The 57,156-nt window shown below is 69.1% G+C and carries 51 protein-coding genes (1 of these 51 only partly in view); 15 read left to right on the top strand and 36 right to left on the bottom strand.

Annotation, left to right across the window (positions count from 1 at the left end):
- On the bottom strand, positions 1–1,368 hold the 5' portion of the coding sequence (locus ACFYO0_RS44360) for a peptidoglycan recognition protein (protein WP_388687615.1). The gene continues 60 nt to the left of window position 1, outside the view; only the first 1,368 of its 1,428 coding nucleotides appear in the window; it begins with the start codon at positions 1,366–1,368; the stop codon falls past the left edge of the window.
- A 129-nt stretch (positions 1,369–1,497) separates the two neighbouring features.
- Between ACFYO0_RS44360 and ACFYO0_RS44355 the strand changes: the two genes are divergently transcribed.
- From ACFYO0_RS44355 to ACFYO0_RS44340, 4 genes are all read left to right on the top strand, one after another.
- A complete protein-coding gene (locus ACFYO0_RS44355) occupies positions 1,498–2,253 on the top strand; it encodes a TIGR03089 family protein (protein WP_388687613.1) in 756 nt (251 codons plus the stop codon).
- Between the two features lie 228 nt (positions 2,254–2,481).
- Positions 2,482–3,654, top strand: a complete 1,173-nt coding sequence (locus ACFYO0_RS44350) for an LCP family protein (RefSeq protein ID WP_388687611.1) — start codon at positions 2,482–2,484, stop codon at positions 3,652–3,654.
- 244 nt (positions 3,655–3,898) lie between these two features.
- On the top strand, positions 3,899–5,647 hold the full coding sequence (locus tag ACFYO0_RS44345) for an LCP family protein (RefSeq protein WP_388687609.1): 1,749 nt from the start codon (positions 3,899–3,901) through the stop codon (positions 5,645–5,647).
- Between the two features lie 77 nt (positions 5,648–5,724).
- Positions 5,725–7,386 (top strand): LCP family protein, encoded by a 1,662-nt coding sequence (locus ACFYO0_RS44340; RefSeq protein WP_388687607.1) that lies wholly within the window; start codon positions 5,725–5,727, stop codon positions 7,384–7,386.
- Between the two features lie 22 nt (positions 7,387–7,408).
- Here ACFYO0_RS44340 and ACFYO0_RS44335 read toward each other — a convergent pair whose 3' ends face one another.
- On the bottom strand, positions 7,409–8,431 hold the full coding sequence (locus tag ACFYO0_RS44335) for a glycosyltransferase family 2 protein (protein ID WP_388687605.1): 1,023 nt from the start codon (positions 8,429–8,431) through the stop codon (positions 7,409–7,411).
- Positions 8,432–8,736: 305 nt separating this feature from the next.
- On the opposite strand from ACFYO0_RS44335, the gene ACFYO0_RS44330 reads away from it, so the two are divergent.
- Positions 8,737–10,098 (top strand): LCP family protein, encoded by a 1,362-nt coding sequence (locus ACFYO0_RS44330; protein ID WP_388687603.1) that lies wholly within the window; start codon positions 8,737–8,739, stop codon positions 10,096–10,098.
- 199 nt (positions 10,099–10,297) lie between these two features.
- Entirely contained in the window at positions 10,298–11,575 is a 1,278-nt protein-coding gene (locus ACFYO0_RS44325) for an LCP family protein (protein ID WP_388687601.1), read from the top strand.
- Between the two features lie 115 nt (positions 11,576–11,690).
- Here the strand turns inward: ACFYO0_RS44325 and ACFYO0_RS44320 are convergent, their stop codons facing one another.
- The 3 genes from ACFYO0_RS44320 to ACFYO0_RS44310 form a co-directional block, all read right to left on the bottom strand.
- Entirely contained in the window at positions 11,691–12,053 is a 363-nt protein-coding gene (locus ACFYO0_RS44320) for a four-helix bundle copper-binding protein (protein WP_388687599.1), read from the bottom strand.
- A 152-nt stretch (positions 12,054–12,205) separates the two neighbouring features.
- Positions 12,206–12,622 carry a VOC family protein gene (locus ACFYO0_RS44315; RefSeq protein WP_388687597.1) on the bottom strand — a complete coding sequence of 139 codons (417 nt, stop codon included), beginning with the start codon at positions 12,620–12,622 and terminating at the stop codon, positions 12,206–12,208.
- A 10-nt stretch (positions 12,623–12,632) separates the two neighbouring features.
- Positions 12,633–13,007: a helix-turn-helix transcriptional regulator gene (locus ACFYO0_RS44310; protein ID WP_388687659.1), complete on the bottom strand. Its 375-nt coding sequence runs from the start codon at positions 13,005–13,007 to the stop codon at positions 12,633–12,635.
- A gap of 184 nt (positions 13,008–13,191) precedes the next feature.
- Here ACFYO0_RS44310 and ACFYO0_RS44305 point away from each other — a divergent pair, with 184 nt between their 5' ends.
- Complete coding sequence (locus ACFYO0_RS44305; RefSeq protein WP_388687595.1) at positions 13,192–13,602, top strand: VOC family protein; 411 nt, start codon at positions 13,192–13,194, stop codon at positions 13,600–13,602.
- A gap of 187 nt (positions 13,603–13,789) precedes the next feature.
- Positions 13,790–16,195, top strand: coding sequence for an ATP-binding cassette domain-containing protein (locus ACFYO0_RS44300; RefSeq protein WP_388687593.1), 2,406 nt, complete (start codon positions 13,790–13,792; stop codon positions 16,193–16,195).
- Between the two features lie 125 nt (positions 16,196–16,320).
- Here ACFYO0_RS44300 and ACFYO0_RS44295 read toward each other — a convergent pair whose 3' ends face one another.
- Together ACFYO0_RS44295 and ACFYO0_RS44290 are read right to left on the bottom strand one after the other, a co-directional pair.
- Positions 16,321–17,529 (bottom strand): S8 family peptidase, encoded by a 1,209-nt coding sequence (locus ACFYO0_RS44295; protein WP_388687591.1) that lies wholly within the window; start codon positions 17,527–17,529, stop codon positions 16,321–16,323.
- Between the two features lie 335 nt (positions 17,530–17,864).
- The gene (locus ACFYO0_RS44290) at positions 17,865–19,037 is read right to left on the bottom strand and encodes an acyl-CoA dehydrogenase family protein (RefSeq protein WP_388687589.1); all 1,173 of its coding nucleotides are present in this window, start codon (positions 19,035–19,037) and stop codon (positions 17,865–17,867) included.
- 281 nt (positions 19,038–19,318) lie between these two features.
- Here ACFYO0_RS44290 and ACFYO0_RS44285 point away from each other — a divergent pair, with 281 nt between their 5' ends.
- Complete coding sequence (locus ACFYO0_RS44285; RefSeq protein WP_388687587.1) at positions 19,319–20,662, top strand: UDP-glucose dehydrogenase family protein; 1,344 nt, start codon at positions 19,319–19,321, stop codon at positions 20,660–20,662.
- Between the two features lie 33 nt (positions 20,663–20,695).
- Here ACFYO0_RS44285 and ACFYO0_RS44280 read toward each other — a convergent pair whose 3' ends face one another.
- From ACFYO0_RS44280 to ACFYO0_RS44255, 6 genes are all read right to left on the bottom strand, one after another.
- Positions 20,696–21,979 carry an RNA polymerase sigma factor gene (locus ACFYO0_RS44280; RefSeq protein WP_388687656.1) on the bottom strand — a complete coding sequence of 428 codons (1,284 nt, stop codon included), beginning with the start codon at positions 21,977–21,979 and terminating at the stop codon, positions 20,696–20,698.
- Between the two features lie 127 nt (positions 21,980–22,106).
- Positions 22,107–22,655 (bottom strand): YciI family protein, encoded by a 549-nt coding sequence (locus ACFYO0_RS44275; protein ID WP_388687585.1) that lies wholly within the window; start codon positions 22,653–22,655, stop codon positions 22,107–22,109.
- Between the two features lie 71 nt (positions 22,656–22,726).
- Entirely contained in the window at positions 22,727–23,839 is a 1,113-nt protein-coding gene (locus ACFYO0_RS44270; protein ID WP_388687583.1) for an LCP family protein, read from the bottom strand.
- A 130-nt stretch (positions 23,840–23,969) separates the two neighbouring features.
- Complete coding sequence (locus ACFYO0_RS44265) at positions 23,970–24,998, bottom strand: LacI family DNA-binding transcriptional regulator (protein WP_388687582.1); 1,029 nt, start codon at positions 24,996–24,998, stop codon at positions 23,970–23,972.
- Between the two features lie 230 nt (positions 24,999–25,228).
- A complete protein-coding gene (locus ACFYO0_RS44260) occupies positions 25,229–27,457 on the bottom strand; it encodes a glycoside hydrolase family 3 N-terminal domain-containing protein (protein ID WP_388687580.1) in 2,229 nt (742 codons plus the stop codon).
- Between the two features lie 54 nt (positions 27,458–27,511).
- The gene (locus ACFYO0_RS44255; protein WP_388687578.1) at positions 27,512–28,276 is read right to left on the bottom strand and encodes a carbohydrate ABC transporter permease; all 765 of its coding nucleotides are present in this window, start codon (positions 28,274–28,276) and stop codon (positions 27,512–27,514) included.
- On the opposite strand from ACFYO0_RS44255, the gene ACFYO0_RS44250 reads away from it, so the two are divergent.
- Entirely contained in the window at positions 28,275–28,445 is a 171-nt protein-coding gene (locus ACFYO0_RS44250; protein ID WP_388687576.1) for a hypothetical protein, read from the top strand. The genes ACFYO0_RS44255 and ACFYO0_RS44250 overlap by 2 nt on opposite strands.
- On the opposite strand, the gene ACFYO0_RS44245 is transcribed toward ACFYO0_RS44250, so the two are convergent.
- The 7 genes from ACFYO0_RS44245 to tsaB form a co-directional block, all read right to left on the bottom strand.
- Positions 28,420–29,430: a carbohydrate ABC transporter permease gene (locus ACFYO0_RS44245; RefSeq protein ID WP_388687574.1), complete on the bottom strand. Its 1,011-nt coding sequence runs from the start codon at positions 29,428–29,430 to the stop codon at positions 28,420–28,422. The genes ACFYO0_RS44250 and ACFYO0_RS44245 overlap by 26 nt on opposite strands.
- Positions 29,431–29,439: 9 nt before the next feature.
- Positions 29,440–30,732: an extracellular solute-binding protein gene (locus tag ACFYO0_RS44240; RefSeq protein WP_388687654.1), complete on the bottom strand. Its 1,293-nt coding sequence runs from the start codon at positions 30,730–30,732 to the stop codon at positions 29,440–29,442.
- A gap of 163 nt (positions 30,733–30,895) precedes the next feature.
- Positions 30,896–31,933 carry a LacI family DNA-binding transcriptional regulator gene (locus tag ACFYO0_RS44235; protein ID WP_388687572.1) on the bottom strand — a complete coding sequence of 346 codons (1,038 nt, stop codon included), beginning with the start codon at positions 31,931–31,933 and terminating at the stop codon, positions 30,896–30,898.
- A gap of 195 nt (positions 31,934–32,128) precedes the next feature.
- The gene (locus ACFYO0_RS44230) at positions 32,129–32,398 is read right to left on the bottom strand and encodes a hypothetical protein (RefSeq protein ID WP_388687570.1); all 270 of its coding nucleotides are present in this window, start codon (positions 32,396–32,398) and stop codon (positions 32,129–32,131) included.
- Positions 32,395–33,495 carry a tRNA (adenosine(37)-N6)-threonylcarbamoyltransferase complex transferase subunit TsaD gene (gene tsaD, locus ACFYO0_RS44225; protein ID WP_388687569.1) on the bottom strand — a complete coding sequence of 367 codons (1,101 nt, stop codon included), beginning with the start codon at positions 33,493–33,495 and terminating at the stop codon, positions 32,395–32,397. The genes ACFYO0_RS44230 and tsaD overlap by 4 nt, the downstream gene beginning before the upstream one ends.
- Complete coding sequence (gene rimI / locus ACFYO0_RS44220) at positions 33,488–33,961, bottom strand: ribosomal protein S18-alanine N-acetyltransferase (protein WP_388687653.1); 474 nt, start codon at positions 33,959–33,961, stop codon at positions 33,488–33,490. Before rimI ends, tsaD begins: the two co-directional genes overlap by 8 nt.
- 17 nt (positions 33,962–33,978) lie before the next feature.
- Positions 33,979–34,632, bottom strand: a complete 654-nt coding sequence (gene tsaB, locus ACFYO0_RS44215) for a tRNA (adenosine(37)-N6)-threonylcarbamoyltransferase complex dimerization subunit type 1 TsaB (protein WP_388687567.1) — start codon at positions 34,630–34,632, stop codon at positions 33,979–33,981.
- A 120-nt stretch (positions 34,633–34,752) separates the two neighbouring features.
- Here tsaB and ACFYO0_RS44210 point away from each other — a divergent pair, with 120 nt between their 5' ends.
- Positions 34,753–35,307, top strand: a complete 555-nt coding sequence (locus tag ACFYO0_RS44210) for a hypothetical protein (protein ID WP_388687565.1) — start codon at positions 34,753–34,755, stop codon at positions 35,305–35,307.
- 489 nt (positions 35,308–35,796) lie between these two features.
- On the opposite strand, the gene tsaE is transcribed toward ACFYO0_RS44210, so the two are convergent.
- The 3 genes from tsaE to alr all read right to left on the bottom strand — a co-directional run bounded on the left by tsaE (position 35,797) and on the right by alr (position 39,086).
- Entirely contained in the window at positions 35,797–36,321 is a 525-nt protein-coding gene (gene tsaE / locus ACFYO0_RS44205; RefSeq protein WP_388687563.1) for a tRNA (adenosine(37)-N6)-threonylcarbamoyltransferase complex ATPase subunit type 1 TsaE, read from the bottom strand.
- An 88-nt stretch (positions 36,322–36,409) separates the two neighbouring features.
- Positions 36,410–37,627: an alpha/beta fold hydrolase gene (locus ACFYO0_RS44200; protein WP_388687561.1), complete on the bottom strand. Its 1,218-nt coding sequence runs from the start codon at positions 37,625–37,627 to the stop codon at positions 36,410–36,412.
- A 304-nt stretch (positions 37,628–37,931) separates the two neighbouring features.
- Entirely contained in the window at positions 37,932–39,086 is a 1,155-nt protein-coding gene (alr, locus tag ACFYO0_RS44195; RefSeq protein ID WP_388687560.1) for an alanine racemase, read from the bottom strand.
- A gap of 121 nt (positions 39,087–39,207) precedes the next feature.
- On the opposite strand from alr, the gene ACFYO0_RS44190 reads away from it, so the two are divergent.
- Positions 39,208–40,656 (top strand): NAD(P)H-hydrate dehydratase, encoded by a 1,449-nt coding sequence (locus ACFYO0_RS44190; protein WP_388687558.1) that lies wholly within the window; start codon positions 39,208–39,210, stop codon positions 40,654–40,656.
- A gap of 14 nt (positions 40,657–40,670) precedes the next feature.
- Here ACFYO0_RS44190 and ACFYO0_RS44185 read toward each other — a convergent pair whose 3' ends face one another.
- Together ACFYO0_RS44185 and ACFYO0_RS44180 are read right to left on the bottom strand one after the other, a co-directional pair.
- On the bottom strand, positions 40,671–41,042 hold the full coding sequence (locus ACFYO0_RS44185) for a holo-ACP synthase (protein ID WP_388687651.1): 372 nt from the start codon (positions 41,040–41,042) through the stop codon (positions 40,671–40,673).
- Positions 41,043–41,198: 156 nt separating this feature from the next.
- Entirely contained in the window at positions 41,199–41,360 is a 162-nt protein-coding gene (locus ACFYO0_RS44180; RefSeq protein WP_386340894.1) for a hypothetical protein, read from the bottom strand.
- 233 nt (positions 41,361–41,593) lie between these two features.
- On the opposite strand from ACFYO0_RS44180, the gene coaA reads away from it, so the two are divergent.
- The gene (coaA, locus tag ACFYO0_RS44175) at positions 41,594–42,583 is read left to right on the top strand and encodes a type I pantothenate kinase (RefSeq protein WP_388687557.1); all 990 of its coding nucleotides are present in this window, start codon (positions 41,594–41,596) and stop codon (positions 42,581–42,583) included.
- Positions 42,584–42,606: 23 nt separating this feature from the next.
- Positions 42,607–43,554: a DUF389 domain-containing protein gene (locus tag ACFYO0_RS44170; RefSeq protein ID WP_388687555.1), complete on the top strand. Its 948-nt coding sequence runs from the start codon at positions 42,607–42,609 to the stop codon at positions 43,552–43,554.
- On the opposite strand, the gene glmM is transcribed toward ACFYO0_RS44170, so the two are convergent.
- From glmM to rplM, 3 genes are all read right to left on the bottom strand, one after another.
- A complete protein-coding gene (gene glmM, locus ACFYO0_RS44165) occupies positions 43,551–44,912 on the bottom strand; it encodes a phosphoglucosamine mutase (protein ID WP_388687553.1) in 1,362 nt (453 codons plus the stop codon). The two genes, ACFYO0_RS44170 and glmM, sit on opposite strands and share 4 nt — an antisense overlap.
- Positions 44,913–45,111: 199 nt before the next feature.
- Complete coding sequence (gene rpsI, locus ACFYO0_RS44160; RefSeq protein WP_388687551.1) at positions 45,112–45,633, bottom strand: 30S ribosomal protein S9; 522 nt, start codon at positions 45,631–45,633, stop codon at positions 45,112–45,114.
- 41 nt (positions 45,634–45,674) lie between these two features.
- Positions 45,675–46,118, bottom strand: coding sequence for a 50S ribosomal protein L13 (rplM, locus tag ACFYO0_RS44155; protein WP_344391399.1), 444 nt, complete (start codon positions 46,116–46,118; stop codon positions 45,675–45,677).
- Between the two features lie 290 nt (positions 46,119–46,408).
- Between rplM and ACFYO0_RS44150 the strand changes: the two genes are divergently transcribed.
- Positions 46,409–47,281, top strand: a complete 873-nt coding sequence (locus ACFYO0_RS44150; RefSeq protein WP_388687550.1) for a hypothetical protein — start codon at positions 46,409–46,411, stop codon at positions 47,279–47,281.
- Between the two features lie 103 nt (positions 47,282–47,384).
- Here ACFYO0_RS44150 and ACFYO0_RS44145 read toward each other — a convergent pair whose 3' ends face one another.
- From ACFYO0_RS44145 to ACFYO0_RS44110, 8 genes are all read right to left on the bottom strand, one after another.
- Positions 47,385–48,137 carry a polyprenol monophosphomannose synthase gene (locus ACFYO0_RS44145; protein ID WP_388687548.1) on the bottom strand — a complete coding sequence of 251 codons (753 nt, stop codon included), beginning with the start codon at positions 48,135–48,137 and terminating at the stop codon, positions 47,385–47,387.
- Positions 48,138–48,211: 74 nt separating this feature from the next.
- Positions 48,212–50,146 carry a glycosyltransferase family 39 protein gene (locus tag ACFYO0_RS44140; RefSeq protein WP_388687546.1) on the bottom strand — a complete coding sequence of 645 codons (1,935 nt, stop codon included), beginning with the start codon at positions 50,144–50,146 and terminating at the stop codon, positions 48,212–48,214.
- Positions 50,143–52,239, bottom strand: a complete 2,097-nt coding sequence (locus ACFYO0_RS44135) for an ArnT family glycosyltransferase (RefSeq protein WP_388687545.1) — start codon at positions 52,237–52,239, stop codon at positions 50,143–50,145. The genes ACFYO0_RS44140 and ACFYO0_RS44135 overlap by 4 nt, the downstream gene beginning before the upstream one ends.
- Entirely contained in the window at positions 52,236–53,306 is a 1,071-nt protein-coding gene (locus ACFYO0_RS44130) for a glycoside hydrolase family 26 protein (RefSeq protein ID WP_388687543.1), read from the bottom strand. The genes ACFYO0_RS44135 and ACFYO0_RS44130 overlap by 4 nt, the downstream gene beginning before the upstream one ends.
- On the bottom strand, positions 53,303–54,898 hold the full coding sequence (locus tag ACFYO0_RS44125) for a glycosyltransferase family 2 protein (protein ID WP_388687542.1): 1,596 nt from the start codon (positions 54,896–54,898) through the stop codon (positions 53,303–53,305). Before ACFYO0_RS44125 ends, ACFYO0_RS44130 begins: the two co-directional genes overlap by 4 nt.
- Positions 54,899–55,074: 176 nt before the next feature.
- A complete protein-coding gene (gene truA / locus ACFYO0_RS44120) occupies positions 55,075–55,935 on the bottom strand; it encodes a tRNA pseudouridine(38-40) synthase TruA (protein WP_388687541.1) in 861 nt (286 codons plus the stop codon).
- A gap of 74 nt (positions 55,936–56,009) precedes the next feature.
- A complete protein-coding gene (gene rplQ / locus ACFYO0_RS44115; RefSeq protein ID WP_388687539.1) occupies positions 56,010–56,564 on the bottom strand; it encodes a 50S ribosomal protein L17 in 555 nt (184 codons plus the stop codon).
- A 193-nt stretch (positions 56,565–56,757) separates the two neighbouring features.
- The coding region (locus tag ACFYO0_RS44110; protein ID WP_329908034.1) for a DNA-directed RNA polymerase subunit alpha C-terminal domain-containing protein at positions 56,758–57,156 on the bottom strand (399 nt) is incomplete at its 5' end.

The raw sequence follows: 57,156 nt of genomic DNA, 5'->3' as shown, positions 1-57,156 counted from the left end.
AGCGCCTGGGCACTCGGTGGCGAAGCCGTCCCGGTGTCCGGAGATCACATTCAGTCGTACATTCTTGCCTTTTCGGAAGAGATTGCCACCGCCCGACTTCAGATATGTCTTGCCCGCCGGATTCGCCCCGTAGAGGCCGAGCTTCCACGCCGTGAGCCGGGCGACGCCTTGCACCGCGGCGCCGGGTGGGTTCGTACCGTTGAAGCTGCCGAGGACGGCGATGCCCATGCTGTTGCTGTTGAACCCGAGAGTGTGCGCGCCCTTGACCGGCTTGGTCACGCCTCCGGCCCGTCCCTCGTAGATGTTTCCGCACTTGTCGACGAGGAAGTTGTACCCGATGTCTCGCCAGCCACTGCTCTTGACGTGGTAGCGGTAGATACTGCGGATGACTGAAGGGGCTTGCGAGCAGCGGTAGTTGTTGCCCGAGGCGCTGTGGTGCACGAAGGCGGCCCGTACGGACTTGGTGTAGCTGAAGTGCCGCTCGCGCAGGCGCTCGTCCGCGCCCCAGCCGCGGCGGGTGACGATGCGTGGACGCGGGCCGATGTACGGGTTCGTGGCCGCACCCTCGGCCGCCTCGATGCCACGGGTCGCGAGGAGGTTCTCCTGCGTCTGCTTCCGGGTCAGTTCCGGGATGCTGGTGGCGCCGAGCGGTGCGAGGTCGGCGTTGACGGCGGACGCCGCGGCGGATTCGGCGGTGAGCGAGGTGGCGTTCGGGGCTTCCAGCTCGGGGCCCTGGGGCGGGGGCTCCTCGCCGGGGTCGACGAGTTCGAGGCGCAGACCGCTGGGCAGCAGCCCGCCCGTGACGGCTCGTCCGTCCGCTCCGTCCAGCTTGGCCTGTACGCGCACCTCCACGCCGTCCGACTCCCCCACCCACAGCGGTGCCGTGGAGCCGCGCACCCGCCCGGATGTGCGCTCGTCGGTGTCCGGGTCGGCCGCGTGCTCCAGGTTGTGCGTCTCGACGTCCTGCCAGGCGGACCACTTGCCGGTGTCGGCGGAGCGCGTACGGACCTGGACGATGCCACGCAACTCCGTGTCCGGGTCGTCCCAGACGACTCCGACGAGCGAGAAGCGGGGGGCGTCGCGCCGGGGCAGCCCCTGCACGGAGGCGGCGGCGCCGAGGGCGCGGTCGCTGGAGAGCGGAACGAGCGGGAGCGAGCGGGTGCTGCCGGGGACGGCCGACGCTTCGGAGACGGCCGACGCTTCGGAGACGGTCGGTCCCTCGAGGGCCGCCGGTCTCGCGACGGCTGCCGGTCTCTCGGCGGTCGCGGGTCTCGAGGTGTCGGCCAGAGCGTTGGAGGGGGACATCACGGGGAGGGCCAGGGCGGCCGCACACGTCACGGCGATCGAGGAAGCAAGGTATCCACGCATGTTCCAGATCGTGGACATAGCCATACTTATCTGTCCATCCGGGACTTGACGGTCCGTCGACCGGCACTCGTCCGAACCGGTGGCCCGGCCTCCCCCGGCCGGCCGAGGGCCCGCGTACGCTTTCCTCTTGTGACCGCAACCGACCGCACCCCAGCCGACCTGCTGCGATCCGCGCTCGCCGCGGACCCGGCACGCCCTTTGGTGACCTTCTACGACGACGCCACCGGCGAACGGGTCGAACTGTCCGTGGCCACCTTCGCCAATTGGGTGGCCAAGACCGCCAACCTCCTCCAGGACGAACTGTCCGCCGAGCCCGGCGAACGGGTCGCGCTGCTGCTGCCCGCGCACTGGCAGACGGCGGTGTGGCTGCTCGCCTGCTCCTCGGTGGGCGTGATCGCGGACATCGGGGGCGATGCGGGGGCCGCCGACCATGTGGTCGCGGGGCCGGGCCAGTTCGAAGCGGGGCTCGCGTGCGCGGGCTCTCGGATCGCGTTGTCGCTCGCGCCGCTGGGGCGTCGCTTTCCGACTCCGCCGGCGGGGTACGCCGACTACGCCGTCGAGGTGCCGGGCCAGGGCGATCGTTTCCAGCCGTACGCTCCTGTGGATCCGGAGGCGGCGGCGGTGATCGTGGCCGGGGCGGAGTTCACGGGGGCGGAGGTTGTCGAGCGGGCTCGGGCCGATGCCGCGGGGTTCGGGCTTACCGGGCCCGGGTCGCGGTTGTTGTCGGGGCTCTCTTACGACACGTGGGAGGGGCTTGGCGCAGGGCTGTACGCGCCTCTTGCCACGGGGGCCTCTGTAGTGCTGTGCCGTCACCTGGATCAGTTGGGTGAGGATGCGGTGGCCAAGCGGATCGAGAGTGAACGGGTGACTGCTACAAAACGCTGAGCGCTCGGCTGGAAGCAGGTTCGAAGCCGCGGGTCCGTTGTGGCTTGTCGCTCCCCCATCGCGGCGGAGCCGTCGTGCAGAGAAGCACGCCTGACAACACGCAGGGAAATACCCCTCGAAATCCCCCATCCGGCCCAGCCCCCACCCTCCCCACGCGCCTCCCGTTCCCACCCGGTCCATGGTCGTAAGAGCACAGCACGCTCGTACGCCGTGAGGGGTGGAACCTAAGTGAGCGGCACCCGAGGCCTGGGACCCGGTCGTGGCGCTTCGCCCACCGGGGCCGGAGGGGTGCGGCGGCGGTGGATCAGGTACGGGGCGGTGGGGGTGGCGCTCGGGCTGCTCGCTGCCGCGGGGGGCGGGTGGGCCCTGTACGAGAAGCTGGACGGGAACATCACGGCGGACGAGGCTGCCGCGGCCGAGCTTGCCCGGTACGAGAAGGAGCGGCCGACCGCGTTGGTGAAGGATGCGCAGAACGTCCTGCTGATCGGGTCCGACTCGCGCTCGGGCGAGGAGAACCGCAAGTACGGGCGGGACTTCGGCACCGAGCGGTCCGACACCGTGATCCTGCTGCATCTCGCGGCGAACCGGCGCAGCGCGACCGCCGTTTCGATACCGCGCGACCTGATGGTGGACGTGCCGGGTTGCCGGCGCCGGGACGGCAGCCGTAGTGAGCCGGTGTTCGCGATGTTCAACTACGCCTTCCAAGCGGGGGGTTCGGCCTGCACGATTCGTACGGTCGAGAAGCTGACGGACATCCGGATCGACCATCACATGGTCGTGGACTTCAACGGTTTCAAGGACATGGTCGACGCGGTCGACGGCGTCGTGGTCTGCCTCAAGGAGCCGATAGACGACCGCGCGGCGAAACTGCGGCTCCCCGCGGGCAAGGTGAAGCTCAACGGCGAGCAGGCCCTGGGCTATGTGCGCGCCCGCAAGAGCATCGGCGACGGCAGCGACACGGAGCGGATGGAACGCCAGCAGCGGTTCCTGGGCGCGCTCGTCAGCAAGGTGCGCAGCAATGACGTACTGCTGAATCCAGTGAAGCTCTACCCGGTGCTCGACGCGGCGACCTCGTCGCTCACCACGGACCCGGCGCTGGCGAACCTGCGAGGCCTGTACGACCTGGTGCGTGGCCTGCGCAATATCCCCACCGAACGTGTGCAGTTCCTGACGGTGCCGAGGGAGTCGTACCCCTACAACCCCAATCGCGACCAATTGGTGGAAGCCGAGGCGGAGAAACTCTTCGAGCGGCTACGCAGGGACGCTCCGGTGGAGGTCTCGGACAACTCGGGCGATCAGGAAGGCAAATCGGACGGAAAGCGTAATGACGGACCCTCACCCTCGACGAGCCCTGCGCCGACTTTCCGGGGGAACACGGCGGCCGAGGACCCGTGCGGTTAAGCCCCGAACGCGTCTGCGAGCAAAGGGCACACCAAGTTGGGGAACATTCGTCCAAAAATATGGGGCAGATTGACCGGTTGTAAGACGTGGAATTTGTCACCGGCGTCCCTTGACGGTGATCCGGCCGGATAGTGTGAGCGGTCCGGTGCACCCGGCCATGAGGTCATGCACCTGCTTGAACGAGACCGGGCGCTTTTTGAGGGGAGAAGGCGCCGCGTGGCCCCGACGGAGGACAAACACAACCGTGGACGCGCAAGGCCGAGGGCGGGCGGAGAACATCGACCCCGCAGACCAGTGGGTACTCAATCCGAACACCGGTGACTACGAATTGCGACTGGGTGCTTCCACAGCGCAGCCGTCGGTTCCCGGCCCTCGCTCCTCAAGAACCGCGACCGCAGGTGCCGCCGCGCCCCCGCGCGGCCGTTCGGCGCCGGGGCGGGAGTACCGGGGATCGCCGGAGGTGGCGCCGGCACCCGACGTCGTACCCGGCCCGCGCAGGCGACGCCCGCCACAGGGACCGCCGCCGACCCGTCGCAAGGGCAGGCAGCCAAAGCCCAGGGGCAAGAAGATAGCGCTGTGGACCGGCGGCACCATGGCCTTCGCGCTGGTCGCCGTCTCGACGGCGGGCTATGTCTACGTCAAGCACCTCGAGGGCAACGTCGCCACGACGGACGTCGGGAGCGCGGGCGCGGGGAACTTCAGCAAGGACAAGGCCTTCAACATCCTGATCATCGGGACCGACAAGCGCACCGGCAAGGGCAATCAGGGGTACGGCGACACCGACAACGTCGGGCACGCCGACACCAACATCCTGCTGCACGTCTCCAAGGACCGTACGAACGCGACCGCGATGAGCATTCCGCGCGACCTGATCGTGGACGTCCCGGACTGCCCCACCAAGCAGGAGGACGGCTCCACCAAGGTCATCACCGGCTCGCAGGGCGTCCGCTTCAACACGAGCCTCGGGCAGAGCGGACGGGATCCGGGCTGCACGATGCGTACGGTCAAGGAGGCCACCGGCATCTCGGTGGACCACTTCATGATGGCCGACTTCAACGCGGTGAAGACGCTGACGTCGGCGGTGGGCGGGGTCGAGGTCTGCCTCACCAAGCCCGTCGACGACCAGGAGTCGAAGCTCAAACTGCCCGCGGGCACGTCGACGGTCGAGGGCGAGCAGGCACTCGCCTTCGTCCGCACCCGGAAGAGCTTCGGCAACAGCGGCGACCTCGACCGCATCAAGGTGCAGCAGCAGTTCCTGGGTTCGCTCATGCGGAAGATGTCTTCCAGCGACACTCTGACCAGCCCCACGAAGCTGCTGAAGCTGGCGGAGGCCGCCACCAAGGCGCTGACCGTCGACACCGGCATCGGCCGGGTCAGCACGCTCAAGGACGTGGCCCTGGAGCTGAAGAAGGTGCCGCCGAAGAACGTCTCCTTCATGACGGTGCCGGTCATCGACAATCCGACCGAGCAGGTCAAGGCCACGGTCGTCATAGATGAGTCGAGGGGTCCCGAGATCTTCTCGATGATCAAGGACGATGTCTCGTTCACCGAGGTGAAGAAGAAGCAGCAGAAGGAGAAGGCCGCCGTTGCCGCCCGCCTCAAGGGGTCCAAGGCCGACCCTTCGGAGGTACGCGTACGGATCCTCAACGGCGGTGCCGCCCCTGGCTCCGCGCAGGAAACCCTCACCTACCTGCAGAACGACGAGGGCGTGCTCAAGTCCGAGAACGCGGGTAACGCCGAGGCGACCCTGAAAAAGACAACCCTCGAGTACGCTCCCGACCAGGCAGACCAGGCACGCAGGCTCGCCGACATCATGGGCCTGTCTGGGTCGGCCATGAAGCCGGGCGAGAGCGTGACCAACTCCCAGGGCCTGCCGGCGATCACGCTGACTCTGGGAGAGGACTTCACGGGGGCAGGGGAATCCCTCACCGCACCGTCGACGACGCCGGATGTGGAGAAGTCCACGGCGGACAAAGTCGAGTGCGCCAAGTGACCTGAACGGCCTGCCATACGTCTACCAAGGCGTATGGCAGGCCTGTTCAGTGGCGCAGGGGTGGGGAGGCAGGGGGCATGACGCAGAGTGGTGTGCGTGGAGAGCCGACGCGACCACGCGTCCGGCAGGCTCAGGACCTGGGCCGGGACGACAGTCCGCGCGAGAACACCGAGTCGGACGGCGGCGGTGACGGCAGCGGTGCGGGAGGCAGACGGCGCGGCAGCAGAAGACGGCCGCGGGGCAAACGCGGCATACTCCGCTGGTCCGCGATAACCCTGTCGGTACTGATACTTGGCACGGCCGGCGCCGGATACTTCTACTACTGGCATCTGAACAACAACATCAGCAAGGGCGAGCGCAGCAGCGGAGACTCCGACGCCAAGAAGGCGGAGCCGAACGCGGCCGGCCAGACGCCACTGAACATCCTTCTGATCGGCTCCGACAGCCGTAACTCAGCTCAGAACCTGAAGCTCGGCGGGAGCCGGGAGAGCGTGGGCAGCAAGCCGCTGGGCGACGTCCAGATGCTCATCCACCTGTCCGCGGGCCGGAAGCACGCCTCAGTGGTGAGCATTCCGCGCGACACCCGGGTCGACATCCCCGAGTGCAAGGACCCCGAGACCGGCAAGACCTACCCGGCGACCAACGACATCATCAACGCCTCGCTGGCCCGCGGCGGAGCCGGCTGCACGCTGGCCACCTGGGAGAACCTCACCGGTGCCTATATCGATCACTGGATGACGATCGACTTCGCGGGCGTGGTGAGGATGGCGGACGCCATCGGCGGTGTCGAGGTCTGTGTGGAGCAGAACGTGTGGGACCGGCCGCTGCCCGGCATCCCGGGCGGCTCCGGTCTCAAGCTGAAGGCCGGCAAGCAGAAGGTCCAGGGCAAGTCGGCATTGCAGTGGCTGCGCACCAGGCACGCCTTCTACAGCGACCTCGGGCGCGCCAAGGCCCAGCACATGTACATGAACTCGATGATCCGCACGCTGAAGAAACAGAACGTCTTCACCGACACCGGCCGGCTGATGAGCCTGGCCGAGGCGGCCACGAACTCCCTGAAGGTCTCCGAGGAGATCGGCTCGGTCGATGACCTGTACGGCCTCGGCATGCAGCTCAAGACAGTGCCGACCGACCGCATCACCATGACGACGATGCCGACCGTTGTGGACCCGCAGAACCCCAACCACCTGGTGCCGGACGGCGCGGACGCCGAGCAGGTGTGGACGATGGTCCGCGACGACGTGGCCTTCGACAACAAGGGAAAGAACTCGGACGCGAAGAAGAAGCCTGCGCAGGAGCAGGCTTCCGACGACCCGGCCGCCGAGGACGGCGAGATCGGCGTCGTGGTGCAGAACGGCACGCGCTCCTCCACCCTCGCCCCCGTCGGCGGGCGTGCGAACACGGTGAGCCAGGTGCTCGTACAGAAGGGCTTCAGCAGGGCGACGGCCGACGGGACGGTGACTCTCGCCGAGGACAAGTCAGTGGTCCGCTATCCGAGCGCCGAACTGGAAGGCGATGCCCAGCGCGTCGCCAAGTCGCTGGGGATTCCGCTGAGCTCGGTGAAGAGGACGACCGATGTCTCCGGCGTCACCCTCGTCGTGGGCGCCGACTGGCGCGAGGGCACGGCCTATCCGAAGCAGTCCAAGCCCAAGGCCGGGGATGTCCCCGAGACCGCCGACGCCCTGAACGGCTCGGACAGCGACAAGTGCATGCCCGTGTACAAGCCCTACCGCTGGTAGTTCCCCGGCATCACCGCGGTGCTCAGCTCTCCGCGAGCACCGCGGGCCGCCGCGACGCGATGACCTTCCTGGCCAGTGAGCGTGGGCTGGTCAGGAAGCCCCAGCCCCACGACATGTGCATCGTGGCCAGAGCTACGGGGATCTGCAGGCGTGCCTTCAACGGCAGGCCCTTGCCCGCCGGTATGGAACCGGCGGCGATGGCCGCGAGATAGCCGGCCGGGACGACGAAGCCCCAGGGGGTCAGCGCGGCGCCCGCCACGAGGCCCGCCGCTATCGCGCACACCGCAACCGGCGGAGCGAGGTAGCGCAGGTTGATGGAGCCCTCGTGGTAGCGGGCGACGACGTGGCGCCAACGGCCGTAGTCCTTGTACTGCTTGGCGAGGGCGCGCACCGAAGGCCTGGGCCGGTACGAGACCTTCAGCTCCGGCGAGAACCAGATCAGGCCGCCCGCCTCCCTGATCCGGAAGTTCAGCTCCCAGTCCTGGGCGCGGATGAACTCCTCGTTGTAGCCGCCCTGTTGCTCCAGCGCCTCGCGCCGGAAGACGCCAAGGTAGACCGTTTCGGCCGGGCCCGCCTGACCGCCCGTGTGGAAGGCTGCGCTGCCGACCCCGATCTTCGACGTCATGGCCGCCGCCACCGCGTGCTCCCAGTCGTTCTCGCCCTCGGCGTGCATGATGCCGCCGACGTTCTGCGCCCGGGTCTCCTCCAGCAGCCGTACGGCCGTGGCGATGTAGTTCGGCGAGAGCATGCCGTGCCCGTCGACCCGTACGACGACGGGGTGCCGGGACGCCTTGATCGCGGCGTTCAGCGCGGCCGGCGTTCGGCCCGTCGGGTTCGGGACGGTGTGCACGCGGGGGTCTTCTCGTACGAGCTCGGCCGCGATCTCGTCCGTACGGTCCGTGGAGGGACCGATGGCGATCACGATCTCCATCTCGCCGTCGTACTCCTGGGCGAGGATCGCTTGGACGGCTCCGCGCAGATGCCGCTCCTCGTCGAGGACGGGCATGATCACGGATACGGCGGGGAGGCGCCCGTCGGAATTCACGTGCTGGGGTTCCCTCTCGTCTTTGCGGCCGGGGGTCCGGCCCGCCGCGCAGCGGCTGTCAGGCGCGGTGCCCCGGGAAATGCGGTATCAGGCCGTACGTTACCGCGAACGGGGGACACGGACGCGCGCCGCCCGGCTTGCCGCACCGAGCCGCAGATCGTATGGGCCTACGGTTCTTAACGGTCCCGCACACCCGGCCGACGCGGAGGTGTTCCCCCTTGCCCACGCCGCCCCGCAGACCCGCTCGCCCGCCGCGGCAGCGCCCGTCTCGGCCGCCCGTACGGCGCAAGCGGCCACGGTGGGCCATGCGGATGGTGACATCGCTGTCCGTGGCGGTACTCGCGGCGGCCGGCATCGGCCACGCGGTGGTCACCGGCTTCGACGCCGACATCGACCGCATCGACCCCTTCAAGGACATGAAGAACCGGCCCGCACAGGGTGACGGCATGAACGTCCTGCTCGTCGGCACCGACGGCCGCGAGCGGATCAGCAAGGCGGAGCGCAAGAAGTACCGCCTCGGCGGCGCACCCTGCCGCTGCACGGACACCATGATGATCGTGCACATCTCGCAGGACCGGAAGCGGGCCAGCGTCGTGAGCCTGCCGCGCGACTCGTACGCCGAGACGCCCGCGCACACCGACCGCACCACCGGCGAACGGCACCGCCCGCACGCACTCAAGCTCAACGCCGCGTACGCGGAGGGCGGGCCTCGACTGACCGTGCGTACCGTCGAGAACATGACCCGCGTGAAGATCGACCACTATCTGGAGGTCGACTTCACCAGCTTCATCAGGACCGTGGACGAGCTCGGCGGCGTACGGATCTGCACGGTGCGCCCGCTGAAGGACTCGTACACCGGACTGAACCTGCCCGCCGGGACGCATGACCTGAACGGTGGTCAGGCGCTTCAGTACGTACGTTCCCGGAACATCGACGGCGCGGCGGACCTCAGCCGGATGCAGCGCCAGCAGCGTTTCCTGGCCGCGCTGGTCGAGCGGGCCACTTCGTCCGGTGTGCTGCTGAACCCGATGAAGTTCCGCGATGTGACGCAGGTCGTGCTCGGCTCGGTGCGGGCGGACAAGGGCTTCGGCCCGGACAAGCTGGTCGATCTGGGGTGGGCGATGCGGAACTTCTCGCCGTCCTCCTCGGAGTTCGCGACCGTCCCGATCGGGCGGATGGGGTTCCCCGTGAAGGGCATCGGCTCGACGCTGAAGTGGGACGCGAAGAAGTCGGAGCGGATCTTCCGTGCCCTGCGCGAGGACAGGCCGCTGGCCCCGCATCACTCCCCTTCCAAGGCCGTACGCGTCGATGTGGCGCCGCAGCAGATCCGCGTCCAGGTCGAGAACGGCACGGCCACGTCGGGCCTCGGCCGCCGTGTCGACGACGCGCTGTCCGCGACGGGCTTCAACACGACGGGCGCCCCGAAGAACGCCCGCGACCGCTCCGTCGAGCGCACCCTCATCACGTACGACCCCGGCTGGGACCGCTCGGCCAAGTCGCTGGCGGCGGCCCTGCCGGGCAGTCGGTCTCGGGCGGTCAAGGGCCAGGGCCCGACGCTGAAGGTGATCGCGGGCTCGGACTTCAAGAGGGTGACGAAGGTACGGGCGGAGGATGCGCGGCGCGGGGAGGCCGGGGTGGCCACCGGGGACGAGGTGGCGTGTCCGTGAGGCCCCGAGCCGCTGACCGACCGGCTTGAAGCGGCTTGACCGGAATATCACATTCCGTTCAAGGAGCCTGTTCTGTCATGGCCTTTCTCTTTATGTCAGTCTCTGCAAGGTCCGGTTTGCATCAGCTTTGCAACGGGGGTGGTGTGATTTTCCGGGGACTCTTGTAAGCCGTACGGCTGAGCACTGCACACTGGGGCGCATGAACAATTGGCCCGAGGGATGGCACGGAGACAACGGCGGCGACCGTTACGGCCGCGGCAGCGCGAGCGCCCAGCCCGAGGGCGCGCGCGTGATGCGACAGGTGGGGCGCGGCCCGGGAGTGGGACCGTCGGCGCCGCCACGGGGCGGGGTCCCGCCGCAGCACACCTACGACGACGGCTACGGGCACCCCGACGACAACTTCGACAACGGCTACAACACGGGCCAGGTGTACGGCTCGCCGGGCGGCGGAGGGCCCGGCGGACCCACGGCCCACGGCCGCCGTCCACGGCCCGCGCCGAACTGGGGCCGCCGGATCAAGTGGACCGCGATAACCGTGGTCACGCTGCTGGTCGTGGTCTCCATCAGTACGTACTTCTGGGCCGACTCGAAGCTCAAGCGCGAGGTCGACCTGTCCAAGGTGATCGACCGGCCCGAGACGGGCGAGGGCACGAACTACCTGATCGTCGGCTCCGACAGCCGCGAGGGCCTGTCCGACGAGGAGAAGAAGCGGCTCCGTACGGGCTCCGCCGACGGCAAGCGCACGGACTCGATGATGATCCTGCACGTCGGCGACAACGGGAACACGATGATCTCGCTGCCGCGCGACTCGAACGTGGAGATTCCGTCGTTCAAGGGCTCCGACTCCGGCAAGCTCTACGAGGGCACGGGCCGCCAGGTGAAGCTGAACGCGGCGTACGCGGAGGACGGGCCCGAGCTGCTCGTGCGTACCGTCGAGGCCAACACCGGCCTGCACATCGACCACTACGCGGAGATCGGCTTCGCCGGCTTCGCGAAGATCGTCGACGCGATCGGCGGCGTGGAGATCACGATCCCCCCGGGCGGCATGAAGGACACCAAGTCCGGCGCCGACTTCGAGGCGGGCAAGCAGACCCTCAACGGCGAGCAGTCCCTGGCCTTCGTCCGTACGCGGTACGCGCTCAAGGGCAGCGACCTGGACCGTACGAAGAACCAGCAGAAGTTCCTCTCGGCCCTCGCCAACCAGACCGCGACCCCGTCCACGGTCCTCAACCCCTTCAAGCTGTACCCGACCATGGGTTCCGGCCTCGACACCCTCACCGTCGACAAGGACATGTCCCTGTGGGACCTGACCTCCATGTTCTGGGCCATGAAGGGCGTCACCGGCGGCGAGGGCAAGTCGATGAACATGCCCATCTCCGGCAACGCCTCCAACGGCAACCTCCAGTGGGACACCGCCAAGGTCAAGACGCTGGTGGAGCAGCTGAAGAACGACGAGAAGGTGACGGTCACGGAGTAGGACAAAGCCCGCTTCGCAAGCGCCTGTCATCTGTCGGCTGCCTGTGAAGCGGGCTTTTGCGTGCCGTCTTTTTTCCCGGGCCGGGCGGAGTCGGCCGAGGCTCATGCCGTAGCACTCATGCCGTGGCGCCGGACATCGCGCGACACGACTGCGCACAGCGGCGACACGCCTCGGCGCAGCGCATCATCTGCGCGTCGTCCTGCATCGCCATACACGCCTCCGCGCACATGTCACACGCCCGCGCGCACATCGCGCACATCTCGGCCGACATCGGCGACCTGCGCATCATCATGTCCGCGCACATACGGGTCATCTCGGAGCAGTCGATGAGCGCGCGCATGATCTGCATCTGGGCCTGGCCGCCCATCTGCATGCAGGAGCTCATGGTCTCCTCGCACACGCTGTGGCACGACATGCACGCCTCGACGCAGTCCTGCATCTCCTTGCTCATCGGGCTCATGGTTCCGGGCTGCTGCATGGCTCCTCCTGGAAGTGGTGGGGTCCCAGTGCGGGTCCCCATGCCCTTCCGTGGTACGCCCGCTGCCCACCGCGCGCCATCCGGCGGACGCCAACAATCCATCACAAAGCCCGCCAGGGCCCCTCAAGAGCACACTTCTCGCGGGGCTGAGCTCACTCCTTGCGGGGCTGGTTGAAACGCAGCATGTTGCCGGCGGGGTCGCGGAACGCGCAGTCGCGGACGCCGTAGGGCTGGTCCATCGGCTCCTGCAGCACCTCGGCGCCCGCACCGCTGATGCGCTCGAAGGCGGCGTCGACGTCATCCGTCACGAAGATGACGCCGCGCAGCAGCCCCTTGGCCATCAGCTCCGCGAGGGCCTGTTTGTCGGCCGGTGAGGTGCTCGGATCGGCGGCGGGCGGTTCCAGGACGATGTTCACGTCCGGCTGCGTGGGCGACCCGACGGTCACCCAGCGCATCCCCTCGAAGCCGACGTCATTGCGTACCTCGAGGCCGAGTACGTCGCGGTAGAAGGCGATCGCCTTGTCGTGGTCGTCGACGGCGATGAAGCATGAGGAAAGTCCGATGTCCATGGCGTTCACGCTACGACCGGGCCGTGGGGCGCGCTTCTCCATTCCTGACCGGTCGTGTGTGGATCTTGGCGATGCAGGCCGGGATGGCGGCGCCCTCGTCATGATTCCGGGCCCGGTAGGCGCTCGGGCTCTCGCCGACCAGCTCGCTGAAGCGCGAGCTGAACGACCCCAGCGACGTACAGCCGACCGCGAAGCAGACCTCGGTCACCGAGAGGTCGCCGCGCCGCAGCAGCGCCTTGGCCCGCTCGATGCGGCGGGTCATCAGATAGCTGTACGGGGTCTCACCGTAGGCGGCGCGGAAGCTGCGGGAGAAATGGCCCGCCGACATCAGGGCGTCCCGCGCCAGCGCCGGGACGTCGAGCGGCTCGGCGTAGTCGCGGTCCATACGATCGCGGGCGCGCCGCAGCCGGACGAGGTCGTCGAGAGGCTGCCGTTTCACCCGGTCAGTTTCCCATGGCTGCGCCGGCCGCTCAGGGAAACCGGTGGACGAACCAGCCGGGAATGAAGGCGGCCAGACCGGTCAGGAATGGAGAAGCGCAGGCCACAGCGCCGCTCCTAGCCTGACGTCCATGGACATCACCCTTCACGCAAGCTTCCTCCCGCACACCGACCCGGATGCCTCCCTGGCCTTCTACCGTGACATCCTCGGCTTCGAGGTCCGCGCCGACGTCGGACAGGGCACGATGCGCTGGATAACGGTCGGCCCCAGCGAGCAGCCCGGCACGTCCATCGTCCTTGAGCCGCCGGCCATGGCCCCCGGAACCACCGACGACGAGCGCCGCACCATCACCGAGATGATGGCCAAGGGCACGTACGGCTTCATCACCCTGGCCACCCACGACCTCGACGGAACCTACGCCCGGCTGAAGGCCGGCGGCGCCGAGATCGTGCACGAACCGACCGAGCAGCCATGGGGCGTGCGTGACTGCGCCTTCCGCGATCCCGCGGGCAACATGGTCCGCATCAACGAGCTGAAATGAGCCGTCCGACAGTGATCCGCGACGGCCGCTGGCTGGTTTGCAGCGATCCGTTGCCGTGCACCGGGCCGACGAAGTAGAACCAGACGTACTGCCAGAAAGCCGATCAGATCGAGCCGGGCGACCATGACTGAGACCGCGCAGGCGGCCCCGCCCAGCAGAAGCCCCCTCAACAGAAGACGGAGTCACGATGAACAGGGCCACGAGCACGGGCACGCAGTCGCCTGCACCGCACGTCGCCGACAGCCACGATCTGATCCGCGTGCACGGCGCGCGCGAGAACAACCTCAAGGACGTCAGCGTCGAGCTCCCCAAGCGCCGGCTGACGGTGTTCACCGGCGTCTCGGGCTCGGGCAAGAGCTCGCTGGTGTTCGCCACGATCGCCGCCGAGTCGCAGCGGATGATCAACGAGACGTACAGCGCCTTCCTCCAGGGCTTCATGCCGAACCAGTCCCGGCCCGACGTCGACGTACTCGACGGGCTGACCACCGCGATCATCGTCGACCAGGAGCGGATGGGCGCCAACTCCCGCTCCACGGTCGGCACCGCGACCGACGCCAACGCGCTGCTGCGCATCCTGTTCAGCCGGCTCGGGAAGCCGCACATCGGCTCGCCCCAGGCGTTCTCGTTCAACGTCGCCTCGATCAGCGGGAAGGGCGCGGTCACGATCGAGACCAAGGCCGGCAAGTCCGTGGAGCGGCGGAGTTTCTCGATCACCGGCGGCATGTGCCCGAACTGCGAGGGCACTGGCCGGGTCACCGACTTCGACCTGACCGCGATGTACGACGACAGCAAGTCGCTGAGCCAAGGCCCGTTCACCGTTCCCGGTTACAGCGCCGACGGCTGGTACGGCCGTATCTACAGCGGCTGCGGCTTCTTCGACCCGGACAAGCCGATCCGCGAGTTCACCGAGCGCGAGCTGCACGACCTGCTCTACAAGGAGCCGACCAAGATCAAGGTCGATGGCATCAACCTGACGTACGAAGGTCTGATCCCGAAGCTTCAGAAGTCGATGCTGTCCAAGGACCGGGAGGCGATGCAGCCGCACATCCGGGCGTTCGTGGACCGGGCGGTCACCTTCACCGCCTGCCCCGAGTGCGGCGGCACGCGGCTCAGCGAGGCGGCCCGGTCGTCGAAGATCAAGGGGATCAGCATCGCCGACGCCTGCGCGATGCAGATCAGCGACCTGGCCAAATGGGTGGGCGGCCTCGACGAACCGTCGGTGGCGCCGCTGCTCGGCACACTGCGGCACACCCTCGACTCGTTCGTGGAGATCGGCCTCGGCTACCTCTCGCTCGACCGGCCGGCGGGCACGCTGTCGGGCGGCGAGGCCCAGCGTACGAAGATGATCCGCCACCTCGGCTCCTCGCTCACGGACGTCACGTACGTCTTCGACGAGCCCACCATCGGCCTGCACCCGCACGACATCCAGCGGATGAACAACCTGCTGCTGCGGCTGCGGGACAAGGGCAACACGGTGCTCGTCGTGGAGCACAAGCCGGAGACGATCGCGATCGCCGACCATGTCGTCGACCTCGGCCCCGGCGCCGGCACGGCGGGCGGCACCGTCTGCTTCGAGGGCACCGTCGAGGGGCTGCGGGGCAGCGGCACCATCACCGGCCGCCATCTCGACGACCGGGCCGCCCTCAAGGAGACCGTGCGCAAGCCCACCGGCACGCTGGAGATCCGCGGCGCGACGGCGAACAACCTGCGACACGTCGACGTCGACATCCCGCTCGGGGTGCTGACCGTCGTGACCGGTGTCGCCGGCTCCGGCAAGAGTTCGCTGGTGCACGGCTCGCTGTGTCAACAGCCGGGGGCCGCCGGCGCGGGGGTGGTGTCGATCGACCAGGGCGCGATCAAGGGCTCGCGACGCAGCAACCCGGCGACGTACACCGGACTGCTCGACCCGATCCGCAAGGCTTTCGCGAAGGCCAACGGCGTGAAGCCGGCGCTGTTCAGCTCCAACTCCGAGGGCGCGTGCCCCACGTGCAACGGCGCCGGCGTCATCTACACCGAGCTGGGAGTGATGGCCACCGTCGCCACCACCTGCGAGGAGTGCGAGGGGAAGCGGTTCCAGGCCTCGGTGCTCGAGTACCGCCTCGGCGGACGCGACATCAGCGAGGTGCTCGCGATGCCGGTGACCGAGGCCGAGGAGTTCTTCGCCACCGGCGAGGCACGCACGCCCGCCGCGCACAAGATCCTCGACCGCCTGGCCGACGTGGGCCTCGGCTACATCACCCTCGGCCAGCCGCTCACCACCCTGTCCGGCGGCGAGCGCCAGCGCCTCAAGCTGGCCACCCACATGTCCGAGAAGGGCGGCACCTACATCCTCGACGAGCCCACCACCGGCCTCCACCTCGCCGACGTCCAGCAGCTCCTCGGCCTCCTCGACCGCCTGGTCGACTCCGGCAAGTCGGTCATCGTCATCGAACACCACCAGGCGGTCATGGCCCACGCCGACTGGATCATCGACCTGGGCCCCGGCGCCGGCCACGACGGAGGCCGGGTCGTCTTCGAGGGCACCCCCGCCGAACTCGTCACCGCCCGCTCCACGCTCACCGGCGAGCACCTCGCGGAGTACGTCGGCAACTGAGGCGGTGCCCCCGCCGGATGCCTGCGTCGCGGGCGTCCGGCGAGGTGCTCGGCCGGCACACGCGGTACGGGAGACGGGCCCCGTCCGCCGGTGCCTTCCCGGTGGCGCGACGGTACGCGGTGCGGCTACGGAATGACCCTGAGGAGCCTGTTGGGTGAGCCCGTACCGGTGTTGCGCAGCACTCCCCTCGTCGCTCCGTTGACGAGGGCACTCTGCACGGTCGCGGGGCTCGCGGCGGGGTGGGAGGTGAGGTAGATGGCTGCGGCTCCGGCGACGTGGGGGGTGGCCATCGAGGTGCCGGAGAGCGTGGCTGTGGCGGTGTCGCTGGTGTGCCAGCCGGCCGGGATCGATGAGCCGGGGGCGAACAGGTCCAGCACGGAGCCGTAGTTGGAGTAGCCGGCCCGGTAGTCGGTACTGGTGCTCGCGCCGACAGTGATCGCGGCGCCCACCCGGGCCGGTGACGTATTGGCGGCGTTCACATTCGAGTTGCCGGCGGCGACGGCATAAGTGACGCCGGAGGCGATGGAATTGCTCACCGCGGTGTCGAGCGCGGTGCTGGCACCCCCGCCGAGCGACATGTTGGCGACCGCGGGACCCACGCGATGCGAAGTGACCCAGTCCACTCCCGCGATGACGCCCGCGATGGTTCCGGCCCCGCTGTTGTCGAGGACGCGTACCGCCACGATCCTGGTGGCCTTCGCCGCACCGTACGTGGTGCCGGCGACCGTCGTGGCGACATGGGTGCCGTGTCCGTTGCCGTCGGCGGCCACGTTGTCCCTGTCGACCGCGTCGTACCCGTACACGGCGCGCCCGACGACCTGCCGGTGCGTGATGCGCACGCCGGTGTCGATGACGTACACACTCGCACCGGAGCCGGCAGTGTTCGGGTAGGTGTACGTCCTGCTGAGCGGACGGTTGGCCTGGTCGATCCGGTCCAGTCCCCAAGGGGGGTTGGTCTGGGTCGCGTCGAGGCTGACCTTCTGGTTCTTCTCGACGAACGCGACGGCCGGATCCGTCGCGAGACTCCTGGCACCGGCCGAACTGACATGGACGGCGTAGCCGTTGACCGCCGAGTCGTAGGTTCTTTCGACGGAGGCGCCGTACTTTGCCGCGAACTGGCCGCCTTCCTTCGATGCCGCTCTGAATCCGGCGGACCGCTTGAGCAGGACGAGGTAACTGTTGTCAATGCCATGGGGGGAGTCCTCGTGCAGCACGCTTCCGACGGCCGGAGCCGCTTCGGCGGGCAGGACGGCACTGCCTCCCAGGGCGGCGGTCGCCACGACCGCGGTGATCGTGGCGATGACCCGGCGCCGGGTGGTGAAGATTTCGCGCATGCTGAAGACGGCCTTCCTCGGACGGGGCTGGAGTCGCTGCTACAGCTCTAGCGAGGATGGCGAAAATGCGAGTCTTATATGCGGTGTTGGCCGTTTTTCACCTTTACCAACACGTAATTACCCCACATGGGCGCATGTGCGCTGGTTCATATGGCGACATGACTGGTCACTCGTACGGTGTTACTGAGGTTTCCGGGTTGGCGTCGGGTGGGTTGGGCTTCCCAGGACTCCCCCGGCATGACGCCCGTCAACGGCCTTGACCGAGCCTCAACGGGCAGACAACCGAGGGCGCCCCTCCGGAGCCTCAAAACCTCCGCCGACCTGCAACAACCCTACTAGGGAAGGTTCCTGGCCATCACGATCCGCTGGACCTGATTCGTGCCCTCGTATATCTGCGTGATCTTGGCGTCCCGCATCATCCGCTCCACCGGATAGTCCCGCGTGTACCCGTACCCACCCAGCAGCTGCACCGCATCCGTCGTGACCTCCATCGCCACGTCCGAAGCGAAGCACTTCGCCGCCGCCCCCTGGAAGGTCAGGTCCCCTTCTCCACCTCCGGCGGCGACGCGCTCCGACTTCGCCGCCGCCGCGTACGTGAGTTGACGCGCGGCTTCGATCTTCATGGCCATGTCGGCGAGCATGAACTGGATGCCCTGGAAGTCGGCGATCGGCTTGCCGAACTGCTTGCGCTCCTGGACGTAGCCCTTGGCGTAGTCCAGAGCCCCCTGGGCGATGCCGAGGGCCTGGGCGGCGATCGTGATACGGGTGTGGTCCAGGGTCTTCATGGCAGTGGCGAAGCCCGTGCCCTCCTCGCCGATCATGCGGTCGGCGGGGATGCGGACGTTGTCCAGGTACACCTCGCGCGTCGGCGATCCCTTGATACCGAGCTTCTTCTCCGGCGCGCCGAAGGAGACACCCTCGTCCGACTTCTCGACCACGAACGCCGAGATGCCCTTCGAGCGCTTGGTGGGGTCGGTCACGGCCATCACCGTGTAGTACTCCGACTCGCCCGCGTTCGTGATCCAGCGCTTCACGCCGTTGAGGATGTACGAATCGCCGTCCCGCACCGCCTTCGTCTTCATGCCGGCCGCGTCCGAGCCCGCGTCCGGCTCGGAAAGGCAGTACGAGAACATCGCGTCGCCGGCGGCCAGCGGGCCCAGGTACTTCTTTTTGAGGTCCTCCGAGCCGGAGAGGATCACCGGGAGCGAGCCCAGCTTGTTCACGGCCGGTATCAGGGAGGAGGAAGCGCAGACGCGGGCCACCTCCTCGATCACGATCACGGTGGCCAGCGCGTCCGCGCCCGCGCCGCCGTAGTTCTCCGGTACGTGGACGGCGTGCAGGTCGGAGGCGACCAGGGCGTCCAGGGCCTCCTGCGGGAAGCGGGCCTCCTCGTCCACCACGGCGGCGTACGGCGCGATCTTCGCCTCGGCGAGGGCGCGGATCGTATCGCGGAGCATGTCGTGCTCCTCGGACGGGCGGTACAGGTCGAATTCAGCCGATCCGGCCAAGGTATCTCACGCTCCAAGGACGCTAATTACCGTTAAGTAACTCAAATTTTAGGGGCCTGCTCACGCTATCGATACGTGAGTTTGGCGACAGCGGGGATATCAGGAATCCGGGAACGGCAACGGAACGACAACGGGGGACGGCAACGCAGAGTTGCCCGACGAGCGGCAAGCCACCCCCGACTATGCTCAGGCAGCGCACCCGGCCCGCCGCCCTTCCGTCGCCCGACCACCACCCCTCAACGACGGCGCTAACGCGTCGGCACCTGATTACTGGAGCACCCATGGCCCTGAAGATCACCGTGATCGGCACCGGCTACCTCGGCGCCACGCACGCCGCGGCCATGGCCGAACTCGGCTTCGAGGTGCTCGGCCTCGATGTCGTTCCCGAGAAGATCGAGATGCTCCAGCGGGGCGAGGTCCCGATCTACGAACCCGGTCTGGAGGAGCTGCTGCGCAGGCATGTCGCCGGGATCGAGGGGGCCAGCGGGCGGCTTCGCTTCACCATGGACTGGGCCGAGGTCGCGGAGTTCGGTGACGTCCACTTCGTCTGCGTGAACACACCGCAGAAGCATGGCGAGTACGCCTGTGACATGTCGTACGTCGACGCCGCCTTCACCTCGCTCGCTCCGCATCTGAAGGGCCCTGCCCTGGTCGTCGGCAAGTCGACCGTGCCCGTCGGCTCCGCGGACCGGCTCGCTCGTACGCTGGCCGAGCTCGCGCCCGCCGGTGAGGACGCCGAACTCGCCTGGAACCCCGAGTTCCTGCGTGAGGGCCTCGCCGTCAAGGACACGCTGCACCCCGACCGGATCGTCGCCGGTGTGCGCAGCGAGCGCGCGGAGAAGCTGCTGCGTGAGGTGTACGCGACGCCGCTGGCCGAGGGCACGCCTTTCGTGGTGACGGACTTCCCGACCGCCGAGCTGGTGAAGACCTCGGCGAACTCGTTCCTCGCCACCAAGATCTCGTTCATCAACGCGATGGCCGAGGTGTGTGAGGCCTCGGACGGTGACGTCGCCAAGCTGGCGGAGGCGATCGGGTACGACGACCGGATCGGGAAGAAGTTCCTGCGCGCGGGGATCGGCTTCGGTGGCGGGTGCCTGCCGAAGGACATCAGGGCGTTCATGGCGCGGGCGGGCGAGTTGGGGGCCGATCAGGCGCTGACGTTCCTGCGCGAGATCGACTCCATCAACATGCGGCAGCGCGGGCAGATGGTGGAGCTGACACGTCAGGCGCTGGGGGGCGGCTCGTTCCTCGGGAAGCGGGTCGCGGTGCTGGGCGCCACGTTCAAGCCGGACTCGGACGACGTACGGGATTCGCCGGCGCTGAATGTCGCCGGGCAGATCCATCTTCAGGGCGGGCAGGTCACGGTGTACGACCCGAAGGGGATGGGGAACGCGCGGCGGCTCTTTCCGACGCTCGGGTACGCCGATTCCGCCGTCGAGGCCGTACGGGGCGCCGATGTCGTCCTGCATCTCACCGAGTGGCGTGAGTTCCGGGAGCTGGACCCGGCGGTGCTGGGCGGGGCCGTGTCGCGACGGGTACTGCTGGACGGGCGCAACGCACTGGATCCGGCGGTGTGGCGTGCGGCCGGCTGGACGTACCGGGCGATGGGCCGTCCGGCGGCTTGACCGTCCCCGCACGTTCGCCTGCCGGCCGGGCGGCTATCCGTCGCGCTCTGAGCACTCCGCGACCCGGGCCATCAACAGCCCCCGCTCCCGCTCATTGCGCGTGAGCGACGCCGCCCGCTCGAACTCGGCCCGCGCCTCGGCCATACGCCCCACGCGGGCCAGCAGGTCGCCGCGCACGCTGGGCAGCAAGTGGTAGTCACGCAGGGCGGGTTCGGCGGCCAGGGCGTCGACGATGGTGAGAGCCGGTTCGGGGCCCTCGGCCATGGAGACGGCGACCGCGCGGTTCAACTCGACGACGGGGGACGGGGTCCGGGCGGCGAGGAGACCGTACAGCGTGGCGATCCGGTTCCAGTCGGTCTCCTCGTACGTGTAGGCGTGGGCGTGGCACGCGGCGATGGCGGCCTGGAGGACGTACGGCCCCGGACCGCCGCCCGTGGCGACCGACTCGGCGCGGGCGAGGGCGGCGAAACCGCGGCGGATCAGCATGCGGTTCCAGCGGGCCCGGTTCTGGTCCTTGAGCAGCACCGGCTCGCCGGACGGCCCGGTACGCGCGGCCGAGCGCGACGCCTGGAGCTCCAACAGTGCGGCCAGGCCGTGCACTTCGGGTTCCTTCGGCATCAACTCGGCCAGTACGCGGGCGAGTCGCAGCGCGTCCTCGCAGAGCGCCGGGCGCAGCCAGTCGTCGCCGGCGGTGGCCGCGTATCCCTCGTTGAAGATCAGGTAGATGACCTCCAGTACGGACCCGAGCCGGGCCTCGCGCTCCGGCCCGTACGGCACCTCGAAGGCGACCCCTTTCGCGGCGAGCGTCCGCTTGGCGCGGACGATGCGCTGGGCGATCGTCGCCTCGGGGACGAGGGACGCGCGTGCGATCTCAGCGGTGGTCAGGCCGCCGAGCAGGCGCAGGGTGAGGGCGATGCGGGCCTCGGCGGAGAGCACGGGGTGGCAGGCCGTGAAGACCAGCCGCAGCAGGTCGTCGTCGATGTCGTCGGGGTCGGACGGTTCGTCGACGTGGCCCTGCGGCGCGGATGTCTCCAGGTCGCGGCCCATCTCCTCCAGCTTGCGGGCGTACCGTTCCCGCCGCCGTACGAGATCGATCGCCCGGTGCTTGGCCGTGGCCGTGAGCCAGGCCCCGGGATTGTCCGGCACACCGTCCCTGGGCCACTGCTCAAGGGCGGCGACCAGCGCGTCCTGCGCGAGCTCCTCCGCGATACCGACGTCCCGCACGATGCGGGCGACACCGGCGATGATGCGGGGCGACTCGATACGGAAGACGGTTTCGATGGTGCGCTGGGCAGCGCCTTCAGCGGCCCCGCCCAGTGCCGGGCCTGCGGGGTCTGTCGGCTGGTCTGGCTTCTGCTCCGACGGCTCTGCTCTCACGCCACACCATCAGACACCCACAGGGCCGCACAGCCAAGCTCAGGCAGACGGGATGGATCTTGGTTCCTCACCGCCGCCCGCCGAACTCCCAGTCGTGGACCTCGATATCGGCGTACCGGTCCGAGGTCAGGACGGCGCGTGCCGCGTCCGGGTCCGGGGCCCGGACCAGTGCCGCCGTGCCCAGCCAGGTGGTGCCGTCGTCGGACAGCAGGGGCCCGTACGCGATCAACTCGTCCTGGTCGGGCGGGACAAGGAGGTCGGCGGGCCGGCCCGAGCCGAGGCCGAGCACCAGGTAGTGGTTACCGCCGGCGCGGCCGCCGGGGAATTCCCACATCGTGCGGCCCAGCAGGTTGCGCCACCGGCGCAGCAGTACGTCCCGGTACGCGCCCGCCTGGTAGCCGGGCTCGTCGAAGGCGAACGCGCGGGCGGCGGCGGGATCCGGCAGATCCACTATGTGCACGCTGCCGGTGGGCGTTTCGCCGTCGTCGGTGAGGGTCGGGCCGCGGGCGATCAGCTGCGACGCGTACCCGTCCATGTACGACCAGTGGTCTTCCAGCAGTTCATGGCGCAGCTTGAGGGAGTCGGGCCGGTCACGGTGGTAGCAGAAGAACTCCATGTCCGCAGACTCTCCCGGACCTGAGACGGCACTTCAACGGACTTTGGGACCATGGAGTTCACGCCAGGAGGTCACCTCAGCGATTCCCACAGCTCCCCCGCCTCCGGCTCGTCCGCGACCACCCGGTTGCGGTCGAAGGGCGCCGGGAGTACCGGCATCGTCACCGTTCTGGTGTCCGTCGAGGAGAGGCCCTGGAGGCTGCGGCCCAGGCTCATCAGCTCGGTCAGGGAGTCGAGGCCCGTGTCCGTGGTGAGGCTGTCGGTGAGGGTGTCGGCGACGTTGTAGAGCTTCGCGGGGTTGGTGAGGAGGTCGGTGGCGGAGACCTGGTCGAGCAGGGCCTTGACCAGGGTTTGCTGGAGGCCTATGCGGCCCAGGTCGCTGCCGTCGCCTATGCCGTGGCGGGTGCGGGCGAGGGCGAGGGCCTCCTCGCCGTCGAGGTGGTGGGTGCCCGCCTCCAGTTCGAGATGACTGTCCTCGTCGGAGATGTCCTCGTCCGTCGTCACCGTGACGCCGCCGAGCGCGTCCACCAGATCCGCGAAGCCGGCGAAGTCGATCTCTATGTAGTGGTCCATGCGGACGTTCGTCATGGACTCCACCGTCTTGACCGCGCAGACCGGACCGCCCACGGAGTACGCGCTGTTGAACATCGCGTTGTACGCCACCGACGTCGAACCGCCCGATTCCCGCGGGCAGGCCGGGCGCGTGACGAGCGTGTCGCGCGGGATGCTCACGATCGTCGCGCCCGTACGGCCCTCGTCGATGTGGACGACCATCGCCGTGTCGGAACGGGCGCCGGAGCTCTCGCCGCCCCCGCCGAGCGTGGCGTTGCGTTCGCCGCTGCGCGAGTCCGAGCCGAGGACCAGGATGTTCAGCGCGCCGCTCGGGAGCGGGGAGGCGGAGCCGTCCGGCGTCACCATCGCGCGCGCGGGGCGATCGTCACCGAGCGCGCTGTTGATGTCGACGCTGTCGATGTTGCGGTTCAGGTGCCAGTACGCCCATGCCGCCCCGGCGAGCGAGAGGGTGAGCACGCAACCGAACGCGATACCCGTGGCCTTGAGCAGCCGTGAGCGCCGGTCGGCACTTCCGGCACTGTCGGCACCGTGGCTCACGGCGCCGCCGTGTTCGCCGCCGTTCTTCTCGTCCTCAGTCCCGCGTTCGCCGTCTCCGTTCACAGGAAGGAACATAAGTCCGAATTATTACGGGCAGAAACCCCTTACGGATTTTACTGAGGAAACTCTCATATTTCGTTGAGTTTCTCTCTGGCTTTCGAAAATTTCGACACACCCCCGGCACGCCGCCGGAACACGCCCTCGCCTACGCCGAAGGCGCACCCGTACTGCTCCGCACCACCAGACTCGTCGCCAGTTCCACCCGCGTCGCCGTCGTCGGCCGCTCCCCGCGCCCCAGGTCGAGGACGAGCCGGGCCGCCGCCTCGGCCATCTCCATGAGCGGCTGGCGCACGGTGGTCAGCGGTGGGCCCACCCAGCGGGCCACCGGCAGGTCGTCGAAGCCGACGATGCTGAGGTCCTCGGGCACGCGCAGCCCCAGCTCACGGGCGGCCTCGTACAGCCCGAGGGCTTGGAGGTCGTTTCCCGCGAAGACGGCAGTCGGCCGGTCGGGCAGCTTCAGCAGTTCGAGCCCGCAGCGGTAGCCGGCCTCGTGGTGGAAGTCGCCCGTGCGGATCAGCGAGGGGTCGACGGGCAGCCCGGCCGTCTCCAGCGCGGCCCGGTAGCCGTCGAGACGCGCCCGGCTGCACATCATCCGTGAAGGCCCGCTGATCACCCCGATCCGCTGGTGGCCGAGGTCCACGAGATGGCGGGTGGCGGCAAGGCCGCCCTGCCAGTTGGTGGCCCCGACGGACGGCACGTCGTCGCCCGGGTCGCCCGCCGGGTCCATCACCACGAACGGGATGGAGCGGCTGGTCAGCAGCGCCCGCTGGGACTCGTCGAGCCCGCTCAGTACGAGCACGACACCGTGCGGCCGACGGGCCGCGACCTGGTCCGCCCAGGTACGTCCCGGGGTGAGGCGGCCCGCACTCTCGGAGAGCACCACGCTCAGACCCTCGTCCCGCGCGACGTTCTCGACACCCCGGATGACCTCCATGGCCCAAGCGCTCTCCAGCTCGTGAAAGACCAGGTCGATCAAGGGTGAACGGGACGCCTCGGCCCGGCGTCGCCGATAACCGTGGTGGCGCAGCAGCTCCTCGACGCGACTACGAGTCGCCGGGGCCACATCGGCACGGCCGTTGAGCACCTTCGAAACAGTCGGAGCCGAGACTCCCGCCTCGCGGGCGATTTCGGCGAGCGTCGCGGACCGGGCCACGGCGGGATTCGGGTGAGTCATGAGCGCGATCGTATCCCTGCGCACCCTCCTGACGAAGCCCTTTGACGGCTACGCGTTCTCGGAACATTCGAAGTACAATTCGAAACATTCGGATACCCACGGATGAGGCGGCGGCCGAGCCCTCGACGGCCATGTCTCGCCCCTCCTCTCTCCCGCCGGGAACACGCCTCCCCCGAGAACGCGGGCAGGACGAGCCAGAACAGGGAAAAACGAGGCACAGCGCGGCCCTCTCACTTCACCCGTACATCGCACCGCATCCGCCGCTCCCGGCCCACGACCCGCTCCGGCCCGGTCAGCGTGACGGGCACCGCATGCCGCACATCTCCCTCGGCGCAGGACGCGGCCAACCGCAGCTCCAGCTCTCCGGGTTCCACGATCCGGTTGCCGTCCGGCCCCGTGTACGCGGCCAGGTCCGCCGGAAACGTGAAGTGGACCTCCGCCGACTCCCCCGCCTCCAGCGGCACCCGCGCATAGCCCACCAGTCGGGCCACCGGGCGGGCCACTTTGCCGACCGGGTCGTGGAGATAGAGCTGGACGACCTCCGCGCCGGGCCGCTTCCCGGTGTTGCGCACCGTCAGACGCAGCGTGGTCTCGCCGTCCGTCGGGAACGCGTCGGCGTCGACCGCCGGCTCCTGCCAGTCGTACGTGGTGTAGGACAGCCCATGTCCGAACGGGAACAGGGGCGTGGGGTCGAGGCTGCTGGCCTCTGCGCGTTGTCCGAGCGGCGGGGCGAGGTACGTCCAGGGTTGCCCAGCGGGATCGCGCGGCACGCTCACGGGGAGCCTCCCGGACGGGTTGACGCGGCCCGACAGTACGCCCGCCGCCGCGGGCCCTCCCTCCTCGCCGGGGAAAAACGCCTGAACCACCGCGCCGCACCGGTCCGCCCAGCGTCCGAGTGCATAGGGGCGGCCCGAGAGCACGACCAGGACGACCGGCGTTTCGGATGCCAGCGCCTTGTCCAGCAACGCGCCCTGCGCGTCGGGAAGTTCGAGGTCCGCGGCATCGCAGCCCTCACCCGAGGTGCCGCGCCCGAACAGCCCCGACCGGTCGCCGACCGCGACCACACACAGCTCGGCCGCCACCGGATCGTCCACGAATTCCACGTCCGGCAGCTCCGCGCGCAGCGCTTCGAGCAGCGTCGGCACGGCGACCCCCATCGGGACCTCGGGGTGGTCCAGGAGAACGTGGCGGGGGAACGTGTAACAGCCGAGCATGGCCGCCGGGTCGTCGGCGAGCGGGCCGACAACCGCGATCCGCCGCGCTTCGGGGGCGAGCGGCAGCGTGCCGTCGTTGGACAGCAGGACGACCGACTCCTCCGCCAACCGCCGTGCCAGTAGCCGCATGTGGGGTGGATCGAGATCGACCGGAGCCGATGATGCCGCGGGCGGCGCCCAGTCGGGATCCAGCAGCCCCAACTCGCACTTCTGCGTCAGAACGCGCAGCGCCGCCCGGTCCACCAGCTCCTCGTCGAGGGGCCCCGCCCCCAGGCACCGAACCGCCGGCAGTTCCACGTCCACTCCCGCCGCGAGCGCGAGCGCCGCCGCTCCCGCCGGGGAGTCCACGAGTTGGTGCGCCGTCTCCAGGAAGGACACGCCGAAGTAGTCGGAGACGACGGTTCCCGTGAAATCCCAGTCGTCCCGGAGGAGTTCGGTGAGCAGCTGACGGTGCGCGTGCGCGGGCAACCCGTCGATGTCGTTGTACGCCGCCATCACGGACCGCGCGCCACCGTCCCGCAAGGCCATCTCGAACGGCGGCAGGATGACGTCCGCCAGTTCGCGCGGGCCGATCGACGCGGGCGCGTGGTTGCGGGCACCGCGCGAGGCGGAGTACCCGGCGAAGTGCTTGAGCGTGGCGACGATGCCCGCCTCCTCAAGGCCCTGTACGTACGCGGTGCCGACGGTCGCCACGAGGTAGGGGTCCTCGCTGATCGACTCCTCCGTGCGGCCCCAGCGCGGATCCCGTACGACGTCGAGAACGGGAGCCAGCCCCTGATGTGCGCCGACCGACCTCATCGAGGCCCCGATCGCCGACGCCATCTCCTTCACCAGCGCCGGGTGAAAACTCGCACCCCAGGCGAGCGGCGTGGGAAAGATCGTGGCCTGCCAGGCCGTGAAGCCGGTGAGGCACTCTTCGTGCGCGAGGGCCGGCAGCCGGAAGCGGTTCGCGCCGCGGACGCGTTCCTGGAGGGAGGCCAGACGGGCGACGCCCTCGGCCGGTTCGACCGGTGACGTGCCGAAGGGGCGGGTCAGCTGGCCGAGGCCGTGGGGGAGCAGCTCGGTGAGGTCCACGTCCTCGGACAGGGCGTGCTGCAGCGGCGCCATGTCCCCGCCCGGGGTCTCGTCCGAGCCGGGCCAGACGCCGTAGAGCTGCGCGATCTTCTCCTGCGGGGTCATGCGGGCGAGCAGATCGGCGGCGCGGACGCCTGCGGGCAGAGCGGGGTCCTGCCAAGGGGGGATCATGTAACTCCTCACATCCGTAAGGGGATCTAGGGGATTCGTCCGCCAGGGTTCGGGTCAGCCCTTGGTCGCGCCGAGTGTGATGCCGCCGATCAGCTGGCGTTCGGCGACCGCGTAGAAGGCCAGGGCGGGTGCCATGGCGAGGACCAGGTACGCGAAGATGCGGGCCACATCGGAGGCGTACTGACCCTGGAACTGCTGGATGCCGACCGGGATCGTCCACCAGGTGGGTTCGCTGAAGACGAGCAGCGGGAGCAGGAAGTTGTTCCAGCTCCCCACGATGGCGAGGACGGAGACAGTGCCGAGCGCCGGGCGTGCCAGCGGCAGCAGGATGCGCCAGAAGAAACCGAAGGACGAGCATCCGTCGATCGTCGCGGCCTCCTCCAGTTCCCCGGGTATCTCCCGGAAGAAGCCGCGCAGGATGACGATCGTCAGGGGCAGCCCGAAGGCCGCCTGGGGCAGGATCACGCCCCACGGGTTGTCGAGGAGCCCGAAAGAGCGCAGCAGGATGAACAGCGGCAGGATCGCCACCGCGAAGGGGAACATCAGCCCCATCGTGAAGAGGGTGAACAGCAACTCCCGTCCCCGGAAGGCGAACCGGGCCAGCGCGTACGCGGCGAGCGCCGCCGCCCCCACCGTCAGCAGGGCGGTGGCCAGAGCGATCACGGTGCTGCTGCCGACGGCCCGCCAGAACGCGCCCGAGCCGAGCAGTGACGTGTAGTTCGAGGTCACCCACGGGTCCGGAAGGCCGAAGGTGTTGCGGGAGAGCTGGTCGGTCGATTTGAAACCGGAGACGAGGGCGTACAGGAGTGGAGTGACCATGAACACTCCGACCAGCCACAGGACCACGTACACGGGGGCGGCTCGGAGCCTCCGGCGGCGTACGACGCTCCTCGGCACGCTCGTCTTCGGCGTGCCGGTCTTTCGGGTGCTCGCCTTTCGCGCGCTCGTCTTCGCAACCGCGCTCATCGGTTACCTCGCATGGTGGTGATGGCTCCTTCGGTGTCGCGGCGCAGCACGAAGCGCTGGTAGGCGAGGGCGAAGACGAGGCTGATCAGGAACATCGCCACGCTGATGGCGCTGGCGTAGCCCATCTGGTAGCGCTTGAAGCCGTACTGGAAGAGGCTGATGACCATGGTCTCGGAGGCGTGGTCGGGACCGCCCGCCGTGATCACCCACACCAGGTCGAAGAGCTGGATGGCGCCGATCACGGCCAGGAAGACGCTGATGCGGAGCGTCGGCGCGAGCAGCGGCAGCGTGATGTGGCGGAAGCGCTGCCAGGTGCTCGCCCCGTCGATGCGCGCCGCCTCGTGCAGCTCGGCCGGGATGCCCTGCAGGCCCGCCAGGTAGAGCATCATGTGGAAGCCGAAGTACTTCCACGTCATCACGAGGAACAGCGTGGGCAGCACGGTGTCCTGGCCTGCGAACCAGTCTCCGCCCAGCCCGGTGAGCCCGACCGCGTCGAGGACCTTGTCGGCGAGCCCCTCGTCCGGCGCGAAGATCATGCTGAACAGCACGCCGGTGATGACCTCGGACAGGATGTACGGCGCGAAGAACAGCATCCGGTAGACGGCCCGGCCGCGCAGCCTCTGGTTGAGCAGCACGGCCATGGCGAGCGCGAACGGCAGCTGGAGGACGATGGAGAACGCGATGAGCAGGAATCCGCGCCACAGGTCACCCAGGAAGACCGGGTCGTCGAAGAGCCGGGTGTAGTTGTCGAACCCCACGCTGTCCGTGGGCGTCCCGAATCCGCCCCAGTCGAAGAAGCTGATGTAGAACGCGTAGCCCATCGGCACCAGCACGAGCAGGCCGAACAGGACGAGGGCCGGGATGGTGAAGACGATGGCCCCCAGCCAGGCGCGCAGGCGGTGCAGGGCGGGCGGCCGGGTCGCCGGGACGGGTGAGCCGGGCGCCGGACCAGGGGACTTGCCGAGGCCCGGCGCGTACGTCGATGTCGATGTGGTCGAGTGAGTCATCGACGGCCGCTAGCCCTCGCTCTTGGCGACCTGCGTGACCGAACGCGTCACCTGCTCGGGCGACTTGGAGCCCGCGATGAGCGCGGCGACGCTGTCGTTGATCTCCTGACCGACCGCGGGGGCGTAGGCCTGGTCGAGGTAGAGCTGGAAGCCGGTGGCGTCGCCGAGCGCGGCCGAGACGGCAATGAGGTTGGGGTCCGTCAACGCACCCTGCGCGGCCTTGGACACCGGCACAAGACCGGTCTCCTTGACGAGCTTCTCCGCGAACTCCTTCTCCGCGAAGAACTTCAGGAACTCCACCGCGGCGTCCGGCGCCCCCTTGCGCACCGCGTGGCCGTTGCTCCCGCCGAACACCTCGGTGAGCGCTCCCTTGCCGCCCTCCACGGCGGGGAAGGAGAAGAAGCCGAGGTCCTTGCCGAGGCCCTTGCCCGCATCCGCCTGGACGACCGGCGCCCACTGTCCCATCAGCTCCATGGCCGCCTTGCCGTTGCCCACCGCGGCCGCCTCACCGGTGGGCGTGGAGTAGGCGGCGCCGAGGAAGCCCTTCTGGAAGGGTTTCAGGGCGACAAGTTCCTCGACGTGCGCGCCGGCCTTGACGAAGTCCTCGCCGGTGAAGTCGGCATCGTCCGCGGCCTTCTGCATCGCGTCGAGCCCGGCGACCCGCATCGAGAGGTACGCCCAGTAGTACATGCCCGGCCACTTCTCCTTGCCGGCCAGCGCGATGGGCGTGATCCCCTCGTCCTTGAGGGCCTTGACGGCGTCGAGGTAGCCGGACCAGGTGGTGGGCGGTGTGTCGATGCCGGCCTGTTTGAAGAGCGCCTTGTTGTACCAGAAGCCGACCATGCCGACGTCGAAGGGGACGGCGTACATCTTGTCGTCCAACCGGAACGGCGCCACCGAGGCAGGCAGGAAGTCCTTCGTCCAGGAGGAGACCTTGTCCGTCAGGTCCTCGACCAGACCGGCGTCGATCTGCTGCTCGAGCACACCGCCGCCCCAGGTGTGGAAGATGTCCGGCAGCTTCCCCGAGGCGGTCTGCGCGGTCATCTTGGACTTGTACGCCTCGTTCTCCAGCGTCACGATCTTGATCTTCACGTCGGGATGCGCGGCCTCGAACTCCTTGGCCCGCTGGGCCCACAGCTTCTTCGCGGGCTGGGTGGTGGTGATGTTCCACCACTCGATCTCCGTCTTGCCGGAGCTGTTCCCGCCGTCCGAGGAACCGCACGCGCTCAGGGCGGCCGCCCCCAGGCCGGTCGCCGCGGAGGCCGCCAGGAACCCGCGGCGGGAGAGTGAGGTGTTGCCCAACGCTCGCATCGCACACCTTCCGGAAGAGAGCCCGAAAATTATCGGTCAGGTGCGCACGGAAGTTACGGGCGCGGCGACGGGTATGTCAACGCTCCTGACAAATATCGGAATTATCGAGACCCGGGGGGCGAGACCGGGGAGATCGGCAGGCGCCCCAGGTTCGTCAGGAACGTCGGAGATGCCGGGCGAACGGCGCCGTGCTCGCCCGTACGACAAGCTCGGTGGCGAGCTCGACCCTCGGGGACACGGGCTCCTCGCCCGCGGCGAGCCGCAGCACCGTACGGGTCGCCAACTTGCCCATCTCCGCGAGAGGTTGACGCACGGTCGTGAGAGGCGGCGCCGACCAGCGGACCTCCGGCAGGTCGTCGAACCCCACGACGCTCAGGTCCTCCGGCACCCGGAGCCCGCGGCGTCGCAACGCCTCGATCGCGCCGAGCGCCATCTGGTCGCTCGCGGCGAACAGGGCGGTGGGCGGCTCGTCCAGGTCGAGCAGGGCGTTGCAGCCGTCGAAGCCGGACGCGTGGTAGAAGTCGCCCGGCACGATCAACGCGTCGTCGACCGCGATGTCCGCGCCTTCGAGAGCCGCGCGGTAGCCGTCGAGCCGGGCCCGCGAGCACAGCAACCGCTGGGGCCCGGCGACGAGGCCGATCCTGCGGTGGCCCAGGCCGAGCAGGTGTTCCGTCGCGGCCATGCCGCCCGCCCAGTTGGCCGCGCCGACGGTCGGCGCGTCCAGGGAGGGCGAACCCGCCGGGTCGACGACGACGAGCGGGACACCGAGCCGCCGCAGTTCCTCGTGCATACGGGGTTCGAGGACGGAGGTCACGAGGATCACACCGTCCGACGCGCGGGTGCGCAGATTGGTCATCCACTGCCGCGCCGAGCCCGACGCGCCGTGGATGGCGGACACGACCGTGCCCACACCCGAGGCGTGCGCGACTTCCTCCACCCCCCGGATGATCTCCACGGCCCAAGGGCTGTCGAGGTCGTTGAAGACCAGGTCGATGAGAACCGCCCGGCCGCCCGGCGGGGAGGACTTGCGCTGGTAGCCGTGGTGTCTGAGCAGGTCCTCGATCCGGGCCCGGGTTTCCGGCGACACGTCGGAGCGGCCGTTGACGACACGCGACACAGTGGGCACCGAGACCCCGGCCTGCCGGGCGATCTCGGTGATGGTCACCTTGCTCTTGGTGCTCTCCCGGGCCACGCGCCCACCTCCGTTGCCGAAATCTTGCAGCAGTCTTCCGGAAAACCCGGGTCGGCGTGAAGGCTACAGGGGCCCGGGGTGGCCTGTGTCAGTCCGCCCGGGCGGCGGCGTGTGCGACGAAGACAGACACTCCACGGCCAAGGAGGCCCCAACCGGGTCGCTGTCCCGACGGCTGTCCCGACGGCGGTCGGACGATCACCATCGGCCCTGATCGGCACCCACCGAATCGAACCGCCACCTGTGCACCCCCCGCGTCACCAACTCCCCGTCCGGCTCAGGCAGTTCGGGAAGGTCGGCGTCGTACGGAGCATCCCACCAGGTGATGACCAGGACGCGGTCCTGCGGTGCCCGGAAGGTCTCCCGGCGCAGGGGCCTCACGGTGAGGTCCTGCGCCCGGACCCAGGCCAGAAGCTCCTCGCCCCGGCCTGCCACCGCCCGCGCCTCCCACATCAACGCGACCGTCACGAGTACAGGTTCTCCTTGCTCACCGCATGCACGTGATCATGCGTGTGCCCAGGGACGTGCGGCTCCGTCACCGGCAGCGAGGAGTCCGCCGACAGATCCCAGTCGGAGGCGGCCCGGTTCCGCGCCACCATCTCCGCGCCGAGCGCCGCCACCATCGCCCCGTTGTCCGTGCACAACTTCGGCCGAGGTACGCGCAGTTGGAGCCCGGCAGCCTCGCAGCGCTCCTGCGCGAGTGCCCGCAGCCGCGAGTTGGCCGCGACACCTCCGCCGATCATCAGATGCTCGACACCCTCGTCCTTGCACGCCCGCACGGCCTTACGCGTCAGCACATCCACCACCGCCTCCTGGAAGGAGGCCGCCACATCCCGCACCGGAACCTCCTCACCTGCCGCCCGCTTGGCCTCGATCCAGCGCGCCACGGCCGTCTTCAGCCCCGAGAAGGAGAAGTCGTACGCCGCATCGCGCGGCCCGGTCAGCCCGCGCGGGAACGCGATCGCCTCCGGGTCGCCCTCGCGCGCGTACCGGTCGATGACCGGACCGCCCGGGAACCCCAGATCCAGCACCCGCGCGATCTTGTCGAAGGCCTCGCCCGCCGCGTCGTCGATGGTCGCGCCCAGAGGCCGTACGTCGGAGGTGACGTCCGAGGAGAGCAGCAGAGACGAGTGGCCGCCGGACACCAGCAACGCCATGGTCGGCTCCGGCAGCGCCCCATGTTCCAGCTGGTCGACGCAAATGTGCGAGGCCAGGTGATTGACGCCGTACAACGGCTTGCCCAGCGCGTAGGCGTACGCCTTCGCCGCCGAAACACCCACGAGCAGCGCGCCCGCGAGCCCCGGACCGGCCGTGACGGCGATCCCGTCCAGGTCCCTCGCGCTCACCCCCGCCTGCTTCAGCGCCCGGTCGATGGTCGGCACCATCGCCTCCAGGTGCGCGCGGGACGCGACCTCCGGTACGACGCCGCCGAAGCGCGCGTGCTCGTCGACGCTCGACGCGACCGCGTCCGCCAGCAGGGTGTTGCCGCGGACGATGCCGACGCCGGTCTCGTCGCAGGAGGTCTCGATGCCGAGTACGAGAGGCTCGTCGCGTGAGTCAGCCATGGGTCTCGGTTCCTTGCACTGAGGTTGAGGGATCTTGCAGGCGCATCACGAGCGCGTCGACGTTGCCCGGCTGGTAGTAACCGCGCCGGAAGCCGATCGGCTCGAAGCCGAAGCGCTCGTACAGCTTCTGGGCGCGGATGTTGTCGATCCGGCACTCGAGCATCACCTCGGCACACTCGAAGGCGGTCGCGGCCCGCAGCAGCTCGGTCAGTATCAGCGCACCGACTCCGGTACCCCACTGATCACGAGCGACGGCGATGGTCTGTACGTCGCCCACATCCGCTGAGGCGGCGAGTCCCCCGTACCCGACGATCCGATCGCCGGCTTCCGCCACGACATACCGCTTCGTCGCCGTCGGCCCCCGGGAATGGGCCAGTTCGGACCAGAACATGCCCCTCGACCAGGCGTCCTCCGGGAAGAGGGCCTTCTCCAGCTCCAGTACGGGATCGATGTCCCACCAGCGCATCTCGCGCAGCACGGGAGTCACTTGGGGGTGACCACCTTGTAGTTCTTGGGCACCTGGGCGTCGGGGCGGCGCAGATAGAGCGGCCGGGGGGCGGGGAGTTCCTCGCCCTTCGCCAGCTTCTCGGCCGCAAGGGAGGCGAGCGCCGACGCCGAGACGTTCTCGGGCTCGTACACGTCCGGGAAGGTGTCGGGGTAGAGCAGCGCCCCCGCGCCGACCGAGGGCAGACCGGCGACCGCGTCGGCGATCTCGGCGGGCCGGTCCACGGCGGGCCCGCTGACGCGCGTACGGGAATCGGCGTACCGCGCCCAGTAGACCTCTTTGCGCCGCGCGTCGGTCGCCACGACGAAGGGGCCCTGCATGTCGGCCGCGTACGCGAGTCCGTCGAGCGTGCACAGTCCGTACACGGGAACGCCCAGCGCGAGCCCGAAGGTGTCGGCGGTCATCAGGCCGACCCGCAGCCCCGTGTACGGGCCGGGTCCCACGCCCGCGACGATGCCGGTGACGGCGTCGAGCCGCAGCCCGGCCTCGGTGAGCACCCGGTCGACGGCGGGCAGCAACAACTCTCCGTGCCGACGCGCGTCCACCTGACTCGACGAGGCGACGACGGACGTCCCGTCATGCAGGGCGACGGTGACGGCGGGAGTGGCGGTATCCAGAGCGAGCAAGAGCACGCGAACAGCCTACGGCTCCCGAGGCGAAGGCACCGTCGCCCAGGTCCCACGTGCCCCTGCTGCTACCGTCACCTCAACTGTCACATTGACACGTATGTCGTACGAGAGGTGGGCCCCAAGGTGGCTAGGAGCAGCTCGGGATTCGTGGCCGGGCTCACCGTGGCGGCGATCGCCGCAGTCGGCTTCCTCGCCTATCAGGCGTCCGCCAACGTGCCGGACACACTGGGCGCACCGGCTCGGCCCGCGTCGTCTCCCACGGCCTCCGCCCCGTCCCCGCGCGCCGAGTCGAACGCGGCGGCGCTGCCCGGCCGGTCCGGCACCGGCCGCCGGGTCGTGTACTCGGTGCAGGCCGACCGGGTCTGGCTGGTCGCCGCGAACGACAAGGTGCGCCGCACCTTCGCGGTCACCCCCGGCACGGTCGCCCCCGCGCCCGACACGTACGCCGTCACCTCTCGCTCCGGCTCCATCACCGGCTCCGACGGCGTGGCCGTCGAACACGTGGTCCGCTTCGCGAACGTGGACGGCACGACGATCGGCTTCAGCGCGGCGGTGGACGGGTCGACCTCCGCCCCCGACCCCGGGAAGAAGCTGGGCGGGATTCGGGAATCCCGGGCGGACGGGGACGCGATGTGGGAGTTCGCGACGGTCGGCACGAAGGTTGTCGTGGTGGCGTAGCACCTCCCCCACGGCGGCATGGGGGACCGCGCCCTTCGGGGGCGCGGGGAACTGCGCGACAAGCCACAACGGACCCGCAGCCGCGATACGACGTGTCACCCCCCTTGCGGGGGTCTGGGACGTAGCCCCAGTTTCGGGAAGGGGCGGGGCTGGGGAAAGAAACCCCTGCTTACGCAGCCTCGCGATGCTGTCGCCCCTCCGCCACGGGCGCCCGCGGCGCAGGCGCCGGGTCCCGCGGCGGCGTAGACACAACGCGGGCGGCGGCGCAAGCCGCGAGCAGCTCGCGCACCGAAACCACGCCGGCTTCCGCAGGAACTACCGCGTCACGATCCGAAGTCGACATGGCCGCCTCCTGGGGCTCCGGGAGCAGACGTAGTTAGGTAACCCTAACCAACACCGGTACCCATCTGAACACGCCGAAGCCACCCCACGCAACCTCTTGCCGACGCCATGTCGGAACGTTACGAAACCCGGCCCTCAAGGCTCGCCTCAAGCCGAGAGCACACTCAGGTCCACGGCCACCCACCGCTCCCCCACCCCGCGGAGCACCACATGCCGGACCTCGTCCGTGGTGTCCCCCACCGCCCGGTGGATGAACACATGCAGCCGTTCCTCGGTCAGCTCCTCGACCTTCCCCTCGCCCCACTCCACGACGATCACCGAATCGGTCAGCGAGACATCGAGGTCGAGATCCTCCATCTCGTCCAGCCCGCCACCCAGGCGGTACGCGTCGACGTGGACGAGTGGCGGCCCGTCACCGAGAGACGGATGCACACGGGCGATCACGAAGGTGGGGGACGTGACCGCACCCCGTACGCCCAGCCCCTCGCCGAGCCCACGGGTCAACGTCGTCTTGCCCGCGCCCAGCTCCCCGGTGAGCATCACCAGGTCACCGGGGCGCAGCAGCTTGGCCAGGCGGCGGCCCAACTCCTGCATCTGTTCGGGGGAGTTGACGGTGAGCCGGGCGGTGACACCATCGGGCGCCGAGAGGTGCGACGTTGCGCGTTCTTTCATCGTCACTCACTTGCAGTAGTACTGTGGTCACGTCCCGCAAGGGGCTGGTCCGGGCTGGACCGCAGCCGAAGGCTGGAAGCCGCCTCCGTCAGGAGGTAGCGGAGTCACAGCCCCCCACGTTAGCGGTGGTGGGCATCGCCCCCGTTCGGGCGAGCAGATCAGCGAGGCGGTCGGTGACGACTGCCGGGTGCTCCAGCATCACCAGGTGCCCGGCGTCCGGCACCAGTACCAACTCCGCCTCCGGCAAGACGTCCGCGATCGCCTCGCTGTGCTCGCTCGGCGTGACGAGGTCCTTGACGCCGGACAACACGAGGACGGGCAGTTCGGCGAAGTACGCCAGCGCCTCCGTCTTGTCGTGGTCGGTGAACGCCGGATAGAACTCGGCGACCACATCGATCGGCGTGCCCTCGATCAGCCGCTCGGCGAACCGCGCGACCGCCGGGTCGACGTCCCTGGAAGCGAACGAGTACCGCTTGATGATCCCGGCGAACAGGTCGGCCGTGGCCCGCCGCCCCTTCTCCACCAGCTCGGCCCGCTGCCCCAGCGCCTTCAGTACGCCGGGCAGCACGCGCCGCACCGCGTTGACCCCCGCAACCGGAAGCCCGAAGTTGACCTCGCCGAGGTTCCCCGACGACGTACCGACGAGCCCGACACCGACCACCCGCTCACGGATGAGGTCGGGGTACTGGTCGGCAAGCGCCATCACCGTCATTCCGCCCATCGAGTGCCCGATGAGCACGAGCGGACCCTCCGGTGCGGCCGCGTCGATCACGGCTTTCAGATCGCGGCCGAGCTGATCGATGTCGAGCGGCACACCGCCCTGGACCTGTGCCACACCGCGTCCGGAGCGGCCGTGGCTGCGCTGGTCCCAGTGGACTGTGCGTACGACACCGCGCAGGGCGGCGCGTTGGAAGTGCCAGGAGTCCTGGCTGAGGCAGTAACCGTGGCTGAAGACGACGGTGACGGGAGCCGGGGCCTTGCGGCCGAACAGTCTGCGGCGGCGAGGGGTGAGCGTGGCGTCCTGCTCCACGTCGTCGATCTCGTAGTAGATCTCCGTGCCGTCGTCCGCGGTCGCCGTGCCGGGCATGCCGCGCAGCGCGCCGTACGGACCTGCCGAGTCGAGGGCGAGCCGGGCCTTCTTGCGCATGCCGCGGCCGACGGTGAGCCGCTCGATCGCGACTCCGGCGGCGGCGCCTGCGGCGACGACGCCTATCGCGGTGCCGACGATGCCCGCCCTACGCCAGTTCCCGGCGCTCCCCGCGGCGGAGGCCACCGAGGCGACGGCCTCCGCCCTGCTCTCGCTCACGTACCGCTCCTCTTCGCAGGTGTGTGGTCCGGGGGCCGTCCCCCGAAGGCTGCGTACCCGTCTCGTGTGTCATTCACCTGGTTCCTCCGAGAGTGCCCCGGATCGTCCACACGGTCGGGTAAGCTGACTGCCGTGCGTTGCGAGAACCAAGCGCATACGCCGTGCTGATCGAGAACCAAGACAGCACATGCACCTCCAAGCTTTGCGGGACAAACCGGGCTGGTTTCAACCCGGCTGGTGTTGATCGTGGAAGACCTGTCGGGTCGCTGACCCGCAGGCAGCGTGAGCCAGGGGTCCCCCTGCTTCAGCGGGGGGAGGATTCAATATTCACGTAGACGCGCGGCACACGGGTTCCGATCCGGGTCACGATTTCATAGGCGATCGTGCCTGCCGCCTGGGCCCAGTCCTCGGCGGTCGGCTCACCTTCATCGCCCGGCCCGAACAGCACCACGCGTTCCCCCACCGCCGGCTGGTCCCCGCCGAGATCGACGGCGAACTGGTCCATCGCGACCCGCCCCGCCACCGTCCGCCACTTGCCGCCGGCCAGGACGGGCCCGGTGCCGGAGGCGTGGCGTGGGATCCCGTCCGCGTACCCCACGGGCACCAGGCCGAGGGTCGTGTCGCCCGGCGTGACGTAGTGATGCCCGTAACTGACGCCGTGCCCCGCCGGAACGCGCTTCACCAGCGCGAGCGAGGCCGACAGCGTCATCACCGGCCGCAGCCCCAGCTCGGCCGCGGTGCCGAGGGCGGGGCTGGGCGAAATGCCGTACGTCGCGATTCCGGTCCGTACGAGATCGAAGTGGGACTCCGGAAGCGTGAGCGTGGCGGGCGAGTTGGCGATATGTCGCACTTCTGGCTGTATGCCCTGCTTTTCCGCGTACGTCACCATCTCGCGGAAGGCGGTGAGTTGGGCCCCGATGGAGGGATGCCCCGGCTCATCGGCACAGGCGAAATGCGACCAGAGCCCCGTGACCCGGACCAGTCCCTCGGCCTCGGCACGCAGGGCTGCCGCGACCAACTCGGGCCAGTCACCCGGCTGACACCCGTTGCGCCCGAGTCCGGTGTCGGCCTTGAGCTGAACTCGAGCCGTACGTCCCGCGGCGCGCGCGGCCTCGACGGCTTCCCGCAAGGCCCAGAGCCCGCTGATCCCCAGGTCCACGTCGGCCTCGACGGCCTCCCGCCAAGGTCCGCCGGGCGTCCACAGCCAGCACATGATCCGCCCCCGCAGCCCCGCTTCGCGCAGAGCCAGGGCCTCCTCGGGCGTGGCCGTCCCCAGCCAGCCGGCCCCCGCGTCGAGCGCCGCCCGGGCACACCGCACTGCCCCGTGGCCATACGCGTCGGATTTCACCACCGCCATCAGGGCGGCATCCGGTGCGTAGGCGCGCAGGGTCCCCACATTGGCCGCAAGGGCGGCCAGATCGATCTCGGCGCGGGCACGCGCGGACGCTGTCTCATTCATTGCGCCCAGTGTCTCAGAGCCCACCGACACGCCCGCCGAGCCCGTACCGCTGTGAGCACCGGGCTCGCCCGAGGTACCGAGCCGGCGCACGCGAGGCCGCCGCGTACGCGAGACTCGGCGTATGCGAAGTGCGTTCGGAGTGGAAACGGTGCGGGCGGCCGAGCGGGAGTTGATGGCGCGGCTTCCGGAGGGGGCGCTCATGCAGCGGGCGGCGGCCGGACTGGCCGCGGCCTGTGCGGAGTTGATGGGGCGGGTGTACGGCCGCCGGGTCGTCCTGCTCGTGGGCAGCGGGGACAACGGCGGAGACGCCCTGTACGCGGGAGCCCGCCTCGCCCGCCGCGGCGCGGGCGTCACGGCCGCACTGCTGTCCCCCGAGCGAACCCATCCCGGCGGCCTGGCGGCGCTGCGCCGGGCAGGCGGCAGCGTACAGTCCACCCAGCACGACGAAGGCGACACAGCAGTCGAGCGGGCGATCCGTTCCGCCGATCTCGTCGTCGACGGAATCGTCGGGATCGGCGGCAAGGGCGGACTGCGCCCCGACGCCGCCTCCCTGGCCGAGCTGGCCGAGTCCTCCCGCGCCGCCGTCGTCGCCGTGGATCTGCCGAGCGGTGTCGAGGCGGACACCGGCGAGGTACGCGGCGCGGCGATCCATGCCGACCTGACCGTGACCTTCGGCACGCACAAGCCGGGGCTGCTGATCGATCCGGCACGGGAGTACGCAGGTTCGGTGCGGCTAGTGGACATCGGGCTCTCGCTGCCCGACGAGGCCGAGGCGGAGGCACTGCAACATGCCGATGTGGCGGCGCTGTTGCCTGCTCCGGGTGCCGAGAGCGACAAGTACCGGCGCGGCGTCGTGGGGATCGCCGCCGGGTCCTCGCGGTATCCCGGGGCGGCCGTACTCGCCGTGGCGGGCGCGCTGCGGGGCGGAGCCGGGGCCGTACGGTACGTCGGTCCCGCCGGGGACGCGGTGATCGCCCGCTTCCCCGAAACGCTCGTCTCGGACCAGGGCCCGAAACGGGCCGGGCGGGTGCAGGCCTGGGTCGTGGGGCCGGGGGCCGGCGACGACGCGCAGAGTGTGGCGGAGGTGCTCGCCCAGGACGTACCCGTCCTCGTGGACGCGGACGGCCTCCGGCTCGCGGACCGGGATCTCGTACGGGCCCGGAAGGCGCCCACGCTGATGACGCCTCATGCCGGTGAGGCCGCCGCGTTGCTCGGTGTCTCGCGGGAGTCGGTCGAGGCGGCGCGGTTGCAGTCCGTGCGGGAGCTGTCGGAGCGGTACGTGGCGACGGTGTTGCTGAAAGGCTCGACCACGTTGGTGGCTTCGCCCGGGGGTGGGCCGGTCCGGGTCAACTCGACGGGGACGTCCTGGCTGGCCACGGCGGGCAGCGGGGACGTGTTGTCGGGGCTCGCCGGATCACTGCTGGCCTCGGGGCTGAGCGCCCTGGACGCCGGGAGCGTGGCGGCGTACCTCCACGGGCTTGCGGGGCGGTTCGCGGCGGACGGGGCGCCCGTGGGCGCGCACGACGTGTCCGAGTCGATCCGCTCCGCATGGCGGGATGTCATGAGCTGAGGCGGCGCGGACCTCTACCCCTCCGCGACGACCACCGCCGAAGCCACGCCCGCGTCATGGCTCAGCGACACATGCCACGACCGGACCCCCAGCTCGGCCGCCCGCGCGGCGACCGTCCCCGTCACCTGCAGCCTCGGCTGCCCGCTGTCCTCGACGACCACCTCCGCGTCCGTCCAGTACAGCCCGCTCGGTGCCCCCAGCGCCTTGGCAAGTGCCTCCTTCGCCGCGAACCGGGCCGCGAGTGACGCAACCCCGCGCCGCTCGCCACTTGGCAGGTGCAACTCCCGCTCCACGAAAAGCCGTTCGGCCAGCCCGGGCGTCCGCCGCAGCGACGCCGCGAACCGCTCGATCTCGGCGACATCGATTCCCACCCCGATGATCACGATGCCACTCCCATGGGGCCGTAACCCACGACTGCGCACATGCGCGGCAGCTTATGCCTCCGGCGGTTGGGTGGGAGCGCCTACCGGGCTGGTGGGTTCGGTTTGTTGGCGACTGCGGGTCCGTCGCGACGCCGCACCCGAAACCGTTCAAGTCAGCGCTCAGCGCCCCCGCTCGACCCGCTCGATCGCTTCCTGCACCAGCTCCAGGTACTCGACTTCCTCGCAGCGCGGCTTGCTGCCCATCTCGTACAGGTCGATGCAGTCGTAGAGGTACTCCCCCAAGTCCTCGTCCGGCAGATCTGCCGCCAGCTCGCTGCTCACGCGCCCCTCGAAGTCCGCGTCTGCACGCGCCGATCTCCACCGCACAGCATCACGAATACGCATGGCCACAGCCACCCCCAACCCCCAGGACCCGCCGGAAGGCGGCTCGCTCCCGGCTGCCCGGACCGTATCCCCACCGACCCCGCAGGTCCATACCTTCCCCACAACTTGTCCACAGCCGGACGTGACGGACCCCACCCGCCGCTGCGCCTCTGCTCCCGTAACAATGGACTGTGATCTCTTCGGTCTCCATGTCGCCGCGGAGCGCCCACCGGTCCAGGCCGGAGGCGACTCCCTACGTCGACCTCACCCGTGCCGAGTGGAGCGCGCTCCGCGAGAAGACGCCGCTCCCGCTGACCGCCGACGAGGTCGAGAAGCTGCGCGGTCTGGGCGATGTCATCGACCTCGACGAGGTACGCGACATCTACCTCCCGCTGTCCCGGCTGCTGAACCTGTACGTCAAGGCCACGGACGGACTGCGCGGCGCCCTGAACACGTTCCTCGGCGAGCAGGGCTCGCAGTCCGGGACGCCGTTCGTCATAGGGGTCGCCGGCTCCGTGGCGGTCGGCAAGTCGACCGTCGCCCGTCTCCTCCAGGCCCTGCTGTCCCGCTGGCCCGAGCATCCGCGCGTCGAGCTGGTCACCACGGACGGTTTTCTACTGCCGACCAAGGAGCTCCAGGCGCGGGGCCTGATGTCGCGCAAGGGCTTCCCGGAGTCGTACGACCGACGCGCCCTGACCCGTTTCGTCGCGGACATCAAGGCCGGCAAGGACGAGGTCACCGCGCCCGTCTACTCCCACCTGATCTACGACATCGTGCCGGGCAAGCGGCTCACCGTGCGCCGCCCGGACATCCTGATCGTCGAGGGCCTGAACGTCCTGCAACCCGCCCTGCCCGGCAAGGACGGCCGCACCCGCGTGGGTCTCGCCGACTACTTCGACTTCAGCGTCTACGTCGATGCCCGGCCCGAGGACATCGAGCACTGGTACCTGAACCGATTCCGCAGGCTCCGCGAGACGGCCTTCCAGAACCCGTCCTCGTACTTCCGCAAGTACACCCAGGTCTCCGAGGAGGAGGCGCTGGACTACGCCCGTACGATGTGGCGGACGATCAACAAGGTCAATCTGCTGGAGAACGTGGCCCCCACGCGTGGCCGCGCGACCCTCGTCCTGCGCAAGGGCCCCGATCACAAGGTGCAGCGTCTGAGTCTGCGCAAGCTGTAACCGGGCCCGGATACGCTGCCGAAATGCTGCATCTGCGCCTGATCACGCCGTCCGACAAGACGGACGACGTGGTCCGCCTGATCGGGAACACCGTCGGCACCACGCATCTCGTCGTGATGCAGGGCGCCGCCCGCAACCCCGCCGGGGACGTCGTGATGTGCGATGTGGCGCGCGAGGCCGGCGACGAACTGCTTGGCGAGCTGCGGGCGTTGGAAATCGACAAGTGCGGCTCCATCGCCATCGAGAACATCGTTCTCTCGTTGTCGGAGCGCGCCGACAAGGCGCGCGACGACGCGCCGGGCGAGGGCGCGGACGCGGTCCTGTGGGAGCACCTGGCGGACGCGACCCACGAGGAGTCGACGCTCTCGGTCACGTACGTCGCCTTCATCACACTGGCCACGATGATCGCGGCCTGCGGTGTGGTCCTCGACAACGCGATCCTGATCGTGGGCGCGATGGCGGTGGGCCCGGAGTTCGGGCCGCTGGCCGGCCTGTGCACGGCGCTGGTGCGGCGCGCCCCGCGGCTGGCGCTGCGATCGGCGATGGCACTGCTCGTGGGCTTCGCCTTCGCGATGGCGGTGACGGTCGTCTTCAGTTACTTCATGGACTCGATCGAGCTCTTCAGCAGGGAACGGCTGGACAGCGAGCGGCCCAACACGGCCTTCGTCTACGCCCCCGACTGGTTCTCGTTCATCGTGGCCGTCCTCGCGGGCATCGCCGGCACCCTCTCGCTGACCTCCGCCAAGTCAGGCCTCCTGGTCGGCGTCGCCATCTCCGTGACGACGGTCCCGGCCGCCGCCAACGCGGCGGTGGCCCTGAGCTACGGAGACACAGAGCAGACGGTGGGCTCGACCGAGCAGCTCCTCCTGAACCTGCTCGGCATCATCCTCGCCGGCACGTTCACACTGCTCGCCCAGAAGTTCTTCTGGGCCAGGCAGCGTGAACGCAACGCCGAGAGAGCGCAGGCCTAGCAGGCCAGCGCCGACTTCACCACGTCGGCGAGCCGTCCGGCGACCGACCTGGCCTGGTCGAGGTCGGCGGCCTCCACCATCACCCGTACCAGCGGCTCCGTACCCGAGGGACGCAGCAACACCCGCCCCGTGGAACCGAGTTCGCGCTCAGCTTCGGCGACCGCGGCCCTCAGTTCTTCGGAGGTGCTCACCCGCGACCTGTCGACGTCCGGCACATTGATCAGTACCTGCGGCAGCCGGTCCATGACAGACGCGAGGTCCTGGAGCGTACGTCCCGTCTGGGCGATCCGGGCCGCCAGCAGCAGGCCGGTCAGTGTGCCGTCGCCGGTGGTCGCGTGGTCCAGGATGATCACGTGCCCGGACTGTTCGCCGCCGAGCGCGTAGTCGTGCCGCTTCATCTCCTCCAGGACGTAACGGTCACCAACTGCCGTCTGTACCAGGGAGAGTCCCTCGCGCTCCATGGCCAGCTTGAAGCCCAGGTTGGACATGACCGTCGCGACAACGGTGTCGGAGCGCAGTGCGGAACGCTCCCGCATCGCCAGCGCGAGTACGGCGAGGATCTGGTCCCCGTCGACGTCGGCGCCCGTGTGGTCCACGGCGAGGCAGCGGTCGGCGTCGCCGTCGTGCGCGATGCCCAGGTCGGCGCCGTGCTCGACGACGGCGGCCCGCAGCAGGCCCAGGTGCGTGGAGCCGCACCCGTCATTGATGTTCAGGCCGTCCGGCTCGGCTCCGATGGTGACGACCTCGGCACCGGCCCGGGTGAAGACCTCGGGCGAGACCTGGGCGGCGGCACCGTGCGCCTCGTCGAGGACGATCTTGAGCCCGTCGAGACGGTTCGGCAGAACGGCGGTCAGATGCGCGACGTACTGCTCGAAGCCCTCGTCGTACGACTTCACACGGCCCACTCCGGCACCCGTGGGCCGGTCCCAGGGAGCGCCGGTGCGGTGCTCCTCGTACACGGCCTCGATCCGGTCCTCCAGCTGGTCGGCGAGCTTGTGGCCGCCACGCTCGAAGAACTTGATGCCGTTGTCGGGCATGGCGTTGTGGCTGGCGGAGAGCATCACGCCGAGGTCGGCGCCGAGTGCGCCGGTGAGATACGCCACCGCCGGCGTCGGCAGCACGCCCACGCGCAGGACGTCCACGCCCGCGCTCGCGAGGCCGGCGACCACGGCGGCCTCCAGGAACTCCCCGGACGCCCGCGGGTCCCGCCCGACCACCGCCGTCGGCCGGTGGCCCTCGAAGGTGCCCGCCTCGGCCAGTACGTGCGCCGCCGCGACGGACAGGCCGAGCGCCAGCTCGGCCGTCAGGTCCGCGTTGGCAACACCGCGCACGCCGTCCGTGCCGAAGAGTCGTCCCACTGGTGTCCTCCGAACATGCTCAGAAATTGCGGCTCAAGCCGAGTGTCCAGGTAGGGCCTTGCTCACGTACATCCCCAGTTCCCAGGCTGACGGACGGTGACGTAAGGCCGTAATGGGCGCCTACTTGCCGTAAACGCCACGCCCCGGCGGCACAGGCGTGCCGCCGGGGCGATGTTGCGTGCAGAGCACGCGGTAACGACTAGCGCTTGCTGTACTGCGGAGCCTTACGGGCCTTCTTGAGACCGGCCTTCTTGCGCTCGACCGCACGGTCGTCGCGACGAAGGAACCCGGCCTTCTTCAGGGCGCCACGGTTGTTGTCGACGTCCGCCTCGTTCAGGGCGCGGGCGACGCCGAGGCGCAGCGCACCGGCCTGGCCGGAGACGCCGCCACCCGCGATGCGGGCGACAACGTCGTAGCGGCCCTCGAGCTCGAGCACCTTGAAGGGCTCGTTGACTTCCTGCTGGTGCACCTTGTTGGGGAAGTAGTCCTCAAGGGTGCGACCGTTGATCTTCCACTTGCCGGTGCCCGGGACGATCCGGACGCGGGCGATGGCGTTCTTGCGGCGCCCCAGTCCGGCGGCCGGCTGCGGCTCGCCGAAGCGGGAGGCCATGGACTCCGAGGTGTACTCGCCCTCGACGGGGACCTCGGACTCGGTGGTGTACTGCTCGATGTCGACGAGCTCAGTCTCTTCGACCGGCTGCTCGGGAGTGGTCTCGGCCACGATTCTCCTCAGATTCTCTTCAGTCTTAGGGGTGGCCGGACTTACTGCGCGACCTGGGTGATCTCGTACGGCTGCGGCTGCTGCGCGCCGTGCGGGTGCTGGTCACCCTTGTAGACCTTCAGCTTCGAGAGCATCTGACGGCCCAGCGAGTTCTTCGGGAGCATGCCCTTGACGGCCTTCTCCACGGCCTTCTCGGGGTTCTTGTCCAGCAGCTCGTCGTAACGGACGGAGCGCAGACCACCCGGGTACCCGGAGTGGCGGTAGGCCAGCTTCTGGGTCCGCTTGTTGCCGGACAGGTGGACCTTGTCCGCGTTGATGATGATGACGAAGTCACCAGCGTCGACGTGCGGAGCGTAGATCGGCTTGTGCTTGCCCCGCAGAAGGGTGGCGGCGGTGGTCGCCAGACGGCCGAGAACGACGTCCCGGGCATCGATGACATGCCACTGGCGAGTGATGTCGCCGGGCTTGGGGCTGTACGTACGCACGGTTCGTAGCCTTCGCTTCTTCAGTGAGTGGGTCCTGACAAGGCCACCACGGACGATCACGACAGCCCTGACCGCACGGCGGCGACGCAACCGCATGCAGATCGCTGGTCATCGGCCCCGGTGGACCGGTGTAAGGGCCTCTCACGTGAGAATGAGCAAGCCAATACACATAACGAACGGCAAGAATAGCTCCGTAGCCCCGCACGGGTCAAAACGCGCGAGAAGCCGAGAGTTGGCGCTGTTACCGCTGTGGGACCAGTAAACCCGTTGTCCCGTCTAAGATGCGCCCCATGAGCTTTGGGCAGGGGGGACCCCAGTGGGGTTCCGGGGGATCGGGTTCTCAGCCGCCGCAGTGGGGCAGCCAGACCCCCGACTGGGCGGCGCTCGCCGAGGCGTCCGAGTCGCGCAACAGACGGCGCAGGTGGCTGATGGTCGGCGGTGGCGCGCTCGCCACCGTCGCGATAGGCGCGGCCGTCGCCGTGGCCGTGGTCTCGGCCGACGGTGACAACGGCCAGGCGGCGAACCGGCCTGCCTCCGATCTGCCCGCCACCTCGGACATCCCGCCGGACACCACCGGCCCCGAGCCGTCGTTCGCGGAGACCTCGGCCCCTCCCCCGCTGGACCCGAAGGACTTCATCTCCAGCAAGCAGAAGGACACGGCTCCGCTCAGCCCGGACATTCTGTTCCCCGGCTCGCGGCTGACGATGGGCGAGAGCCGCTACGAGAAGGGCAAGACCGCGTCCACGAAGGACTGCGCGTCGGCCGCCCAGGGCACGCTCGGCACGGTCCTCACGAAGAACGACTGCACGCGGCTGATGCGCGTCACGTACTCCCTGGACGGTGTGGCGGTGACGGTCGGCGTGGCCGTCTTCGACACCGAGGCCCAGGCGACGAAGGCCAAGAACGACGCCGACGACAAGAGCGTCGTCCAGTCGCTGACGGGCGACGGCGTCCCCGAGTTCTGCCGCTCGGCGGTCTGCCGCTCGACGACCAACTCGTACGGCCGCTATGCCTACTTCACGGTCGCCGGCTTCACCAACGGCAAGGACGTCACCCAGAAGGACACCAAGGTCTTCTCCACCGGCGACGACCTCGCGGAGTTCACCTTCCGCCAGATCCGCCGCCGCGGGGAGGCCCAGGCCACGGCCGCGGCCAACGAGTAGCGGAGCCGGCAGGCGGGCGGGCAGGCAAGCAGGCAGGCAAGCGGGCAACGGGAAGGCGGCGGCAACCCGTGGGCGACCGCCGCCAACAGCCCAATACCGTCCGCTACTTGTGCTTCAGCCGCAGCCGTACCGGAACGACCGCCGACTCCAGCTGCGTACGCAACGTCATCTTCGAGACGCCCTCGGTGCGCTCCTCGAAGCGGATCGGGATCTCGACGGCGCTGTGACCGGCGCGTACGGCCTTGTACTTGAGCTCTACCTGGAAGCTGTAGCCCGCGCTGTCCAGGGAGTGCAGGTCCACATCCCGGAGGGCCTTGGCCGACCAGAGGTTGAAGCCGGCCGTGATGTCGCGGATCTTCGTGCCGAGCACGGTGCGCGCGTAGCGGTTCGCGAAGCGGGACAGCAGTACGCGGTGTGCGCCCCAGTCCTCGTCGAGCGAGCCGCCCTCGACGTACCGGCTGCCGATGACCAGGCCGACACCGGAGGCCACGGCGGTGCCGAGCATCCGTGGGACCGCTTCCACGGGGTGGCTGCCGTCGGCGTCCATCTGCACGACGTACTCGGCGCCCTCGTCGACGGCGGCGCTCATGCCCGCCACGTATGCGCGTCCGAGGCCGTCCTTCTCGGTCCGGTGCAGCACGCTCATCCGGCGCCGCCCGTCCCAGTTGTACTTCTCGGCCAGCTCCTCGGCGATCCGTCCTGTACCATCCGGACTGGAGTCGTCCACGATCTTCAAGTGCAGCCCGTAGAGCGGCAGTTGGAGCACCGCTTCGACCATTCTCGGCAGGTTGGCGGCTTCGTTGTACGTAGGCATCACCACGGTGACTGCCGTGCCCGCCCCCAGGTCGTACGTCATCTCTTTTCCCTCCCCATGTCCCCATGCAGGAACCCCTCCGGACGCGGCCATTCCGGCGCCCGTACCAAACCAGCTCAGGTGTGCACCTTGCGCTTGCCGGCGTCATCCTTTTCATCGGACGAGTCGTCGGTCGCCGCGCGTGTCCTTTCCAGGAGCACGAGCTGGAGGTGTTTGAGCTTCTCGGTCTTCGCGACCTTGAAGCTTTTCTGGATCACGGTCGCCGTCGTCTTCGGCATGCCGCTGAACGGATTCCCGTCGAGCGTCGTCGACACGAGCCAGAGTCGGTCGGCCTTGGCCAGGCACTTCTCGGGATGCGGGCACTCGGCCGCGTCGAACGAGCCCTGCTCCTGCGGTGTGCGGTGCATCAGCCAGTCCTTCGGGCGGCCGGCGTCGTTGCGCAGCTCGTAGGCCATGGCCCGGCGCTCGGTCATCGCACCGCTGAAGGCGATGCCGTCGCCCTTCTTCTGCCCGGCCTCGATGATCCGCGCGGCGCCGCGGAAGTCGGGCTCCCCCAGCGCGTTCTGCCGGGTCTCACGAATCCCGGGCCCCGCCTGGAAGGCGATTCCGGCGACCGTGGCGGCCACGAGCACCCAGCCGAAGCCGCGCCGGGCCGCCGCTCCCGTTCCGGCCTTCGCCCCGGCCACCGGACCGGCGAGCCGGACCGCGGCCACTGCCGCGAGCAGAACCCACGCGGGCGCCGTGAACAGCAGATAGCGCGGCAGGAAGAGGTGCAGCTGCGCGGCGGTGACGTACGTCGCCACCGGCGGCAGCACGATCCAGACGGCCAGTGGAAGAGCCAGCCGGCCCGCGAAGAGCAGCCCGACCGCGCCGAGCGCCATCACCGGCACTGCCACCGCCCAGGAACCGAAGAGGTTCATGGGGAAGTCGATCAGGTCCTCGACATCCGGGTTGTTCCAGGCGATCTGCCCGCTCTGGCCCGAGCCCGAGACGGCCATGGGAATGACGAAGCACATGCCCAGGGTGAAGGCCGCGGCATAGGCCCAGCCGACGATCTTGTCGCCCGAGCGGCGCGCGATCACGATCATCACCAGGTGCGCGCCGAGCACCGCCATCGAGGCCAGGTGACTCCAGCCGATCAGCGGCACCGACAGCGTGTAGGCGACCCACACCTTGAACGACGGCTTGTCCAGGGCCCGGGCGAGCAGCAGTGTCGACAGCAGCACCGCCGCCACGGCGAAGGCGTACGGCCGGATCTCCTGCCCGAACCGGGTCGTGACCGGCACGACGGCGAAGGCGAACCCCGCGAGAATCCCCGCCTGTGTGGTGAACAGCCGCCGCCCGAGCAGGGCGAGCAGACCGCAGGACGCCGCCATGGCCACAGCGCCGGGGATCCGCATCGCGGTCGGGGAGTCCCCGGCGACGGCGATCCAGGCGTGCATGAGCACGTAGTACGGCGTGAAGACCACGTCGATGGAGCGGATCAGCATGCTCAGGTCGTGGAACGACAGGGAGGCGGCCCACCAGGTGGCGTGCTCGTCACGCCACAGCTGACGGTCGCCGATCCCACGCCAGATCATGGCGAAGGCGAGCATCGTGGGCAACAGGAAGGTCATGGCGGCGGCGAGCCGGCCGCCCTCCGGCTCGTCGGGCTCCTGCTCGTCGGCCTTGGGCTCCTCTGCCTTGGAGTCCGCCTCGGGCTTCCGGTGCCGGGCCGGGGGCGGCTCCACCGGAGAGGGCTCGGGTGTGTAGGTGTCCTGGCCGGGAGTGGCGTAGGAGCCGGGGTGGGAGGGCATGCCAGGGTCTGCGTACTGACCGGGGCCCGCGTACGCGCCGTGCGAGGGCTCTGCGTACTGACCGGGACCCGCGTACGCGCCCTGCGACGGGTCGGCATAGGTGCCCTGGTGGCCGGGATGGGCGTAGCCGCCCTGGCCACCGGCGTACGTGCCCTGCCCGCCGTGGGCGTAGGCGCCCTGCCCCGCGTAGGGATCATGGCCGCCCCGGGCATCGGGGTATCCGCCGCCGTACGGCGGGGAGGCATTGGCACTCATCGCTTCACCCAGATCCGGAACGCGCCGTCGCCCTTGCTGGTGGTGAAGCGCGACACGGCTGCCAGGCGGTAGTGGGCATTGCCGCGCAGCGCGTCGGTCACGGCCTGGTCGACCTCCGGCGTGACTGTCCCGCGCAACACGATGACGTCGAACTTCCCGTCCTTGACCGCGGCACGGTAGGCATCGGGGCCGGAGTACTGCTTGCCCTTCTTGTCCTTGTAGTCCATGCCGAAGGTGCTCTGCCACTGCTCGTAGTCGGTCTTGTCCCGCAGGTAGTACGCGGGGACCTCGTGCTCCTCGGCGAGGTAGCTGCCCTTGCGGTCGACCATGGTGCGCAGGATCGCCGTCATCTCCTTGGAGTCCGGGAAGCTGTACGCCTGCTGCGCCTGGACCATGCCGAACACCAGCGTCAGGACGTACAGCATGATGCCGAGCTGGGGGTGCCGGAAGTGCGGGCCGACGAGCCGTGACATGCCGAGGCCCGCCATGGGTCCGGCGAAGAGCAGACCGAAGCCCACGTGCTTGAAGAGCGAGATCTCGGTCTGGAGGTTGATCTGGTAGGCCGGGGCGAGCAGCGCGGTACCGGTCAGCAGGAGACCGAGCGAGATGCGCCGGAACCTCCCGGGTCCCTTCTTGTCGACCCACGGCATCTCGCCCATGTTCGGGCGGATCACGTACGCGATGGAGCCCCCGAGGGCTGCCAGGAACATCAGCCCGCCCCACTCCGCGCTGTGCTGCAGGATCGTTTGCGCGGTGTCGGTTCCCTTGGCACGGTCGGTGGTGGTCTGGCTGATACCGCCGAGCGACCCGGCGTAGACGTAGCCGACGCCCAACAGCGCGCCTATCGCGCCGCCGAGCAGCACACCGCGGGCGAGCGCGAGCATCCCGCGGTGCCGGTAGGCGGTCAGTACGGCGAGGACCACCAGGGTCGGCAGATACAGGCCCGCCGCGTACTTGGTGCCGAAGGCCAGGAACGCGGGGGGCGCCGCGAGCACGACCGCGAGGATGTGTGACCGGCCGGTCCTCACGACGATCCAGAACGCCAGGGCGAGCAGGAAGATGGCCGCGGCGTCGAAGGTGGCGAAGTTGCCGAGGAACACCGTCGACTGGATGACGGAGAAGAGCGCCGCCGCGCCGAGCGCGGCCCGGACGTTGAACATCCGGCGGGTCGTCGCGTACAGCAGCGCGGTCGCGCCGAGCATGAAGAGGAGGCTGACGATGCGCACCCCGGCGAGCCCGGCCACGCTGTCGACCATCGCCGCGAGCACCGGGTACAGCTTCGGATAGCCCGAGAAGTAGCCCTCGAAGTCACCCGGTACGGGCGTGCCGTGCAGGATGTTGCCGACCTCGTAGTGGCCGGCCGCGATGTAGAGCGCTTCGTCCTGGAACGCGGTGCCGCGCAGTCGCAGCGAGAGACCGGTCTGGATCAGCAGCATGCACAGCAGGATCCAGCGCCCCAGCAGCGTGCTGCGCCGGTTGTCCAACGACCAGGCCGACTCGGGCACGGCGGGCAGCGTGTAGCCCGGCTTCTCCGGCTGCGCCTCCGCCTCGGGCTCCGCCTCGACCGCGGTGTAGCGCGCGTACGGGTCGAAGGGCGCGTAGATCTGGAACGTCACCTGGTCCAGGTATTCGGACGTCCGCCCGTTGAACCGCCAGGTGCCGGTCTCGGTCAGCTGCCGACCGCCCGCGGCGTCCTCGTCGTACACGGGATAGGTCGGGTACACGGGAGGCGGCGCGCTCTGCACGTACTGCCGCAGGCTCTCGTTCCCGACCTGCCGCTGCTGCGCCTGCGGGTGCGACTGCTGGTTCCCTCGCCCGTACGACTGCTGCCCGGCCTGCGCGTACGTCTGCTGGTTCCCCTGCCCGTAAGGCTGCTGACCCCCCTGGTCGTACGGTTGCTGCTGGTTCCCGTGCCCGTACGAGGACTGCTGCTGCCCCTGCCCGTAGCCCTGCTGCTGCCCCTGCCCGTAGCCCTGCTGCTGCCCCTGTCCGTAGCCCTGTTGATTCCCCTGCTCGTACGCGTACGGGCGTTCGTACTCCCCGCCGCGCAGCTCCGAATCCTCCGCCCAGGTGGGCGTGCGTCGATCCGTCATGGCTTGGTCACATCGAATCCGAAGCTCTGGCTCTGGGCCTGCTCCCGGAAGGTCTTCTGGGACAGCGGACCGCTGTTGATGCGCCAGTCGGTCTCCTTGTCGAAGTTGAACCAGACGAATCCGATGACGTCCTCGCGCTTCGCCGTCCCCTGGAAGAGGTCCTTGATGTCGGCCGGCTTGCGCTCGCCCGCCTGCGCCGCGGTCTCCGCGATGATGAACGGCTTCTTCGTGAAGGTACGTATCTGGGTCATCGTCGGCCCGTAGAGCGACTGGTACGTCGAGGGGCCGGTGTCAGCGTAATAGCCCACCACTCCGACCCAGTCGACGTACTCGTCGCCCGGCCAGTACGGCTCCAGCTTCACCTTCGGCATCGGGTGCGTGACGTTCGGGCTCCACACCCAGATGACCTGCGTCGCGCCCTCGTCGGCGAAGATGTCGTGGATGTGCTTGTACGCGGCGGTGAACTGCGCCGCCGTGGCCTTCTTGGTGCCCCACGGGTACCAGAAGCCGTTCATCTCGTGCGCCCAGCTGATCGCGACGGGCAGGTTCAGCTCCTTGACGGAGCGCGCGTACTCGCGGATGTACTCGTCTTCCTTGCCGTCAGCGATGTCCTTCAGGCTCGTCTCGAAGGGCTCCCAGGCAATGAAGGACACCGCGCCGTAGTCCCAGGAGTTCTGCACCAGACGCGTCTCGTACTGGTCGCCCCAGGCCGAGTAGAACTCGATGAGGTTGGGCTTCTTGCCCGCCTTGTCGGCGAAGTCCTTGACGGCCGTCATCTTTGCGGGGGCACCGTCGGCGGCCAGACCCAGGTAGTCCTTGTCCGGCTGCAGCAGCGGCCGGACGTCATACGGCGGCTCCGGCTTCGGGGGCTCGCTCGCCTCGGCGGAGGGGTCGGCAGCCGGCTGCTCGCCCTGGCTGCGCTCGTACTGGTCGCGGCCCTCCTCGGAGAAGGTGCTGCATCCGGCGAGCAGCGCCACGGCGAGCAGGGCGGCGGCAAGCGCTCTCACGCGCCGGAGCGCCCTCTCGGGACGTACGGAGCCACTGTCGGGACGTACGGAGAAAGTCATGCGGTCGCTTCCTGCGCTTCCTGGCCACGGGGCTGCACCAGGACGCGACCGACGACCATCGCGTAGAACAGCCCGGCCGACAGCATCAGCGCGAAGTCCGGCGGATAGAGAGTGAGCATGCGCCAGGCGGCGACGACGATCCAGGCCAGGGCGGTGCCGCCGGTCCAGAAGATCATGCAGTTCCAGTAGCGGCGCATGCCGTTCTTCTTGGCGCCGTCCGAACCCGTGGGCTTCCAACCCATCGGACGGCCGCGCAGCACGTCCCAGATCGCGAAGACATGCGACCACCCGTACATGATCCGGACGGACCAGGCCTCGAGCCGGTACGGCGCCCGGTGCCACAGCGGCAGCACCAGCGTCACGTACGCGACACTCGGCAGCACCCACAGCGCGGCCTCGGCCCGCAGCAGATCGGGGCGCAGGATCATGAGCGCGAGCGGGATGACGGGCGCGATGAACGTGGCGAGCGCGGTCTGCAGGTAGTAGAGGAAGCCCGAGACGTAGCACAGCCGCGTCTGGAACCTCAGGTCCATCTCCCAGAACTTCTTGCTGGTCAGCAGCTCCAGCGAGCCCATGCACCAGCGGTACTGCTGGTTGTGGAAGGCACCGGCCGTGTCCGGGCACACCCCGGCGGACAGGGCAACCGGCACATAGCGCAGCTTCCAGCCGAGGGCCCGCAGATCGAAGCCGGTGTACATGTCCTCGGAGTGCTCGATCAGCGTGATACCGCCGATCTGCGCCAGGGCCTCGCGCCGGTAGATCGCGCAGGAGCCCACGCAGATGGACCCGTCCTTGTCCTCCCGGGAGGTCTGCACGGAGCGGTAGAACTGCTCCTGCACCGCGCCGGCCCCACGCTCGATCCAGTTCTGCCGGTCGACGATGCGGAAGAACTGCGGCGACTGCACGATGCCGGTCTTCGGGTCGTCGTCCATGTACGGCAGCAGCTCGTCGAGAAGATCGGCGCGCGGCGCGAAGTCGGCATCCAGGATGAGGATGTGGTCGCCGTCGGTCTTCTCGAAGGCGTGGTTGAGGTTGCCGGCCTTCTTGAACCAGCCCCGGTTGGGCCGCACCACGTAGTGGAAGCCGAAGTCGTCCGCCATGGCCCCGACCTCGTCCTCGGCGGCGTCGTCGAGGACGTACGTCCTCACTTCGCCCTGGTAGCTGGCCGCGAGCCGGTTCACATGGACCCAGGTGTTGTGCAGCACCTCCAGCGGCTCACCGCACACCGGCAGGAAGATGTCCACGCTCGGGTACACGGCGGGCTGCCACCGGCGGACCAGCCGCTTGTGCCCCTTGAGGTCGAAGTCCTTGCTGAGCCCGTCGAGATACAGCGAGATCAGATAGTCCGCGATGATGAACGCCAGCAGCGGCAGCGTCAGCCAGAACCACGGGCTCGACGCCGTGAACAGAAACTGGCTCATCGCCAGACACGCGAAGCTGATCAGCGAGCCGATCGTGAGCACCCACAGGTACCGGCGCGCGTACGAGTACTTCTCCGCATCGTCCGGCGGCTGCGGCAGCAGCCCATGACTCTGCGGCGCCTGCCTGCGACGTCGGCTCTGCGGAACACGAGCAGTCCCCACTGCACTCATGTACAAACCCCCCGGGCCGGTCCAGCCCGTTACCCCCACCCAAGCCCGGCCACTACCCAATCGAACTAAGGACGAGCAGCCGCATCGTAACCGAGTTTCGGCAGTTACGCCCGAACATACGTGTTACGCAGGGGTTTCCCCGTCCGCCACAGTGGGCATAAAAAGGGCCTTCTCACTCAGCAGCACCCCGCCGCCCCCGGCAACGACCGCCGGTTCCGTGCCTCCTTGTTCCGCGCCGCCAGCAGGTCGTCCGCCGGGTACCCGACCTCTTCGAGCGTCAGCCCGTGCGGCCGTACGACATGCACCGCCGAGTCCCGGACCCCGGTGGCGAGCACCTTCCCCGGCCAGTCGGGAGCGCGGTGCCCGTCGCCTACGAACAGCAGCGCCCCGATCAACGACCGCACCATGTTGTGGCAGAAGGCATCGGCCCGCACTGTGGCGGTAATCACCCCGTCCATCCCCCGCGCAAGGCTCAGCTCCTGAAGCGTACGAATGGTCGTCGCCCCGTCCCGCTTCTTGCAGTACGCCGCGAAGTCGTGCTCCCCGAGCAGGGACCGCGCCGCCTCGTTCATGGCGTCGACATCGAGCGGCCAGTCGTGCCAGAGGATGTGGTTGCGCAGCAGAGGATCGACGCCACCCGGGTTGTCGGTGACTCGATAGGCGTACCGCCGCCAGATCGCCGAGAAACGGGCGTTGAAGCCGCTCGGCGCCTCCCTCACGGACCAAACCCGCACATCCTTCGGCAACCGTCCGGCCAGCCGCTTGAGCAGCTTCTCCCGATGGTCGGCCCACAGCCCCTCGGGCAGATCGACGTGCGCCACCTGCCCCCGGGCATGCACCCCGGCATCGGTCCGCCCCGCCACGGTCAGCTCGTACGTCGTCTCCCGCGACCGAGTCACCGTACGCAGCGCATCCTCGACCTCCCCCTGAACGGTCCGCCGCCCCCCGGCCTGCTTGGCCCAACCGGAGAACGCGCTCCCGTCATACGAAAGATCAAGCCGCACCCGTACGACCCCGGGCTCTACCTCGTCACTCACACCTGGATCCTTTCAGGGACACGAAAACGGGCCCGCCCCCTCAGGGGCGGACCCGCACGACGCGAGGTGAAACCTCAGGCGTCCTTGGACTCGTCGCCCTCGGCGGCAGCCGGCTTCGCGTCCTCGACGACCTCTTCGGCCTCGGCCTCAGCGGTCTCGTCCTTCTTGAGAACGTCTTCCTTCTGGAGGGTGTCCTCCTTCTTGAAGGCGTCCTCCTTGACGGCACGCTTGGTGGCCGCCTCCGCCTCACCGGTGGCCTCCTGGGCCACGGTCAGCGCCTCCACCAGCTCGATGACAGCCATGGGCGCGTTGTCGCCCCGACGGTTACCGATCTTGGTGATACGGGTGTAGCCACCCGGACGGTTCTCGTACCGCGGGCCGATCTCGGTGAAGAGCGTGTGCACGATGCTCTTGTCCGTGATGACCTGGAGCACCTGGCGGCGGTTGTGAAGGTCGCCCTTCTTCGCCTTGGTGACCAGACGCTCGGCGTACGGCCGCAGACGGCGGGCCTTCGCCTCGGTGGTGGTGATCCGGCCGTGCTCGAAAAGCGCCTTCGCGAGGTTCGCAAGAAGCAGCTTCTCGTGCGCGGCACTGCCGCCCAGACGGGCACCCTTGGTGGGCTTCGGCATGGTGTTTCTCCTAGGTGTCTGCCCCGGCCGTATCAGGTACCGAGGTCAGTATCCGAGCGGGCGGTCGCCCGTCGGAGATCCGGGCGCCTTTTTCAAGGCGCCCGGAGGGTCCGCGCCCCAAAGGGGCGCGGGGAACTGCGCGACCAGCCAAGAACCGGCCCACAGCCTGGAACCGGCATCCGGTCCCGAGCTCTTAGTACTGCTCGGTCTCCACAAAACCGGCGTCCGCGTCGTCGTCGGCGCCAAAGGCGTCGGCGGCGGCGGTGGGGTCGAATCCGGGCGGGCTGTCCTTCAGAGCCAGGCCCATACCGGCCAGCTTCGCCTTGACCTCGTCGATGGACTTCGCACCGAAGTTACGAATGTCGAGGAGGTCGGCCTCGGAACGAGCCACGAGCTCACCCACGCTGTGGATGCCCTCGCGCTTGAGGCAGTTGTACGACCGGACGGTGAGCTCCAGCTCCTCGATCGGCAGTGCCAGGTCGGCGGCGAGGGCGGCATCCGTGGGGGACGGGCCCATGTCGATGCCCTCGGCGTCGATGTTGAGCTCGCGGGCCAGACCGAACAGCTCCACCAGCGTCTTACCGGCGGACGC

Origin of the sequence: Streptomyces sp. NPDC006365 (genome assembly GCF_042870755.1) — a bacterium.
GTDB lineage: Bacteria > Actinomycetota > Actinomycetes > Streptomycetales > Streptomycetaceae > Streptomyces > Streptomyces xiangluensis.
The sequence above is the reverse complement of the archived record's forward strand: the minus strand, read 5'-3'. Positions and strand labels throughout refer to the sequence as shown.

Excerpts from the sequence above, each read along its gene's own strand:
- ACFYO0_RS44340 (WP_388687607.1), top strand. The coding sequence starts at position 5,725 with ATGACGCAGAGTGGTGTGCGTGGAGAGCCGACGCGACCACGCGTCCGG.
- ACFYO0_RS44330 (WP_388687603.1), top strand. The coding sequence starts at position 8,737 with ATGCGGATGGTGACATCGCTGTCCGTGGCGGTACTCGCGGCGGCCGGC.
- ACFYO0_RS44325 (WP_388687601.1), top strand. The coding sequence starts at position 10,298 with ATGAACAATTGGCCCGAGGGATGGCACGGAGACAACGGCGGCGACCGT.
- ACFYO0_RS44320 (WP_388687599.1), bottom strand. The coding sequence starts at position 12,053 with ATGCAGCAGCCCGGAACCATGAGCCCGATGAGCAAGGAGATGCAGGAC.
- ACFYO0_RS44315 (WP_388687597.1), bottom strand. The coding sequence starts at position 12,622 with ATGGACATCGGACTTTCCTCATGCTTCATCGCCGTCGACGACCACGAC.
- ACFYO0_RS44310 (WP_388687659.1), bottom strand. The coding sequence starts at position 13,007 with ATGGACCGCGACTACGCCGAGCCGCTCGACGTCCCGGCGCTGGCGCGG.
- ACFYO0_RS44305 (WP_388687595.1), top strand. The coding sequence starts at position 13,192 with ATGGACATCACCCTTCACGCAAGCTTCCTCCCGCACACCGACCCGGAT.
- ACFYO0_RS44300 (WP_388687593.1), top strand. The coding sequence starts at position 13,790 with ATGAACAGGGCCACGAGCACGGGCACGCAGTCGCCTGCACCGCACGTC.
- ACFYO0_RS44295 (WP_388687591.1), bottom strand. The coding sequence starts at position 17,529 with ATGCGCGAAATCTTCACCACCCGGCGCCGGGTCATCGCCACGATCACC.
- ACFYO0_RS44285 (WP_388687587.1), top strand. The coding sequence starts at position 19,319 with ATGGCCCTGAAGATCACCGTGATCGGCACCGGCTACCTCGGCGCCACG.
- ACFYO0_RS44275 (WP_388687585.1), bottom strand. The coding sequence starts at position 22,655 with ATGGAGTTCTTCTGCTACCACCGTGACCGGCCCGACTCCCTCAAGCTG.
- ACFYO0_RS44270 (WP_388687583.1), bottom strand. The coding sequence starts at position 23,839 with ATGTTCCTTCCTGTGAACGGAGACGGCGAACGCGGGACTGAGGACGAG.
- ACFYO0_RS44265 (WP_388687582.1), bottom strand. The coding sequence starts at position 24,998 with ATGACTCACCCGAATCCCGCCGTGGCCCGGTCCGCGACGCTCGCCGAA.
- ACFYO0_RS44260 (WP_388687580.1), bottom strand. The coding sequence starts at position 27,457 with ATGATCCCCCCTTGGCAGGACCCCGCTCTGCCCGCAGGCGTCCGCGCC.
- ACFYO0_RS44250 (WP_388687576.1), top strand. The coding sequence starts at position 28,275 with ATGAACACTCCGACCAGCCACAGGACCACGTACACGGGGGCGGCTCGG.
- ACFYO0_RS44255 (WP_388687578.1), bottom strand. The coding sequence starts at position 28,276 with ATGGTCACTCCACTCCTGTACGCCCTCGTCTCCGGTTTCAAATCGACC.
- ACFYO0_RS44245 (WP_388687574.1), bottom strand. The coding sequence starts at position 29,430 with ATGACTCACTCGACCACATCGACATCGACGTACGCGCCGGGCCTCGGC.
- tsaD (WP_388687569.1), bottom strand. The coding sequence starts at position 33,495 with ATGGCTGACTCACGCGACGAGCCTCTCGTACTCGGCATCGAGACCTCC.
- rimI (WP_388687653.1), bottom strand. The coding sequence starts at position 33,961 with ATGCGCTGGTGGGACATCGATCCCGTACTGGAGCTGGAGAAGGCCCTC.
- tsaE (WP_388687563.1), bottom strand. The coding sequence starts at position 36,321 with ATGAAAGAACGCGCAACGTCGCACCTCTCGGCGCCCGATGGTGTCACC.
- alr (WP_388687560.1), bottom strand. The coding sequence starts at position 39,086 with ATGAATGAGACAGCGTCCGCGCGTGCCCGCGCCGAGATCGATCTGGCC.
- ACFYO0_RS44190 (WP_388687558.1), top strand. The coding sequence starts at position 39,208 with ATGCGAAGTGCGTTCGGAGTGGAAACGGTGCGGGCGGCCGAGCGGGAG.
- ACFYO0_RS44170 (WP_388687555.1), top strand. The coding sequence starts at position 42,607 with ATGCTGCATCTGCGCCTGATCACGCCGTCCGACAAGACGGACGACGTG.
- ACFYO0_RS44150 (WP_388687550.1), top strand. The coding sequence starts at position 46,409 with ATGAGCTTTGGGCAGGGGGGACCCCAGTGGGGTTCCGGGGGATCGGGT.
- ACFYO0_RS44145 (WP_388687548.1), bottom strand. The coding sequence starts at position 48,137 with ATGACGTACGACCTGGGGGCGGGCACGGCAGTCACCGTGGTGATGCCT.
- ACFYO0_RS44140 (WP_388687546.1), bottom strand. The coding sequence starts at position 50,146 with ATGAGTGCCAATGCCTCCCCGCCGTACGGCGGCGGATACCCCGATGCC.
- ACFYO0_RS44135 (WP_388687545.1), bottom strand. The coding sequence starts at position 52,239 with ATGACGGATCGACGCACGCCCACCTGGGCGGAGGATTCGGAGCTGCGC.
- ACFYO0_RS44130 (WP_388687543.1), bottom strand. The coding sequence starts at position 53,306 with ATGACTTTCTCCGTACGTCCCGACAGTGGCTCCGTACGTCCCGAGAGG.
- ACFYO0_RS44125 (WP_388687542.1), bottom strand. The coding sequence starts at position 54,898 with ATGAGTGCAGTGGGGACTGCTCGTGTTCCGCAGAGCCGACGTCGCAGG.
- rplQ (WP_388687539.1), bottom strand. The coding sequence starts at position 56,564 with ATGCCGAAGCCCACCAAGGGTGCCCGTCTGGGCGGCAGTGCCGCGCAC.